This window comes from Terrilactibacillus tamarindi (genome assembly GCF_009718825.1).
Taxonomy (GTDB): Bacteria; Bacillota; Bacilli; order Bacillales; family Sporolactobacillaceae; genus Terrilactibacillus; species Terrilactibacillus tamarindi.
Window position 1 is genome coordinate 1 of sequence record NZ_WNHB01000005.1, and the last position, 57,671, is coordinate 57,671.

General features: G+C 36.3%; 65 protein-coding genes and 1 riboswitch (1 of these 66 running past the window's edge). Of the genes, 51 read left to right on the top strand and 14 right to left on the bottom strand.

Features of this window, described 5'->3' with window-relative positions:
* The first annotated feature begins 217 nt into the window (after positions 1 to 217).
* Complete coding sequence (locus GMB86_RS04105; protein ID WP_155217101.1) at positions 218 to 1,030, top strand: hypothetical protein; 813 nt, start codon at positions 218 to 220, stop codon at positions 1,028 to 1,030.
* Positions 1,031 to 1,258: 228 nt separating this feature from the next.
* Complete coding sequence (locus GMB86_RS04110) at positions 1,259 to 1,924, top strand: DUF2642 domain-containing protein (RefSeq protein ID WP_155217103.1); 666 nt, start codon at positions 1,259 to 1,261, stop codon at positions 1,922 to 1,924.
* Positions 1,925 to 2,038: 114 nt separating this feature from the next.
* Here the strand turns inward: GMB86_RS04110 and GMB86_RS04115 are convergent, their stop codons facing one another.
* From GMB86_RS04115 to GMB86_RS04130, 4 genes are all read right to left on the bottom strand, one after another.
* Positions 2,039 to 3,391 carry an arsenic transporter gene (locus GMB86_RS04115; RefSeq protein ID WP_155217105.1) on the bottom strand — a complete coding sequence of 451 codons (1,353 nt, stop codon included), beginning with the start codon at positions 3,389 to 3,391 and terminating at the stop codon, positions 2,039 to 2,041.
* Between the two features lie 509 nt (positions 3,392 to 3,900).
* Entirely contained in the window at positions 3,901 to 4,989 is a 1,089-nt protein-coding gene (locus GMB86_RS04120; RefSeq protein WP_155217107.1) for a CotH kinase family protein, read from the bottom strand.
* A gap of 299 nt (positions 4,990 to 5,288) precedes the next feature.
* Positions 5,289 to 5,996, bottom strand: a complete 708-nt coding sequence (deoD, locus tag GMB86_RS04125; RefSeq protein WP_155217109.1) for a purine-nucleoside phosphorylase — start codon at positions 5,994 to 5,996, stop codon at positions 5,289 to 5,291.
* Between the two features lie 96 nt (positions 5,997 to 6,092).
* Complete coding sequence (locus tag GMB86_RS04130; RefSeq protein WP_155217111.1) at positions 6,093 to 7,046, bottom strand: L-lactate dehydrogenase; 954 nt, start codon at positions 7,044 to 7,046, stop codon at positions 6,093 to 6,095.
* 539 nt (positions 7,047 to 7,585) lie between these two features.
* Between GMB86_RS04130 and GMB86_RS04135 the strand changes: the two genes are divergently transcribed.
* The gene (locus tag GMB86_RS04135) at positions 7,586 to 8,494 is read left to right on the top strand and encodes a cation diffusion facilitator family transporter (protein ID WP_155217113.1); all 909 of its coding nucleotides are present in this window, start codon (positions 7,586 to 7,588) and stop codon (positions 8,492 to 8,494) included.
* A 46-nt stretch (positions 8,495 to 8,540) separates the two neighbouring features.
* Here GMB86_RS04135 and GMB86_RS04140 read toward each other — a convergent pair whose 3' ends face one another.
* A complete protein-coding gene (locus GMB86_RS04140) occupies positions 8,541 to 8,870 on the bottom strand; it encodes a thioredoxin family protein (RefSeq protein ID WP_155217114.1) in 330 nt (109 codons plus the stop codon).
* A gap of 158 nt (positions 8,871 to 9,028) precedes the next feature.
* Here GMB86_RS04140 and GMB86_RS04145 point away from each other — a divergent pair, with 158 nt between their 5' ends.
* Entirely contained in the window at positions 9,029 to 9,373 is a 345-nt protein-coding gene (locus GMB86_RS04145; RefSeq protein ID WP_196220120.1) for an iron-sulfur cluster biosynthesis family protein, read from the top strand.
* Between the two features lie 52 nt (positions 9,374 to 9,425).
* Here the strand turns inward: GMB86_RS04145 and GMB86_RS04150 are convergent, their stop codons facing one another.
* Positions 9,426 to 10,337: an aldo/keto reductase gene (locus GMB86_RS04150; RefSeq protein ID WP_155217118.1), complete on the bottom strand. Its 912-nt coding sequence runs from the start codon at positions 10,335 to 10,337 to the stop codon at positions 9,426 to 9,428.
* 194 nt (positions 10,338 to 10,531) lie between these two features.
* Positions 10,532 to 10,876 (bottom strand): hypothetical protein, encoded by a 345-nt coding sequence (locus GMB86_RS04155; protein WP_155217120.1) that lies wholly within the window; start codon positions 10,874 to 10,876, stop codon positions 10,532 to 10,534.
* A 172-nt stretch (positions 10,877 to 11,048) separates the two neighbouring features.
* On the opposite strand from GMB86_RS04155, the gene GMB86_RS04160 reads away from it, so the two are divergent.
* Positions 11,049 to 11,609 carry a DNA-3-methyladenine glycosylase I gene (locus GMB86_RS04160; RefSeq protein WP_155217122.1) on the top strand — a complete coding sequence of 187 codons (561 nt, stop codon included), beginning with the start codon at positions 11,049 to 11,051 and terminating at the stop codon, positions 11,607 to 11,609.
* A gap of 139 nt (positions 11,610 to 11,748) precedes the next feature.
* Here GMB86_RS04160 and GMB86_RS04165 read toward each other — a convergent pair whose 3' ends face one another.
* Positions 11,749 to 13,002: an MFS transporter gene (locus GMB86_RS04165; protein ID WP_155217124.1), complete on the bottom strand. Its 1,254-nt coding sequence runs from the start codon at positions 13,000 to 13,002 to the stop codon at positions 11,749 to 11,751.
* A 258-nt stretch (positions 13,003 to 13,260) separates the two neighbouring features.
* Between GMB86_RS04165 and GMB86_RS04170 the strand changes: the two genes are divergently transcribed.
* The 8 genes from GMB86_RS04170 (at position 13,261) to GMB86_RS04205 (ending at position 20,084) form a co-directional block, all read left to right on the top strand.
* Positions 13,261 to 13,806, top strand: coding sequence for an NUDIX hydrolase (locus GMB86_RS04170; RefSeq protein WP_155217126.1), 546 nt, complete (start codon positions 13,261 to 13,263; stop codon positions 13,804 to 13,806).
* A gap of 159 nt (positions 13,807 to 13,965) precedes the next feature.
* Entirely contained in the window at positions 13,966 to 14,595 is a 630-nt protein-coding gene (gene spoIIM / locus GMB86_RS04175) for a stage II sporulation protein M (RefSeq protein ID WP_155217128.1), read from the top strand.
* 112 nt (positions 14,596 to 14,707) lie between these two features.
* Positions 14,708 to 15,187, top strand: coding sequence for a ferric iron uptake transcriptional regulator (gene fur / locus GMB86_RS04180; protein WP_155217130.1), 480 nt, complete (start codon positions 14,708 to 14,710; stop codon positions 15,185 to 15,187).
* A 400-nt stretch (positions 15,188 to 15,587) separates the two neighbouring features.
* Positions 15,588 to 15,824, top strand: coding sequence for a DUF4227 family protein (locus GMB86_RS04185; protein ID WP_155217132.1), 237 nt, complete (start codon positions 15,588 to 15,590; stop codon positions 15,822 to 15,824).
* A gap of 2 nt (positions 15,825 to 15,826) precedes the next feature.
* The gene (xerD, locus tag GMB86_RS04190; RefSeq protein WP_155217134.1) at positions 15,827 to 16,717 is read left to right on the top strand and encodes a site-specific tyrosine recombinase XerD; all 891 of its coding nucleotides are present in this window, start codon (positions 15,827 to 15,829) and stop codon (positions 16,715 to 16,717) included.
* Positions 16,718 to 16,738: 21 nt separating this feature from the next.
* A complete protein-coding gene (gene deoB / locus GMB86_RS04195) occupies positions 16,739 to 17,920 on the top strand; it encodes a phosphopentomutase (RefSeq protein ID WP_155217136.1) in 1,182 nt (393 codons plus the stop codon).
* Between the two features lie 17 nt (positions 17,921 to 17,937).
* Positions 17,938 to 18,753, top strand: a complete 816-nt coding sequence (locus GMB86_RS04200) for a purine-nucleoside phosphorylase (RefSeq protein ID WP_155217138.1) — start codon at positions 17,938 to 17,940, stop codon at positions 18,751 to 18,753.
* 38 nt (positions 18,754 to 18,791) lie between these two features.
* Positions 18,792 to 20,084, top strand: coding sequence for a pyrimidine-nucleoside phosphorylase (locus tag GMB86_RS04205; RefSeq protein WP_329602750.1), 1,293 nt, complete (start codon positions 18,792 to 18,794; stop codon positions 20,082 to 20,084).
* 98 nt (positions 20,085 to 20,182) lie between these two features.
* Here the strand turns inward: GMB86_RS04205 and GMB86_RS04210 are convergent, their stop codons facing one another.
* Both GMB86_RS04210 and yidA read right to left on the bottom strand, forming a co-directional pair.
* Positions 20,183 to 20,419: an SPOR domain-containing protein gene (locus GMB86_RS04210; protein ID WP_155217140.1), complete on the bottom strand. Its 237-nt coding sequence runs from the start codon at positions 20,417 to 20,419 to the stop codon at positions 20,183 to 20,185.
* Between the two features lie 290 nt (positions 20,420 to 20,709).
* Positions 20,710 to 21,522, bottom strand: a complete 813-nt coding sequence (gene yidA / locus GMB86_RS04215; protein WP_155217142.1) for a sugar-phosphatase — start codon at positions 21,520 to 21,522, stop codon at positions 20,710 to 20,712.
* A 252-nt stretch (positions 21,523 to 21,774) separates the two neighbouring features.
* On the opposite strand from yidA, the gene GMB86_RS04220 reads away from it, so the two are divergent.
* From GMB86_RS04220 to GMB86_RS04325, 22 genes are all read left to right on the top strand, one after another.
* Positions 21,775 to 22,944, top strand: coding sequence for a D-alanyl-D-alanine carboxypeptidase family protein (locus GMB86_RS04220; protein WP_155217144.1), 1,170 nt, complete (start codon positions 21,775 to 21,777; stop codon positions 22,942 to 22,944).
* A gap of 152 nt (positions 22,945 to 23,096) precedes the next feature.
* Positions 23,097 to 23,447, top strand: a complete 351-nt coding sequence (gene spoIIAA / locus GMB86_RS04225; RefSeq protein ID WP_141190604.1) for an anti-sigma F factor antagonist — start codon at positions 23,097 to 23,099, stop codon at positions 23,445 to 23,447.
* Positions 23,447 to 23,887: an anti-sigma F factor gene (gene spoIIAB, locus GMB86_RS04230; protein WP_155217146.1), complete on the top strand. Its 441-nt coding sequence runs from the start codon at positions 23,447 to 23,449 to the stop codon at positions 23,885 to 23,887. The genes spoIIAA and spoIIAB overlap by 1 nt, the downstream gene beginning before the upstream one ends.
* Positions 23,888 to 23,899: 12 nt before the next feature.
* On the top strand, positions 23,900 to 24,661 hold the full coding sequence (gene sigF / locus GMB86_RS04235) for an RNA polymerase sporulation sigma factor SigF (protein ID WP_155217149.1): 762 nt from the start codon (positions 23,900 to 23,902) through the stop codon (positions 24,659 to 24,661).
* A 241-nt stretch (positions 24,662 to 24,902) separates the two neighbouring features.
* Positions 24,903 to 25,526: a stage V sporulation protein AA gene (locus tag GMB86_RS04240; protein ID WP_155217151.1), complete on the top strand. Its 624-nt coding sequence runs from the start codon at positions 24,903 to 24,905 to the stop codon at positions 25,524 to 25,526.
* A complete protein-coding gene (locus GMB86_RS04245) occupies positions 25,519 to 25,938 on the top strand; it encodes a stage V sporulation protein AB (RefSeq protein WP_155217153.1) in 420 nt (139 codons plus the stop codon). The genes GMB86_RS04240 and GMB86_RS04245 overlap by 8 nt, the downstream gene beginning before the upstream one ends.
* A gap of 28 nt (positions 25,939 to 25,966) precedes the next feature.
* Positions 25,967 to 26,425 (top strand): stage V sporulation protein AC, encoded by a 459-nt coding sequence (spoVAC, locus tag GMB86_RS04250; protein ID WP_155217155.1) that lies wholly within the window; start codon positions 25,967 to 25,969, stop codon positions 26,423 to 26,425.
* Between the two features lie 16 nt (positions 26,426 to 26,441).
* Positions 26,442 to 27,461, top strand: coding sequence for a stage V sporulation protein AD (spoVAD, locus tag GMB86_RS04255; protein WP_155217157.1), 1,020 nt, complete (start codon positions 26,442 to 26,444; stop codon positions 27,459 to 27,461).
* Positions 27,458 to 27,808, top strand: coding sequence for a stage V sporulation protein AE (gene spoVAE, locus GMB86_RS04260; RefSeq protein WP_155217159.1), 351 nt, complete (start codon positions 27,458 to 27,460; stop codon positions 27,806 to 27,808). The genes spoVAD and spoVAE overlap by 4 nt, the downstream gene beginning before the upstream one ends.
* Positions 27,805 to 28,401 (top strand): stage V sporulation protein AE, encoded by a 597-nt coding sequence (locus GMB86_RS04265; protein WP_329602752.1) that lies wholly within the window; start codon positions 27,805 to 27,807, stop codon positions 28,399 to 28,401. Before spoVAE ends, GMB86_RS04265 begins: the two co-directional genes overlap by 4 nt.
* Complete coding sequence (locus tag GMB86_RS04270; protein WP_155217161.1) at positions 28,367 to 29,854, top strand: spore germination protein; 1,488 nt, start codon at positions 28,367 to 28,369, stop codon at positions 29,852 to 29,854. Before GMB86_RS04265 ends, GMB86_RS04270 begins: the two co-directional genes overlap by 35 nt.
* A gap of 110 nt (positions 29,855 to 29,964) precedes the next feature.
* Positions 29,965 to 30,160: riboswitch (Lysine riboswitch) on the top strand.
* A gap of 235 nt (positions 30,161 to 30,395) precedes the next feature.
* Positions 30,396 to 31,712, top strand: coding sequence for a diaminopimelate decarboxylase (lysA, locus tag GMB86_RS04275; RefSeq protein WP_155217163.1), 1,317 nt, complete (start codon positions 30,396 to 30,398; stop codon positions 31,710 to 31,712).
* A 284-nt stretch (positions 31,713 to 31,996) separates the two neighbouring features.
* Positions 31,997 to 32,389 carry a GNAT family N-acetyltransferase gene (locus GMB86_RS04280; RefSeq protein WP_155217165.1) on the top strand — a complete coding sequence of 131 codons (393 nt, stop codon included), beginning with the start codon at positions 31,997 to 31,999 and terminating at the stop codon, positions 32,387 to 32,389.
* Between the two features lie 88 nt (positions 32,390 to 32,477).
* A complete protein-coding gene (locus GMB86_RS04285; RefSeq protein WP_155217167.1) occupies positions 32,478 to 33,278 on the top strand; it encodes a segregation/condensation protein A in 801 nt (266 codons plus the stop codon).
* Positions 33,244 to 33,834 (top strand): SMC-Scp complex subunit ScpB, encoded by a 591-nt coding sequence (gene scpB / locus GMB86_RS04290; RefSeq protein WP_155217169.1) that lies wholly within the window; start codon positions 33,244 to 33,246, stop codon positions 33,832 to 33,834. Before GMB86_RS04285 ends, scpB begins: the two co-directional genes overlap by 35 nt.
* A gap of 222 nt (positions 33,835 to 34,056) precedes the next feature.
* Positions 34,057 to 34,401, top strand: coding sequence for a hypothetical protein (locus tag GMB86_RS04295; RefSeq protein WP_155217171.1), 345 nt, complete (start codon positions 34,057 to 34,059; stop codon positions 34,399 to 34,401).
* A gap of 238 nt (positions 34,402 to 34,639) precedes the next feature.
* Positions 34,640 to 35,782 (top strand): D-alanyl-D-alanine carboxypeptidase family protein, encoded by a 1,143-nt coding sequence (locus GMB86_RS04300; RefSeq protein ID WP_155217173.1) that lies wholly within the window; start codon positions 34,640 to 34,642, stop codon positions 35,780 to 35,782.
* Positions 35,775 to 36,368, top strand: a complete 594-nt coding sequence (locus GMB86_RS04305) for a nucleoside recognition domain-containing protein (protein WP_155217175.1) — start codon at positions 35,775 to 35,777, stop codon at positions 36,366 to 36,368. Before GMB86_RS04300 ends, GMB86_RS04305 begins: the two co-directional genes overlap by 8 nt.
* The gene (locus GMB86_RS04310) at positions 36,368 to 36,901 is read left to right on the top strand and encodes a spore maturation protein (RefSeq protein WP_155217177.1); all 534 of its coding nucleotides are present in this window, start codon (positions 36,368 to 36,370) and stop codon (positions 36,899 to 36,901) included. Before GMB86_RS04305 ends, GMB86_RS04310 begins: the two co-directional genes overlap by 1 nt.
* A gap of 289 nt (positions 36,902 to 37,190) precedes the next feature.
* Positions 37,191 to 37,916 carry a pseudouridine synthase gene (locus GMB86_RS04315; RefSeq protein ID WP_155217179.1) on the top strand — a complete coding sequence of 242 codons (726 nt, stop codon included), beginning with the start codon at positions 37,191 to 37,193 and terminating at the stop codon, positions 37,914 to 37,916.
* A gap of 90 nt (positions 37,917 to 38,006) precedes the next feature.
* Positions 38,007 to 38,732 (top strand): response regulator, encoded by a 726-nt coding sequence (locus GMB86_RS04320; RefSeq protein WP_155217181.1) that lies wholly within the window; start codon positions 38,007 to 38,009, stop codon positions 38,730 to 38,732.
* Positions 38,729 to 40,525, top strand: a complete 1,797-nt coding sequence (locus tag GMB86_RS04325) for an ATP-binding protein (protein ID WP_155217183.1) — start codon at positions 38,729 to 38,731, stop codon at positions 40,523 to 40,525. The genes GMB86_RS04320 and GMB86_RS04325 overlap by 4 nt, the downstream gene beginning before the upstream one ends.
* A gap of 84 nt (positions 40,526 to 40,609) precedes the next feature.
* Here the strand turns inward: GMB86_RS04325 and GMB86_RS04330 are convergent, their stop codons facing one another.
* The gene (locus GMB86_RS04330; protein WP_155217185.1) at positions 40,610 to 40,858 is read right to left on the bottom strand and encodes a 4Fe-4S domain-containing protein; all 249 of its coding nucleotides are present in this window, start codon (positions 40,856 to 40,858) and stop codon (positions 40,610 to 40,612) included.
* 102 nt (positions 40,859 to 40,960) lie between these two features.
* Between GMB86_RS04330 and GMB86_RS15460 the strand changes: the two genes are divergently transcribed.
* The 5 genes from GMB86_RS15460 to GMB86_RS04350 all read left to right on the top strand — a co-directional run bounded on the left by GMB86_RS15460 (position 40,961) and on the right by GMB86_RS04350 (position 45,076).
* Positions 40,961 to 41,110: a hypothetical protein gene (locus GMB86_RS15460; protein ID WP_196220121.1), complete on the top strand. Its 150-nt coding sequence runs from the start codon at positions 40,961 to 40,963 to the stop codon at positions 41,108 to 41,110.
* A 128-nt stretch (positions 41,111 to 41,238) separates the two neighbouring features.
* Complete coding sequence (locus tag GMB86_RS04335; RefSeq protein WP_155217187.1) at positions 41,239 to 42,294, top strand: helix-turn-helix domain-containing protein; 1,056 nt, start codon at positions 41,239 to 41,241, stop codon at positions 42,292 to 42,294.
* A gap of 1 nt (position 42,295) precedes the next feature.
* Entirely contained in the window at positions 42,296 to 43,792 is a 1,497-nt protein-coding gene (locus tag GMB86_RS04340; protein ID WP_155217189.1) for a RecQ family ATP-dependent DNA helicase, read from the top strand.
* 124 nt (positions 43,793 to 43,916) lie between these two features.
* Positions 43,917 to 44,498 (top strand): CPBP family intramembrane glutamic endopeptidase, encoded by a 582-nt coding sequence (locus tag GMB86_RS04345; protein ID WP_155217191.1) that lies wholly within the window; start codon positions 43,917 to 43,919, stop codon positions 44,496 to 44,498.
* 122 nt (positions 44,499 to 44,620) lie between these two features.
* Complete coding sequence (locus GMB86_RS04350; RefSeq protein ID WP_196220122.1) at positions 44,621 to 45,076, top strand: DUF2663 family protein; 456 nt, start codon at positions 44,621 to 44,623, stop codon at positions 45,074 to 45,076.
* Between the two features lie 160 nt (positions 45,077 to 45,236).
* On the opposite strand, the gene GMB86_RS04355 is transcribed toward GMB86_RS04350, so the two are convergent.
* The 3 genes from GMB86_RS04355 to GMB86_RS04365 form a co-directional block, all read right to left on the bottom strand.
* Positions 45,237 to 45,806, bottom strand: coding sequence for a manganese catalase family protein (locus GMB86_RS04355; protein ID WP_155217195.1), 570 nt, complete (start codon positions 45,804 to 45,806; stop codon positions 45,237 to 45,239).
* A 113-nt stretch (positions 45,807 to 45,919) separates the two neighbouring features.
* Complete coding sequence (locus GMB86_RS04360) at positions 45,920 to 46,189, bottom strand: spore coat protein CotJB (protein ID WP_155217197.1); 270 nt, start codon at positions 46,187 to 46,189, stop codon at positions 45,920 to 45,922.
* Between the two features lie 154 nt (positions 46,190 to 46,343).
* Positions 46,344 to 46,562, bottom strand: coding sequence for a spore coat associated protein CotJA (locus GMB86_RS04365; protein WP_329602753.1), 219 nt, complete (start codon positions 46,560 to 46,562; stop codon positions 46,344 to 46,346).
* A gap of 523 nt (positions 46,563 to 47,085) precedes the next feature.
* Here GMB86_RS04365 and GMB86_RS04370 point away from each other — a divergent pair.
* From GMB86_RS04370 to der, 11 genes are all read left to right on the top strand, one after another.
* A complete protein-coding gene (locus GMB86_RS04370) occupies positions 47,086 to 47,862 on the top strand; it encodes a metallophosphoesterase (RefSeq protein WP_329602756.1) in 777 nt (258 codons plus the stop codon).
* 123 nt (positions 47,863 to 47,985) lie between these two features.
* Entirely contained in the window at positions 47,986 to 48,594 is a 609-nt protein-coding gene (locus GMB86_RS04375; RefSeq protein WP_155217201.1) for a genetic competence negative regulator, read from the top strand.
* A 270-nt stretch (positions 48,595 to 48,864) separates the two neighbouring features.
* Complete coding sequence (locus GMB86_RS04380) at positions 48,865 to 49,860, top strand: YpdA family putative bacillithiol disulfide reductase (RefSeq protein WP_155217203.1); 996 nt, start codon at positions 48,865 to 48,867, stop codon at positions 49,858 to 49,860.
* Positions 49,861 to 50,025: 165 nt separating this feature from the next.
* A complete protein-coding gene (gene prsW, locus GMB86_RS04385) occupies positions 50,026 to 50,733 on the top strand; it encodes a glutamic-type intramembrane protease PrsW (protein WP_155217205.1) in 708 nt (235 codons plus the stop codon).
* Between the two features lie 180 nt (positions 50,734 to 50,913).
* Positions 50,914 to 51,792 carry a spore cortex-lytic enzyme gene (sleB, locus tag GMB86_RS04390; RefSeq protein WP_155217207.1) on the top strand — a complete coding sequence of 293 codons (879 nt, stop codon included), beginning with the start codon at positions 50,914 to 50,916 and terminating at the stop codon, positions 51,790 to 51,792.
* A gap of 158 nt (positions 51,793 to 51,950) precedes the next feature.
* Complete coding sequence (gene ypeB, locus GMB86_RS04395; protein WP_155217209.1) at positions 51,951 to 53,273, top strand: germination protein YpeB; 1,323 nt, start codon at positions 51,951 to 51,953, stop codon at positions 53,271 to 53,273.
* Positions 53,274 to 53,356: 83 nt separating this feature from the next.
* Positions 53,357 to 54,022 (top strand): flagellar brake protein, encoded by a 666-nt coding sequence (locus GMB86_RS04400; RefSeq protein ID WP_155217211.1) that lies wholly within the window; start codon positions 53,357 to 53,359, stop codon positions 54,020 to 54,022.
* Positions 54,023 to 54,176: 154 nt separating this feature from the next.
* Positions 54,177 to 54,857 (top strand): (d)CMP kinase, encoded by a 681-nt coding sequence (gene cmk, locus GMB86_RS04405; protein ID WP_155217213.1) that lies wholly within the window; start codon positions 54,177 to 54,179, stop codon positions 54,855 to 54,857.
* Positions 54,858 to 54,868: 11 nt separating this feature from the next.
* Entirely contained in the window at positions 54,869 to 55,435 is a 567-nt protein-coding gene (locus GMB86_RS04410) for a lysophospholipid acyltransferase family protein (protein WP_155217215.1), read from the top strand.
* A 107-nt stretch (positions 55,436 to 55,542) separates the two neighbouring features.
* Positions 55,543 to 56,688: a 30S ribosomal protein S1 gene (gene rpsA, locus GMB86_RS04415; protein WP_155217217.1), complete on the top strand. Its 1,146-nt coding sequence runs from the start codon at positions 55,543 to 55,545 to the stop codon at positions 56,686 to 56,688.
* Positions 56,689 to 57,346: 658 nt separating this feature from the next.
* Positions 57,347 to 57,671 carry the start of a ribosome biogenesis GTPase Der gene (gene der / locus GMB86_RS04420; RefSeq protein ID WP_155217219.1) on the top strand. Its footprint extends 992 nt past the window's final position, so only the first 325 of its 1,317 coding nucleotides appear in the window; the start codon lies at positions 57,347 to 57,349; its stop codon lies off the right edge, out of view.

The following is a 57,671-nucleotide window of genomic DNA, read 5'->3' on the forward strand; positions in this document are numbered from 1 at the left end:
AATCAAGGAAACGGGTTTTGTACTGAAAAAAATTATGAGTTTTATAGACATATAAGAGTGTTACTAACTTAAGTATAAATCTCTATGGACTAGTATCTTTGATTGAAATAACTATTTTACATTTATTGATAAATCTAACTATACCACTATCTCGTCAAGATACATATGATGTTGCTATAAAAGCTTGATAAATTAACTCTTAAAGGGAGGAAAAATAGTGTTTAACGATATTTCTATTGAATTATTGGAAGGATTAATTGGATCAAATGTTAAAGTGAATCTTGGCGGACCTGAGTCAAAAACGGGTGTTTTATTAGCTGTTGAAGACGATTATTTAGTATTAGATACAAAAGAAGGCGTTGTATACTACCAATTAGAACACATTAAAGGCGTTGTTATCGACTCAAAAGGTGAACCAAGCTTGCGTTCTGAAAGAGTCACTTTCATTGATGTTCATCACTTTTCTGACCTACTAGAAAAGTTAATTCGGACAAAAGTGAAAATAAACCGAGGTGGCCCTGAAAGTATTGAAGGGGTTTTAACATCTGTGTCCAATAATAATATTGAACTTATTGTCAACGATGAAATTATGTTCATTTCAATCTACCACATAAGAAGTGTTAGCCGAGTATTAAAAGGTAAAGACTCTGATAGTGGTAATAAATCATCAGGTAAGTCTTCTGGCAAGTCATCAGGCAAGTCATCGGGTAAGTCATCGGGAAATTCTTCTGATAAATCATCAGGTAAGTCTTCTTGCAAATCATCAGGTAAGTCATCGGGAAATTCTTATGGCAAGTCATCATGTAAGTCATCAGGCAATTCTTCATGTAAATCATCAGGCAAATCGTCAGGCAAGTCATCAGGCAAGTCATCAGGTAAATCTACTGGTAAATCATCCGGAAATAAAAACTCGAGCAACCGAGACATGTGGAATGCGATGAATAAAGCTAGTAAATCAGGTACGACTAAGTATATGAACAATGACCCTTATGAAGGTAGTCGCCCTTTAGGACAATTTTTCAAACTATAAAGAAAAATTGATATTTAATAAAGTTAAAAGTGACCAATCATAAATGCCTTTGGTATGATTCGTTACTAGAATCGTCACGGCCATATATGATTTGTTACGCTTAGTCCAATCAGAGTCAATACGTCCAAACACATGATATTCATGTTTAGGCCTATTGACTTTCTTACTACCTGTCCTTGTTAACAATAAATTTACTACCATAGAATTTTATGCAGGAAGGAGGATACAATGATAGAAATAAAAAAATCTATTGGACAATTTGTTCATTTACATTTGTTAGGTAATGCGGTATTAAAAGGAACGTTGATAGACGTAGGTTCCGATCTTATTGTGATTTTTAATGGAGTAGATTTTATCTATTTACCTCTCAATCATATTGATATAATTGATTTTAGCAATGAAGATGATGAAGATATCGTATTCCCTAAGGATGTTCCCATAGGTGACAGAGACGAAACCTTGTCCTTACGAAAAGTCTTAAATAATGCAAGGGGGACTCTATCTGAGGTATATATTTCTAATGATAAATCACTTCATGGTTATGTCTCCAATGTTATGAACGATTACTTTGTTTTCACAACTCCTGTTTACAGAGAGGTACTCATTCCATTGCAACATTTGAAACGTCTTATTCCTTACCATCAAAATGAAAAGATTTATGATTTAACAGATGGAGTATTTCCACTTAAACCTACCACTCAGTCCTATGCACGAACTTTTGAGCAACAATGTAAAAAATACGTCAATCAACTGGTTGTGTTTGATTTAGACAATGCCCCACATAAAATAGGAAAAATTACCAAAGTTGAAAATGCTCAAATTGAGTGTGTTATAGCAAGAAATAAGACCATTTATTTAAATTTCAATCATGTCAAATCTATTCATCTGCCTTGATCGTTTAATGAGCCAAGATAGCTTATAAAAATCTTGGCTTATTTTTTTACATAATTTTTAGAGTTCATTAACTAATAAGCTCTAAACATGTAAATTTTAACGATTTGATTCTATCTAGTATATGAATTGAATCCAATAATACAAGAGTAGTAAGGTGACAAATGTTGATAGAGGAATAACAATCATTGTGACGCTTAAATAATCTTTCCATGTGACTTTAATTTTCTTTTCTCTTAAAATGTGCATCCAAATAAGTGAGGCAAGAGTCCCTACTGGTAATAATAAGGATCCCATATCACTTCCTATGATATTGGCAAGGTAGATGGTCTTTAATGTGATTGGATCAAGTCCCATGGATGTTATCGTAATGGTGCCAACCATCAAGGCTGGATGGTTGTTAAAGATGTTTGATAGAATGGAAATTAATCCGCCCATAATAAAGCTTGCGTGGAATAAACTATAATTAATAATGGGCTCGCATAATGATACAAGGATTGTGGTCAGTCCTGCGTTGTTTAAACCATATATAATAACATACATTGAAAAAGCAAAGATAAGAATATGCCATGGCGTTTTCTTGAAGATATCAACAGGATTTGTGCGTAAATGATACCATCTCCATATGAGTAAGGTCATTGATCCTAGTACGGCAACGATTTCAATGGGGATAGAGAAGTATGATGCTACAAAGATAAGGCAACGAATGACTAATACAAATGCCAAGACTTTGAACATAAATTGCGTTCGTTTACGTTTTGTTTCGACTGAGATGTGACCTTTTAGAGGATGAAATTGATTTGTAAAAAAAATTTCTTCAAGATCATAAGAAGCCGGCGGTAAAGTTTTAGGAAGTTTGTGTTTTAGTAAGAGATACATTAGAAAAGACATGAAGAGTAATCCTAATGTTGCAGGTAAGAACATCATAACCGTATACATGTAAAGGGACATATCAACAATCTTTAATGCAATCAAATTGACTATATTACTGACTCCAATTGGCGTGCTAGATGCAGTAGCAATCAGAGCACCACTTAATAGATAAGGGATCTGTTGATGTGGTTTCAATCGAAGATTTTTTAGTAATAATATTAAAATGGGTGTTGTAATTAAGATGCTACCATCATTATTAAATAGAAAGGTCATCAAAAAACATAGAAGTTGAATATACCAATAGAGAAGGTGACCTGATCCCTTAGCTAGATCAGCTATTCGAGCAGCTGCCCAGTGGAAGAAACCAAAACTCTCTAGAATAACAGCCATGACAATCGTGGCAATAATGGTAATAGAGGCGCCACCTATCTTCGTTATGATATCAAGAATATCATCAACGGAAACAATTCCGGTTAATAAAATAATACTAGCACCTATTGATGTCGGCCACGCTTCGTTTATACCTTTTGGGCGCCAGAAAATAAATAACAACGTCATTACAAAAATAAAGATCATCATCCCAATGTTGAAATTCATGATGATTCTCCTTTCAAGTGAAAATACCCTAACAATATCGTTTTAAAAAAGGAGGAAAAATAGGAGTTACTGGGATGTCCTGTTGTAACACCACCTTTCCTAAGTGTAGTAGCACGTAGTCTATGCGACTATTTTCATACGGGTTCATGCACTTTTTTGATGAAGATCTTGAGGTATTAAAAGAAGTGCTTTTAAAAAACTCCTACGCTTTTAAAGCAGAAGCTTTAAAATTCATGATTACTGAAATCACATCTAAGAACTGACTTAGTGGGTATATGCATGTCCTTTCTTATACTATATTTATATTCATTTATGCCGATCAATGGATTAGATAGAAAACTATTTTTTAAAATATGTTTGTTTATCTCTCACGTATAAAAATGAATAGATGTTGAATAACTAGTAATGTTTTAATAGGTATGTATAAAGCTATGTAATGCATTAACCTATTACATAGCTTTTTATAGATAATAGATGGAGTTTTTTGTCAATCTCAGGCTTTATATTAGTTAGTCTAGATCTGATAAATGATTGATTAGATAGTTGCGCCGGTCCTTTATATAGTCGAATATGACAGATGGTTCTTGATCAAATTGATCTAAATAATTTTTTAGATATGGATCGTCGTTTACATACTCAGCTAATAATTTGTGGAGAGTTTTAATCTTTGGAAAGAGATAATCCTTCGTGAAGGTGTCATTCAAGATGTTCTGGAGAATGGTTTTGTATTGCTTGCGAAATGAAGAAATATCCAATAAACGAGCGGTAAGAGTGTTATAACCAACAATCGGAATACAATCATAGTCCATTATTTTTCCGTTAATATCTCGCCCCCACGTTGCATCATAATCCCAAGGAATAATTTCAAAAAGGCCGGTTTTGGGTTGTCTGTATAAGGCATAGTTATGAATAAATCCATCATAATTCTGGGTGCACACCACACCAGCTAACCATGACAAATAGGTATCAACGTCTATTAAATTGGAAATTTCTTTTTCGAATGTAGACGTGGGTAATGTATTAATTTGATAGATAAATTTTTTTAGTAACGCATCGTCTGATCGATCACCCTCTTTTCTTGAATAACCAGACATGAAGGATGTTTTCGTATCTTTTTTTATAGGGCTTATTAAGGAAAAATTAGCATTGTCATTTTCTGCATAATAAATAGGTCCATACGGTAGATTTCGCCGTTTTAAAAAGTATTTGTCAACGGATTCAAGTTGTAGGTAAATACCTTGATAGATATCATTAATATATAGATTTACGTGATAAGAATCCGGAGACAAAACATCTAAATCTGAAAAAAAATCCAATGATAGTTTATTGCGGATCAATGATTTATCCATAAATTCGGCATTCAAGTGAACTTCTTTCACACCTAGTTCGGCTTCTTCAAAAATAATAGTAAAGGACTTTTTCTTGAATTTTCGAACATGTGAACCTCGGTACTTTATTCCAATAGGGTATGATAAATCATCGATAAACAAGGTTGCTTCTATCGGTGTTTCATGCCACATGTCTCGGTTTTTTAATAATGATAAATTCTCGGTAGACATCTTTATGTTGTAAGTTTTAATATCATAATTTTGACTCATTGGTTCCCCAACCCCCTTAAATTTTTGTGACAAAATAAATAATCTGATCGAATCTATTTAATAAAATGTCTCTGCTTTCGGAATTTACAAAAAATGTTTCAACAGCCTTTGAACATTACAATATTATGGTTATGCTAAATTCTATTACTTTGCCAGTGCCTTTCTTAAATTGGGTATTTTGGAATTTGTTTAGAGAGGAGGGCGGATGAGAGGATATAAAAAGGCATTCAGTATAGTTACTGAATGCCTAAGTGATTTGTATAATGTAAGTGACCACCAGTGGGGGAAGTTTCACTTTATTATTGTTTAATTGCTGTTTCGAGGGCCATGATGATCATATCATTGAAGGTGGTTTGGCGTTCTTCAGCCGTTGTATCTTCATTAGAGAAGAGGTGATCACTTACGGTTAGAATCGTCAAAGCATTGACCCCATATTTACTAGCTAATGTGTAAAGAGCCGTCGTTTCCATTTCTACAGCGAGAACACCATAATCGGCTAATTTCTTAAATACTTCTTTATCATCCCGATAAAAGACATCAGCGGTCAAAACGTTGCCAGCACGAATTTTTAGTCCCTTTTCTGTACCAATATCATAGGCTGTTTTCAGCAAATCGAAGTTTGCTGTTGGGGCAAAATCAAAACCCGGGAAGGTAAGATGATTGATGTTTGAATCGGTTGTGGCTGTCATTGCCAAAATAACATCCCTTACGTGCACATCAAGCTGCAAGCCGCCGCATGTGCCCACACGAATAAGGTTTTTAACACCATAGTCACGAATCAGTTCGTTCGTGTAAATGGAGATAGATGGAACACCCATACCCGTTCCTTGAACAGAAATTCGTTCTCCTTTGTAGGTTCCTGTAAATCCGAGCATTCCTCGGACATTGTTATAGCACGTCGCATCTTCTAAAAATGTTTCAGCAATATACTTTGCACGAAGGGGGTCACCCGGTAAAAGAATCGTTTCGGCAATCTCACCTTGTTTTGCTTCAATATGTACGCTCATATTAACCTCCTTTAATTATCCAAGCCTATTAAATCTATTTTACCATTTTTTTATTCTTTAATGTGTCCTCTTCCCTTTTAAAAAGAATCAATCAGTCTACTTTGAAACTTTTAGCTCGGAAATGTAGTTTTTTATCACTTGGCTTGAAGCTACGAATTCACTGTTTTCTTTATCCGTTAATTGAAGAGATAAGATGCGTTCTACACCGCATCTACCAATAACGGCTGGGACACCAATAGACAGATCATCAAAGCCATATTCTCCATCAAGAATGCAAGAAGCAGGAGTAACCGACTTTGCATCTTCTAAGATACTCTTAGCAAAATAAGCAAGAACGTTACCTATACCGAATTGAGTACATCCTTTACGAATATGAATATCCCAGCCTAATCTCCGTGTTTTTTCAACAATCGCATGACGATCAAGTTTTATCCCTGTTTCCTTCTCAAATACATCGAGTGGTTGTCCCCCGATTGTCACGTGTGACCAAACACCAAATTGAGAATCGCCGTGTTCACCTAATGTATAGCCTTGGATCGTTTCGGGGTTAATATTTTTGATTTCTTGTGAAATTAAACGTCTAAATCTTGCACTATCGAGTGCAGTTCCAGTTCCGACGACTTGGTTCCGGGGGAGACCGGAGAGAGTCCATGTTAAGTAAGTGATGATATCACATGGATTGGTTGCCACGACATAGATACCAGCGAACCCCAATTTTCTTAAATTTGGTACAACATCTTGTATGATGGTTGCGGATTCTTGTAATAGCTCTAGACGTGAACTTGATGGAATAGTGGAAGGATCGGCCACGCTTACTAAAAGTATGTCACAAGAGGCGGCTTCTTCTAAATTGGCAGTCTTGACGTAGGTTCTAGATGTATTGAATTCAATACTATCTAAGTAGTCCATTGCTTCACCTTCTGCACGTTTCTCATCACAATCGATAAGAAGGAGCTCGTCTGCTATGTTATTATGTAAAATAGCGGTGGCTGCTGCCGTTCCAACATTTCCAACACCAATAATTCCTATTTTTCGCTTTTTTGTTTCCATGAAACTATTCCCCTTTTCAATCAAGTATTATTCAGTTTGATCTTTATCCCGCCTTAACGGCAAGTAAAGACCCCCACTTCAAGATTCTGAGAATTCAAAGAAGATAGGTGGGGGATCAACTGCCCTTTAAGGTCCGATTGGTTCAGCTAACCATCAGTGGAGGATGAAGAAAACCCCCACTGATGGAAGTTTCTCTTTATTTTACCTTGACTTAATGCAAGTTACAATATTTTCACAACATTTTAAATTACAATAAATTGCTACTTACATTGTCCGTTTCGTCGCATTTAGCTCCAATAGGATCGTTTTAATTGACATCAATTTAATCTTATCGAAATAATAGGAAAGACAGAGTGGTAAATCATTGACATTCAAAAAAGAATTCTCATATTATATACATGAACACATATTCATATGTTGTTTTTGGTAGTTCACACTAAAATGTGAGTAGTTACTTTTAAATCCTATCCCTAGCGGAGAAGAATATAGTCCTTAGGATGTTTTGTCACGGTAAGGGGGAGAGGAGGAGCAAGACGGAAATGGATCATCATCATCACCATCATCATGAAGAAAACAAGAGAGTATTATGGGTAAGTTTCTTACTTATTGTCTTCTTTATGATTCTGGAAGCTTTTGGAGGTTTTATTAGTCACAGTCTGACGCTATTGTCTGATGCTGGACATATGCTGAGTGATGCCATCTCTCTTGGTTTAAGTTTATTAGCCATCATTATTGGTAGTAGGAAGGCAACAGAAGCGAAAACATATGGGTACAAACGGTTTGAAATATTAGTCGCTTTATTTAATGGCGTGTCACTCCTTGTTATTTCAATACTCATTATTATCGAGGCGTGTCAACGCTTTATTCATCCTGAATCTGTGAAAAGTATGACCATGCTATGGATAGCTATAACGGGTGCCGTGGTCAATGTTCTCGTGGCTTATATTTTGTTAAAAGGAGATACGAGTGGCAACTTAAATATTAGAAGTGCGCTTGTCCATGTCATTGGTGATTTATTAGGATCTTTAGGTGCCATTATGGCTGCCATAATCATTTACTTTACTGGATGGGGGTTTGTGGACGCTTTAGCAAGCATATTAGTTTCATTATTAATTGTAAAAAGTGCCTGGTTTGTCATTAGAGAGGCAACAAATATCTTAATGGAAGGCACGCCAGACTATATTGATTTAAAGAAACTAAGGAATGAATTGGAAAGCATTGATGGTGTGTGTGGTTTACATGACTTGCACATTTGGATGATATCAAATGAATTTCCATCGTTTAGTTGCCATATAATCGCAAAATCTGAGGCAGATCGAGATTCTATTCTTACAAAAGCAAACCACATCTTATCTCATCATTTTTCTGTCGATCATACGACAATACAAATAGAAAGTGAAACATACCATCAATGTTGTAACGAAACAAAGCATGATTCTATTGGATAAATAAAAGGGTAGAACAAGATCATGTCTCTGTTCTACCCTTTAATTCTTATTTAACGGCAAGTTTATCAACGCCATCAAGATAATGACGAACATCTTCAGGTGTTTTTGCATTTGCACTGTGAAGATGCGCTATTTTTTGACCATTTTTAAAAGCTAAGAGACTCGGAATGCCCATGACTTCATATTTTTCTGCAAGTTCTGGAAAATTATCTCTATTAACATCAAACCATTCAAAATTATAATCTTTAATAATGTCATCAATAAACATATCTAGACGTTTACAATCAGGGCACCAGCCAGCCTGAAATTTAACGATGATGGTATCTGGACTTTGAATGACTTCTTCAAATTTTTCATTTGTTTCAATTGATATCATTGAGAAACATCTCCTCGGGTAGATTTGTAAAGTAAGTATACCAAATATTTTTCAACTAACACAATAACTTGCTCCTCATACGTCTAAAACAGGATATTACCGTTTAACCTTAGGGTATGATAAAGTAACAATATAACATAATACGAGGAGGAATGAGTGTGCATATCACATGGACAGAGCAGGCTCAAAACAAGATTCATGATATCATCAAGCAGCATCCAAATGGCCATTTCGTATTGAACTATGATCGGGAAGGGTGTGGATGCTCAGATGATGGTATTTATACTTTAGGTTTTACAGATGAACCCATTCAAAATGAAGTTCAAATTGATACGAATAGCGTACCCATCTATGTCATGTCCTATAATCAAGTCTATTTAGATAATGAGATGACGATTGATTATGATGAAAAAACAAAAAGTTTTGATTTGAAAAGTTTGAATCAAATTATGAATCAAACCATGTCTTGTGTCATTGATATAAAAAGTAAAGCCTCCAATTAGTTATTAAACTGGAGGCTTTTTCTATGTTCTGACGGTTAAGGCGAGTGTAAGGTTAGCGGTGAGCAGTATAGACATTAGCTTTAGTCATTTGTTGTATAGCTTTAATTTCCTCACTTGTTAATGGTGGGAATTCTGAGGCGTGGATATTAGCTAACAACTGACTTTCTTTACTAGCGCCTGGTATGGCGACAGCCACAGCGGGATGTGTGAGGACGTAGCGGATGGCAAGCTCTGATAGAGAACGTTCTTTAGCGACATCCTTTTTTAATTGAGTAATGATTGTTGCAAGATCCTCTTTGCTATAATCTAAATAACCTTGATCGGAAACTTTTGTTAGACCATGATCAGATAGAAGTCCTTTAGCAACGGGTCCTCTTGCAATCACACTGATTTGATGGTCATGTAGAAGATCCAGTACAGTTTCTTCAGGCCTGCGATCTAATATACTATATTGCATCATGACACTGACAATGGAAGATTTTTTAATATATTCCCGAATCACATTTGGACGAATAGAACTAATGCCATAATACCGAATAACCCCTTCAGCTTTAAGCTCTTCAAAAGCTTCAATCGTTTCGTCTATCGGATCATCTAATGTCCCGCCATGTAATTGATAAAGATCGATATAATCCACATTTAAGCGGCGAAGACTTTGTTTCACCGCATCTTTTATGTAGGCTTTTGAAGGATCCCAAAACCAATCTTCTTTTCCTTCTTCCCAGTGATTCCCTACTTTTGTCGCAAGAATCACTTGGTCACGTTTTCCTTTTAAAGCTTTTCCAATCGTCGTTTCATTGCGTCCAAAATAGTACAGATCAGCCGTATCAATAAAGTTGATACCTTGATCAAGGGCTTTATCAACAAGGTATGTGACATCTTTTTCATTTTCTGGTAATGACATCGCCCCAAGTCCAACTTCGCTTACATATAAATCAGATTTACCTAATCTATTTTTTTTCAATATGATATCCTCCTCGTATAGTTTGATTTTCAGTGTAAATGAACGCCCGTAATTCATTCTAAAAACTTCTAGTATACCCTAATTTCATTATAAACAAATGCAAATGAGATGGGAAACTGAACGCATTATGTGGGGTTAAACCAGATTTTTGAACGCTTTGTTTAATGGAACGTGTTAATCATCACGCAGGACGATTAATTCAGAAGATACGTTTCAAGTCGTTTTTGTACCCATTGTTTTGCAAAGATGTGATGGTAGTGGATGTGGTGTTGCCATCCGCGAACATAAATTTCATAATTCAGAATCCCGTTTTTTTTATACCTTATTTTATTTTCGAAAATCAACTGTTTTGTGTGACGAATATCAATTGAAACAGCTCTGATCGCTTGGTCAAATACCTCTCCATAAACGTCATAAAAAGACAGACAACATTCTTCAATCACTTGTTTATCTCGTTCAAGAACCTGACGTACAATAGGAAGGAGAATAAACCGATTAATTAATTGTTCTTCAGCTGGTGTTAAAAGAATGGATGGCATTTTATCACCTCATATACATTCATTATATACGAATGTATATTCGATTAGTACTGGAAAAAGAATGTATGTTCGTTTATAATTAAGAAAACAGTCGTTTAGAGATGGCGGTAGTTATAAAGTATCATGACCATAAATGAAAGGTCTTTTATATGAACGATAAGGGGAATTTGACATGAATCGATGTGATTGGGTTACAGAAGATCCTCTATATATCAGCTACCATGATCATGAGTGGGGTGTGCCCGAATATGATCGGCTTAAACTATTTGAGATGCTTTGTCTTGAAGGGATGCAAGCTGGGCTGAGTTGGATCACCATTTTAAAAAGAAGAGAATCGTATCGTGAGGCTTTTGATCATTTTAAGCCAGAACTGATATCGCGGTATGATGAAATGAAAGTGGAAACATTAATGCAGAATCCAGGAATTATTCGCCATCGCGGAAAAATTGAAGCAATTATTACAAATGCTAAAGCTTTTCTAGAAATTGAAAAAGAAGAACCTTTTAATGCATTTATTTGGCGGTTTGTTGGTGGGAAACCCGTTGTTCACCATTTTGAGTCATTAAGTGAAGTACCCAGTTCAAGTCCAATTTCAAAAGAAATGAGTAAAGTATTGAAGAAAAAAGGATTTAAATTTGTAGGTGAAACCATTTGTTACGCCTTCATGCAAGCCACAGGGATGGTCAATGATCATTTAACGACATGTGATTGTTATAAAAAAGCCATTGATTGAAAGTCTGAACCAATCGGGGTCATGCGGCAGTTATCCCCCACCTAGGTATGCTTGTTTACACTCATGACCTTGAGGTGGGGGTCAATACTCGCCATTTAAAGCGGGATAAAAAAGTTCACATCACATGAGGCTTTTTCATTCAGTCAAACTGCCGTATTTTTGGTATGCACAAAACAATAAAAACAGTCACAAGAACGGCGCTACTTAAGACCGTCATCGCCGTTATGCCCCCAGCTGCTTTTGAAAACCAGCCGGTAAACAGATAGCCAGCTGGCAGTAAGGCGAATGAACCAAGCATATCAAGGCTAGCTACACGCCCAAATGATTCATCTGAAACGAGTTCTTGAAGACTTGTTTCCCAAACTAAGCCAAACGTCATAATCCCCATACCGCCAGCTACCATAAGTAAAACAAGCAAGGGTGGTGAAGAAACAAAAGTCATGAGCAATAAGACAAACCCATAAATGCCAGTCCCTATATAAGCCATATAGCCACGGAAGTGCCACCTTCTTCGCATTCCAAAGATAAAGGCAGCTATAGCTGCACCGATTCCTTCTCCAGACATCACGAAGCCATAAACAATAGGTTCTAAATGATAATGAACATTGATTAAACAAGGAATGATGATACTTATAATTCCAGTTGTGCAGATGTTAATAAAGCTAAAAGCAAGTATAGTCACCCAAAGCCAAGTTGATTGTTTCAAAGTGTGAATTCCACCCAAAAGATCTTTCCAGTTAAATCTATTCCCACTAGTATGACTCACATGATGACTTTTTTTATCATTCGTCATACATAGTAAACTTATTAATGAAATAAGATAGGTGATGCCATCGATTCCAAAACCAATCGGAGCAGATTTGTAAGCGATAATGCCTCCGATGGGAGGACCGATGAGTGACATGGCTTGAACGCTTAATTGACTTAATGAATTGGCAGCAGTTCGAATGTCAGGAGTAAACACCGTAGCACGTAGAGCAGAGTAAGCAGGCTGAAACAGACCGCTGGTTAAACCGAGAATCGCTGCTCCTACATATAATGTATGCATTGTTAAATATCCAGCTATTCCTAATCCCATGACTAGAAAGCTAATTAGAGCGCGAAAAGCGTCCATCAGAATCATTAAATGAATGCGATTGACCTTATCAACAATGACTCCTGCAAAGGGAAGAATAAGGACGTTAGGTAGCATATAACAGGCCATGACAATTCCCATCGAAACTGTAGAATGGGTTAATTGGAGGACTAAAATGGGAAGAATAATCATACTGATTGAACCGCCAAGAGTAGATAACGAGTTGCCGATCCATAAGCAGCGGAAGTTTCGAGATTTTTTAACAGGAATAAATAAATGAAAGGATGGCTTTCTTGTCTTTGAAATGCTTTTTTCCATGAATGATCACCCTGCTTTTATGTACTAAAAATTATTGCAAGAGAATAACGCTTATTTTTAGAAAATAGTTGCTTATTATTATACAAGATTAACAGCAAGACAGATATACAATTTTTAACTATTTTTTTAATGATCTATTTTCATTCCATAAAAGTAGATTGTTTTAGTAACAACGTTTAAGATAGATCAAGAGAAGAGTTAAACATGGTAGTGACTATTAAATGGATAAAAAAATAAAGAGTGAAAGGAAAGAGAAAAATGAGTCAATTTGAAGAAAAAACAGTATCATCAAAAACTATTTTTAATGGACGTATCGTCCAACTCGTAGTTGAAGATGTTGAACTACCAAATGGATCCAAAAGTAAGCGGGAAATTGTGAAACATCCTGGAGCTGTCGCTGTTATTGCGCAAACAGATGACCAAAAAGTCATCTTAGTCAGACAATATCGAAAGCCATTAGAGAAAGAAATTTATGAAATACCAGCTGGAAAACTAGAACCGGGTGAAGAACCTGAATCATCGGCTATCCGAGAAATGGAAGAAGAAACAGGTTATACGTGCGGTTCGGTCCAACATTTGGTGTCTTTTTATACATCACCAGGTTTTTCAGATGAGCTCCTTCATGTCTATGTTGCGACTGATTTAGTCAAAGGTCAACCACACCTTGATGAAGATGAATTTCTGGAAATTGAAGAAGTTGAGCTTAACGAAGCTCTTCAAATGATTCAAGACCATCGAATCTATGATGCAAAAACAGTTTATGCCATCCAATATTTACAACTGATTCAATTAACCCAGAAGTAATTCATTTTTATTATGAGAAGGGGTTCAATATTTCTTTGACATCGATTCAATCCTATTTGGACTTTGAACAAGTGAAATGAAATATATACTAGATTTTCAGTCATAGATTTCCTCAATTTTCATAGACTTAATTATAAGCTATTCGAGGAGGTCTAGTGAATGAATCAAAAGATAAAAAGAATCGTCATGAAACATGTTCAAGAAAATCTTCCAATATATACTTTTGTGGTCGTTTTATTCTTAATGGGTGTTATCTTTGGCGCTATTATTGTCAATAGTTTACCATATGAATCAAAGAAAGATCTTTATACTTATATCAGTCGTTTTTTCACAGAATTGTCAAAAGGCAATGTCGCTTCACCTCAAAATATGCTTGCCGAAAGCTTTACAAATTATGTACAATATATGGGGTTCATGTGGATTCTAGGATTATCGGTTATCGGTCTACCTATTATTTTTATCCTACTATTTTTAAAAGGGATTGTTCTTGGGTTTACGGTTGGTTTTCTTGTCAATCAAATGGGATTCCATGGTTTTTGGGTCTCATTGGCGAGTGTATTTCCACAGAATGTCTTTATTGTTCCTCTTTTTATTATTACAGGAGCTGTATCCATTTCCTTTTCATTGAAAATGTTTCGGCAATTGTTAATGAAAACGCGAAAAGCTCCTTTATGGCCTCAATTTATCCGTTACGGTTTATTTATGGTCCTCGTTTGTCTCGTATTATTATTTGTCTCGACGTATGAAGCCTATATATCGCCTGTGATCATTCGTAGTGTTGTTCATTAATTGATTATCATTTAATAATAAATTCAATTTTTAAATTATAATTATTCTAATTTGACACTTCTCTTGTCAAGGATTATAATACGTTTGTGTAAAGGCGAGGGAGGGGTATGTTTTGGAAAGTAGAATTAATCGAATAAAGAAACAATTACATTCTCGTAAATATAAACTAACACCACAAAGAGAAGCCACCGTTCGTGTTCTTCTAGAAAATGAAGAAGACCATCTAAGTGCAGAAGATGTTTACCTCCTCGTAAAAGATAAGGCACCGGAAATCGGACTTGCGACGGTGTATCGAACACTTGAACTGTTATCTGAGTTGAAAGTTGTAGATAAAATTAATTTTGGAGATGGCGTATCCCGCTATGATTTAAGACAAGAAGGTGCCACACATTTTCATCACCATTTAGTATGTATTGAATGCGGTGCGGTAGATGAAATCCAGGAAGATCTTCTTGGCGATGTAGAAAAAGTGGTTGAACGAAATTGGCACTTTAAAATTAAGGACCATCGTTTAACGTTTCATGGTATTTGCCACCGTTGTGTTAGTAAACATGCAGAGGTGGAACAAAAAGAACATAATATCAGTCGTTAAGTAGACCTTTTCCTATGGAGAAGGTTTTATCTTTATATCTCCATTTATCAAGATTTAAACCACCTTCAAGTAGTTCCGATTTTAAAGTATGGATCGAAGGACATCTATTTTGATAAACTAAAAACTAGAAAAAATTAATAGAAGTTACAGGTGAATAGGTTCTTACTTCCTACTTAACGTAAAAAATGGTTATAATACATAATATAAGACGTATCTTAGTGATTGCAAAATCATAACAACACATTCATTAACATTGTTACGCTATCTACTACTCTATCATGGATAAAGTGAAGTGAGAGAATCCATATTTTACGAGATATGCCCTATAAAGAGTAAAGATTAACTCATCATCGTCATATAGTAAAGAAAGACAACCTTTAGATACGGATGGTGAAAATGGGTGAAAAATTTCTATAGTGGATTGATTGAAACATGCCGTGTATTTATCCTTTTTGTTGTTTTAACGCTTTTTTTTTATTATGCTTTGAATCATTTGGATCGACGAGAGGAAAGCTATCATAAATACGATGAACCGATTGGAAGAGCCATCAAAGTATCCTATACAGTAGATGAAGAACAAATGACGAAGCAGAATGGGTTTCCAAGGTTAATGGAATTTTTTAGAAATGGGGAATGATTATGCAGGATCAATTGGATACATTTCTTCATTATCTAGAAATGGATCGACGGCTATCAGAAAATACAAGAGAAGCTTATCACCGTGATCTTACTCAGTATATTCGTTTTTTGCGGCAAACCGTACATATTCAATACTGGGATCAAGTGGTTACATCGACGATATCACGTTATTTATATTCTCTAAAAGATGAAGGGAAAGCACCCGCCACGATTGCAAGGCAGATTGCGAGTATAAAAGGGTTTCATCATTATCTCCTGGAGAATCGTTTAATGCAGCATGATCCTGCCTATGAGATCAATATCCCAAAAGTGTCCCGAAAATTCCCTTCTGTTTTAACTATTCAAGAAGTAAATACCCTCCTTGATGTACCTAACATCCTTGTGCCTACTGGAATGCGTGATCGTGCGATTCTTGAAGTCCTTTATGGGGCAGGTATTCGAGCGACCGAACTCATTCAATTAAATCAGGCAGATGTTCATTTAGAGATGGGGTTTATTCGGGTCGGACATGGAAGGAACGAGCGTGTCATTCCTCTTGGTAAACCTTCAATAAGGGCACTTAGGCAATACATTAATGAAGGCATGCCGAAACTTGTCAAACATAAGCGAGATAAGGATGCTTTTTTTGTTAACAGACGCGGTGATCGACTCACGAGACAAGGGCTTTGGAAAATTTTAAAGTCTTTGGCTAAACAAGCTCATATTGAAAAAGAACTCACACCGCATACACTTAGACATACTTTTGCGACACATCTCATTCAAAATGGCGCAGATATTATTTCAATACAAGAAATGCTAGGGCACGTTGATATTTCGACGACACAGATATATGCTAGTCAAGTTAAACATAGTATGAAAGATGTTTTCTCAAGATATCATCCTCGTTCATAAAGTAAATGGAGGCATTAAATCATGGAAAAAAAATTCAAAAGGGTTTTCCTCATTGTATTGGATTCAGTTGGAATAGGCGAAGCACCTGATGCTTCAAAATTCGATGACTATGGGGTCGACACATTGGGTCATATCGCAGAAAAAATGAATGGATTAACGTTACCACATCTTGAGTCCTTTGGATTAGGATGTATCCGAGATGATATAAAAGGAATCTCTCCTACTTTGCATCCTAAAGCTCATTATGGTCGGATGCAAGAAGCATCAAACGGAAAAGATACCATGACGGGTCACTGGGAAATTATGGGGCTAAAAATTGAAAAACCTTTTATTACATTTCCTAATGGGTTCCCAAAAGAATTGATTGAGGCATTAGAAGAAAAAACGGGACGGAAAATTATTGGAAATAAACCGGCATCGGGAACAGAAATTCTTGATGAACTAGGTGAAGAACATATGAAGACAGGGGCGTTAATTGTTTACACGTCTGCAGATTCGGTCCTGCAAATTGCGGCCCACGAGTCTATTGTTCCTTTAGATGAACTCTACAAAATTTGTGATATCGCAAGAGAAATGACAAAAGATGAAAAATATATGGTAGGCCGTGTCATCGCACGTCCATTTGTTGGGGAACCTGGCCATTTTGAACGGACACCCAATCGTCATGATTATGCTTTAAAGCCTTTTGGACATACCGTCATGAACGAATTGAAAGATCAAAAATTAGATGTTATCGCTTTAGGGAAAATTTCTGATATCTATGATGGTGAAGGAGTAACCAAAAGTGTTCGTACGAAGGATAACATGGATGGAGTAGACAAGCTATTAGACGTGATGGATGAACCATTTCATGGTTTAGCTTTTTTAAACCTTGTGGACTTTGATGCTAAATATGGTCATCGCCGGGATCCTATTGGGTATGGGGAAGCCTTAGAAGCTTTTGACCAACGCATGCCCCAAATTTTGGCTAAAATGACTCCCGATGATTGTTTAATTATAACAGCCGATCATGGGAATGACCCAACATATAAAGGGACGGATCATACCCGTGAATTTGTACCGCTCTTTGTCTATCATCAAAATATTAAAGAAGGGCATTCCCTTCCACTTCGTCAAACCTTTTCAGATATTGGAGCGACCGTTAGCGATATATTCAGTATTCCGATGCCGAAAAATGGCGTTAGTTTTTTAGATAAAATATAAAGGTTGAGGTGATTTTGATGCTATCAACAATAAATGAAGCAGCGTCTATTGTGCAAGAAAAAATGACAGTCAATCCTAAAATAGGTCTTATTCTTGGATCTGGATTAGGTATCCTGGCTGATGAATTAACAGAATCAGTCCACATTCCATATGAATCTCTTCCCGGGTTTCCAACATCGACGGTTAAAGGTCATAAGGGTCAATTTGTCATTGGGAAACTGGAAGGTATTCCAGTCATAGCCATGCAAGGCAGGTATCATTATTACGAAGGATACGATTTAAAACAAGTCACTCTACCCGTTCGAGTCATGAAAGAAATCGGCATCACAACACTGATTGTGACGAATGCAGCAGGCGGTGTAAATCTCTCCTTCAAACCAGGGGACTTAATGATCATCAATGACCATATTAATATGTTAGGTAACAATCCTTTATTTGGACCAAATGATGACACTTTAGGTGATCGTTTCCCAGATATGTCAAAGCCGTATCATCCTGCATTAATTGAAGCGGCAAAGCAAGCAGCAAACGACATAGGTCTTTCTATTCAAGAAGGGGTTTACTTTGCGACGCCTGGCCCTAACTATGAAACACCCGCCGAAGTGCGAATGATACGTACACTTGGTGGAGATGCAGTCGGTATGTCGACCGTACCTGAAGTCATCGTGGCCAATCATGCTAAATTGAGTGTTCTTGGTATCTCTTGTATTACGAATGCAGGAAGTGGCATTCTAGATCAACCCTTGTCTCATCAAGAAGTCATTGAGATAACTGAACAAATAAAAGATCAGTTTGTTAAATTGATCAAGGGAATTGTTAAGAAGATAGGCTAATAACCGGCCGATAACCGATCAAGTTAGGAGGATTCAATGTGAGAATGGTGGACATTATACATAAAAAACGCGATGGATTTGAACTAACACATGAGGAAATTCAATTTTTTATTCAAGGTTATGTAAAAGAGAAGATCCCAGATTATCAAGTATCGGCATTAATGATGGCCATATTCTTTAAAGAAATGTCAGAGACCGAGTTATCTTTCTTAGTCTATGAGATGGTTAAATCAGGTGATGTAATTGATTTAACGGCTATACAGGGAATTAAGGTGGATAAACATTCAACAGGTGGTGTCGGGGATAAGACAAGTCTCATTGTTGGTCCGCTCGTAGCATCTGCAGGGATTCCAGTTGCGAAAATGAGTGGGCGGGGATTAGGTCATACAGGTGGAACGATTGATAAGCTTGAGTCCATTGATGGCTTCAAAACGGAGCTTTCCGAAACTGAATTTATCAAGCAGGTGAATGATGTGAAGATCGCTATCGCAGGTCAAACAGGACACCTCGTTCCTGCGGATAAGATGCTCTATGCGCTTCGTGATGTTACAGCTACGGTTGAATCGATCCCACTCATTGCGAGTTCCATTATGAGCAAGAAACTCGCTTCTGGAGCAGATGCGATCGTCCTTGATGTGAAAGTTGGATCCGGCGCATTTATGAAAACGATGGATGAAGCTAAACGCTTAGCCGAGGCCATGGTCACGATTGGGGAGTCCTTAAATCGAAAAACAGTCGCTGTCATTAGTAGCATGAATCAACCTCTCGGACATGAAATTGGCAATGCAAATGAAGTTCGGGAAGCCATTCAAACATTGAAAGGGGAAGGACCAGAAGATTTACAGGAACTTTGTCTGACCATTGCATCGCATATGGTTGTTTTAGGTGGAATAGTTGATCAAGTTGACGTGGCCTATCAATTATTGTTATCAAAACTTAAAGATGGTTCGGCTTACAATAGGTTTAAAACCTTCATTGAAAGACAAGGCGGTAACTTAAAATCACTTGAAACCAAACAAGCAAAATACCATATTGATGTTCGTGTCAAACAGAAAGGCTATTTACATCGTGTAGATACTGAAGGTATTGGAATGGCAGCAATGCTTCTTGGAGCAGGCAGGAAAGAAAAAGGGGACCCCATTGATCATAGTGTTGGAATTACGATGCATAAGAAATTGGGTGATGAGCTTAACCAAGATGACATTATTTTCACGATACATGCCAATAGAGATCAGGTGTCAGAAGTTATCGATCGGTTGAATCAATCCTATGATGTCCAAGAAAATTCGTTTGAAAAAGAAGGCATTGTTTATCGTGTCATAACGAAATAAAGAGAAATGATAAAAGCAGATAACAAGCTCGTTACTGCTTTTATTCTATTTTAGTAGCTTATTATTCTACTTTAGTAGCTATAGAAACAACTCTTAGTCTATATATTCCTTGTTATAAAAGCCTGTCGAAGGCCAAGACCTTTAATTTTATCAATATCTTCTAGTGCTTCTTTTTTCGCGAAGTAGGGCCCGGCTTGGACACTATACAATTTTTGTCTATCAAAAGAGAGCGTTATTAATTGACTATCAATTTGATTCTGTTTTAAAAAATAAGACTGTTCTTCAGCACGTTTGTTGCTATTGGTGGTCTCTACAATGATTTTATATTCACCCACGAGGTAACCTCCTTATCTCACTCTACATTTTTTATTTCTAGTATATGCTTGTATATCCTTATTGACTGGTTGAATCTCTTTATTTTCATAAAATTAGATAAAAGACTAGTAGATTTATATCATAACTATGAGTCATAGGCAATTTAATCGTAAATCTGGTAAAGGAAGACCAGAAATTAAAGGCATCCCTGGAAGGAAAATTTAGAGGGTGAGTTCATAAAAAAAGCCCGATTTTAATTCGGGCTACTGAAGTTTAGGTAGAAAAACGGTCATTCATTTTTAAAATTTACTTATTTTTTAATGACAAATTTCTCAACGGCGTAAGCGACCCCATTTTCTTCATTTGTTAGTGTGATAAACTGGGCAGCATCTTTTACTTTATCAATGGCATTTCCCATTGCAACTCCCAAACCTGCATACTCAATCATGGCCAAATCATTTTCTTCGTCACCGAATGTCATCATCTCTTCTTGTTTTATCCCAAGATGTTGACCCAAGGCTAGAAGTCCTTTTCCTTTATCGACATTTTTATTCATAATTTCAAGTAAAACAGGTCTAGATTTCATCATTGTATAATTCTCAAAAAATGAACGAGGAATTTTTTGTATTGCAGCATCAAGTACCGGTTGATCAATGCAAAAAAGAGCTTTATTTATTTTGGTATCTTCTGGAAGTGATTCAATATCTGTTGTAACGAAAGGCAATGCTTTCATAATACCACCATATAAGGAAGGTTTACCCTCTGGAGGCGCTGGTGTATAAACACGTTCTAGATCAATAAAATTCATAGGTACTTCCAACGTTTGGCTAAGCTTATAAAGGATCTGAATATCTTTTTTTGACATGGTTATTTCAGAAACAACGTCACCTGTTTTCGTCTTCTGAACAAGTCCTCCGTTATAAGTAATTCCATAATCGCCATCTTCTCGAAGATTTAGTTCATCAAGATAGTGAACCATACCTAATAGAGGCCTACCTGTACACAAGACAATTTTAACCCCTTGATTTTTAGCTTTTTTTAAAACATCTTTTGTTCTATCTGTTATTTTTTTCTCGTTATTTAGAAGCGTTCCATCTAAATCAATCGCGATAAGTTTCATCATAATCCTTTTTTTATCCCCCTAAAGACGTGAGCTAGTTAACCACTCTTATAATATATGTAAATATGGCATGAGACAATGAAAAACGCTTGTTTTCTTCTCTACTTGATCATTAAGATATACCGTTTCAGTTAGGTCAAAGAGAGAAACTGGATTTATGAATATTGAAATAAAGCGATCAATTTCTCCTTCATTTTCTCGTATAGTTTTGCCTTTTTTGGGAAGACTATAGAGGATTATAAGGAGGGATATGCATTGAAGATTTTGGTATCTATAGGACTAAGTGTCATCCTTTTGGTTTCATCATTAGGCAGTCAAGGATTCACTTATGCAAAAAGTAAATCAGAAAAGAAAGATGCAGCCGAACAAATGAAATCGGCCTTTGTGATTGAAAAGGAAACAGGGAAAGTTCTGTTTACAAAAGATAGTAATAAAGAACTTCCGCCAGCTAGCATGACAAAAATTATGACGTTACTCCTAATTTTCAAAGGATTAGATCGTCATGATTTTTCACTCAAAGATAAAGTATCAGTTAGTGAACACGCTGCCTCAATGGGGGGATCGCAAGTCTTTCTCGAACCAGGAGAAACAATGACCGTTAATGAGATGCTAAAAGCTATAACCATAGCCTCTGCAAACGATGCATCTGTCGCAATGGCTGAATACATAGCCGGATCAGAGAAAGATTTTGTTAAGCGAATGAATAAAGAAGCCAAAAAACTAGGTCTTAAACATACTCATTTTAAAAATCCAACGGGTCTGCCAGTAGATGGCCATTACTCATCTGCTCATGATATGGCGATCATGGCCAAAGCTTTACTAGATCATGAAAAAGTACTTGGGTATACGTCAAGATACGAAGATTATTTACGTGAAGACACCGAAAATAAATTTTGGCTTGTTAACACAAATAAATTAATAAAGACCTATCCCGGTGTCGATGGTTTGAAGACAGGTTTTACAAACGAGGCGAAGTATTGCTTAACGGCTACAGCGACCCGAAATAATATGCGTGTCATTGCCGTTGTTATGGGCGCCCAAACACCGAAGGATCGAAATAAAAAAATGGCTCAGTTATTAGATCAGGCTTTTGCCAATTATAAAATCAAAAAATTAATAAACAAAAACCATACGGTAAAAGTTGTAGATGTTAGTAAATCGGAAAAACAACATGTACCTGTCGTAACTAAGAAACCCGTTGTTCTTCTTTTGAAAAAAAGTGACTCAGGTAAACATGTGAAGAAGAGAATAATGATTAAAAAACATCTTCAAGCACCGTTAAAAGCAGGAACAGTCGTTGGTTATTATGAATTAAGACAAAATAACAAAGTGTTAGCTAAAACGCCCCTTGTTATTAACCAAGACATTAAAGAGGCTTCATGGTGGCAGTTATTTAAACAAACCATGGGTAAAATCGTACACTAAAGTTTCTTGTCGTACAGGTTTTACAAGGATTGGCGCTATTTTATATATTTTAACTAGTTACGTCGAATGATCACTAGTTTTGTCATGGTGAAGGAATTCAAAAGATAGATAGAGAAACCTTCATTATCCGGAATAAAAGGAGGAGAGGACAGATGAGTCTTCAAATTGATTTGGATGTAAAATACGAAGTTCTCTGTATTCGTCTAGAAGGGGAATTAGATCATCATACAGCTGAAGATTTGAGAAATCAGGTTAATGACTTGATGAAACAGAAGGCTGTACAACATATTTTATTGAATTTAGGTCAATTACAATTTATGGATAGTTCAGGGCTTGGGGTTATTCTCGGAAGATATAAGCAAATTGCAAGCCTCGGTGGAGAGATGGTTGTATGCTCAATCTCTCCTGCTGTCCGTCGGTTATTTGAATTGTCAGGTATGTTTAAGATCATTCGTTACGAAGAAGACGAACATTATGCCTTACAAACATTGGGGGTAGCATAATGCGGAACGAAATGCATATTAAGTTTTCGGCACTTAGTCAAAATGAATCTTTTGCACGTGTTACTGTTGCCGCATTTGTTGCACAGATTGACCCAACAATGGACGAACTAACCGAAATAAAAACCGTCGTTTCAGAGGCAGTCACAAATGCGATCATTCATGGTTATGAAAATAAAGGGGAGGGCTTAGTCGAGATCCATGCGGAAATCATTGATCGAACCGTTAAAATTATGATACGAGACACGGGTATTGGTATTAGGGATCTAGCTGAAGCACGTCAGCCTCTCTTTACCACGAAACCAGAACTTGAGCGATCAGGCATGGGCTTTACTATTATGGAAAGTTTTATGGATAATATTGATGTCTTTTCGGAACCAAATGAAGGTACAACCATTTATCTGACAAAACATTTTGTCGGAAGTAAAACCATTGTGAATTAGGGAGCAGGGCCTATGGATCTCGAGGTGAGAAAAGAAACGGCAAAAGAACCCTTATTAGATGATGCAGAAATCAAACATTTGATTAAAGAAAGCCACTCCGGTAATAAAGATGCTAGAGATATAATTATTCAGAAAAATCTCCGGCTCGTTTGGTCAGTTGTTGGACGGTTTTCCAATCGTGGATATGAAGCAGATGATTTGTTTCAAATTGGATGCATTGGTTTATTAAAATCAGTAGATAAATTCGATCTCTCATATGACGTGAAATTTTCTACGTATGCAGTGCCCATGATTATTGGTGAGATTCAAAGATTTATTCGAGATGACGGTGTGGTTAAAGTTAGCCGATCACTGAAAGAAACGGGTAACAAAGTACGAAAGAAAAAAGATGAATTATCCAAAAAATTAGGACGAAATCCAACCGTGAATGAAATTGCAGAAGCACTCGAATTATCACCTGAAGATGTCGTCTTATCACAAGAAGCGATTCGGGCACCTTCATCGATACATGAAACCGTCTATGAAAACGATGGGGATCCCATTACATTACTAGACCAAATTTCTGATAAAGATGAAGGGAAATGGTTTGATCAAATCGTCATTAAAGAAGCAGTCGAACAATTGAAGGAACGGGAACGTTTAATTGTCTACCTGCGTTACTATAAAGACCAAACACAGACAGAGGTAGCAAAAAGGTTAGGCATTTCACAGGTACAAGTTTCACGATTAGAAAAGAAAATATTAGAGGATATTAAAGGACACATGGTGGAATAACGCCAAGTGTCTTTTTTTTTAGGTCATTTTGACTATAACTCTAAGTATGTATGGACAATTAACTTACTTTAGCATCGTACCACACCGTAAGTGTTCGAGGCGGATCCCAATGAATATCTGTCTGATTTATAGCCGATGCTGCCCTTTTTTAATTAATAAAAAAATGTAATTAATGGAAATGATGAGTTTGAGCATGAATGGCGGAGATTAAGCAATACTAAATCTGTAAGGAGGAAGAAACATGGGTGTTATTTCTCTCTATGTAAGATTGCGTCCAAAGTTTCAAGCCATGTGTCAAGATACCATTCAAGTTCAACATATTGCTCAAATCATTGGTCCAAATCACGTTGTGACAAAAATTAAGAAAAAAACCATTCATAAGATTACACCAGAAGATAGTACTTATCTTGTTATTGACGTGATGGAGATCATTGATGCGATTTATTCTGACTATCCAGAGGCTGATATCCAAATTGTAGGTCCCAACCAAACCATTATTGAAGTTCAATCACATCATAAACCTCGCAGGCGACCTTTTTTATTTATGTTTGTTTGGGTGTTATTGTTCATTGGTTCAGGTCTTGCAATTATTAATTTTCATGAAGACGTGACCATGGGGAGTGTTCATGAAAAAATATATTATTTAATTACAGGAGAGAAAAATGCGCAGCCCCTCCTTCTACAGATTCCTTATTCAGTTGGCTTAGGTCTTGGAATGATTCTTTTTTTTAATCATGTATTTAAAAAGAAATTCAATGAAGAGCCTAGTCCTTTGGAGATTGAGATGTTTAATTATCAGCAAGATTTAGATCAATTTGTCATATTAAATGAAAGCAAAAAAAAGGATAAAGAAAAATATGATTAAAGACGTCGTTATCATACTGATTGGTCTAGCTGGAGGATTAATAACAGGTGGGGGTTTTGTAGCGACTCTAACCGTTTTAGGAATTATACCCAGGCTTGTTCAAATGACAAAAACAAAGAATAAAATAAGATTCTATGAGTGGAGTGTCATTGTAGGCGCTGTTTCGGGAACTTGGTTTGGGTTAAGAAACGATCAACTATCCCTTCCCATTTTACTAGTAACACCAATTGGTTTATTTTCCGGTATCTTCATCGGAATGGTTGCAGCAGCTTTGACTGAGGTACTTAATGTTATCCCAATTGTTTCTAGGCGGATTGGCATACATCAACAAATATTAACTCTACTTATGGCAATCGTTCTTGGTAAGATCTTTGGCTCATTATTTCATTGGGCTATTTTTGTCAAAATATAATCAATGTGTTTAACAGGAGGAAATAGATATGGTCAAATTAAATGATCCAAAAAATTATAGCAAAAATATGAAATCTTATCAGCCTTCCGTTCCCTATTTTATGAATTGCTTAAAGGCGTTTCTATTTGGTGGGGCTATTTGTGTTATTGGTCAAAGTCTTCAAGAGATGTATATACATTCTTTTCACTTTACTAAGGATAACGCAGGGAATCTAACGAGTGCGACATTAATTCTTATTTCAGCACTTCTGACAGGTTTTGGGGTATACGATAAGTTTGCTCGATACGCTGGGGCAGGTTCTCTCGTACCGGTTACCGGATTTGCGAATTCAATAACGAGTGCCGGACTTGAATCGAAAAGTGAAGGGATCGTTCTTGGCATTGCAACGAATTTATTCAAATTAGCTGGAGCGGTTATCGTCTTTGGAGTCGTATCTGCTACCGTTTTTGGTACGATTCGGTTATTTATTGAACATTTATTAAAGTGAGAAGGAGGAATGTCCTATGGGTAAAATCGGAAAACAGACGTGGAGATTTGAGAAACCCATCTATATCAACGCCACAGGGACAACTGTAGGTCCACTTGAATCACAAGGACCTTTGAAAGATAGTTTTGATAAGTGGTTTGATAAGTTACATTGTGACGAAAAAAATTGGGAAGCAGCTGAAAGAAAATTACTACAAGAAGCGATTACCATTTGCTTAAATAAAGGAAATCAGACCACGAAAAATATTGATATCTTTCTCGCTGGTGACTTGTTAAATCAAACCGTCACATCGAACTTTGTTGCCAGAGAAATTCAAATCCCTTTTCTAGGACTTTTTGGAGCATGCTCCACTTCAATGGAATCCCTCGCTTTGGGAGCTCAACTTATTGATAGTGGCTATGCACAAACGGCTTTATGTGGGGTTAGCAGCCACAATGGAGCAGCAGAAAGACAATTTCGTTATCCTACGGAATATGGAGGACCTACAGTTAAGACAAAAACATTTACAGTCACCGGAGCAGGCGTTGCTCTATTATCCCAAAAAACGTCTCATGTGATCGTTAAAGAAGCCATTATTGGAAAAGTGGTTGATTGGGGAATTGGTGATCCCAATAACATGGGAACGGCGATGGCACCTGCTGCAGCCGACACCATTTATACGTTTTTTCAAGATACGGGTTATAACCCACAGGATTTTGACATGATCGTGACGGGTGATCTTTCGAGTGTGGGAAGTCCCATTTTAAAACAACTTTTATCAGAGAAAAAATTAGACATCAGCAAGAATCACCATGATTGCGGTTTAATGATTTACAGGCCAAATCAGCCGGTGAGTGCGGGTGGGAGTGGATGTGCTTGCTCAGCCGTGGTCACATATGGACATCTGGTCAAACAATTAACGAAGGGCACGATAAAAAGGGTTCTTGTTGTAGCAACAGGTGCCTTATTAAATCCGACTGTTATCATGCAAAAAGAAACTATTCCGTGTATTGCTCATGGAGTTGTTTTAGAAGCGGCAGGAGGTCAAAATTCATGATTTTTTTATACGCTTTTCTTGTCGGTGGACTAATCTGTGTCGCTGGTCAAATTCTTTTAGATGTTTTTAAACTAACGCCAGCCCATGTGATTGTTTCTTTTACAGTTATAGGAGCCGCTTTGGATGTCTTTAGCATTTACGATAAGCTGATTGAGTTCGCAGGAGCTGGTGCATCAGTGCCTATAACAAGTTTTGGACATGCGCTTCTCCATGGTGCAATGGCTGAAGGCCATGAACATGGTTATATCGGTATTTTGATGGGCATCTTTAAACTAACTTCTGCTGGTATAACTTCTGCGATTCTATTTGGATTTATTGTCGCACTCATTTTTAAACCTAAGGGGTGAGTTCGCTGAAAAACGTCATTCTTATTACAGATGGTGATCAATATGCAAGAGAGGCCGTTGAGCACGCCGCAAAGATGCTACATTGCAGATGCATCTCTCAATCAGCAGGAAATCCAACCGTTCAGAGTGGTGAAGATATCGTTGATCATATCCTTAAAACTCCAACAGATCCTGTTCTCGTGATGTTTGATGATTCGGGGTTTAACGGGAAAGGACATGGTGAACAAGCACTTGAATACGTTGCAAAACATAAGAGTATCCACGTTCTAGGCGTTTTAGCCGTCGCCTCAAATAGTGCCAACCATGAGTGGACAAGGGTTGATGTAAGCATTGATAACACAGGAACATTGACAGAATATGGAGTGGATAAAGAAGGACTTCCTGATCTAGAATTAGGACGCATCTCTGGAGATACGGTTTATGTTTTAGATCGTTTAAGGATTCCTCTCATTGTGGGGATTGGAGACCTAGGGAAGATGCGCGGTATGGATACGATTGAACAAGGTGCACCAATTACCGTATCTGCGATAAAACTTATCTTAGAAAGGAGTGGCTATCATGACAACAGTAACGAAAAAGACACCCGTTTATAATCGATTAAAAGACAATGTAGATTATTTAAAATCAAGATTAGATATTGGCCCACATAATTTTGACGTAGGTAATCGCGATTTGAAGCTGATGGGTAAAGATCTATCGATTTTTTACAGTAATTCACTTGTTGAAACTCAGATTGTTGTTGCTTTAATTCAAAATATGTATTTCATGGCCACTAGCCATCATGGAACAAGAAATGTTTTTGATCTGCTTAAAACGCATGTTACACATGAGCAAGTAAGCGAAGTAAAGTCGCTTGATGAAGTCGTAGACAAAATGCTGTCTGGGCTAATCATCGTTTTTATTGATGGAGAAAGTGTCGGAATCGTAGTCGATACGCGTCACTATCCTGGAAGAACACCCGAAGAGCCAGATGTTGAAAAAGTCATTCGGGGTTCAAAAGATGGCTTTACGGAAAACATTATTGAGAATGCAGGACTGCTTAGACGGCGTATCCGCGATGAACGTTATCGAAATGAACTCCTTCAAGTCGGTGAACGTTCAAAAACAGATGTTTGTATTAGCTATTTAAAGGATGTCGTTAATCCCGATTTGCTTAAATCTGTACGAGAAGAAATTAAAAAAATAAATGTAGATGGCATTCCTATGGCAGATAAATCAATTGAAGAATTTATCTTAAAACAAGGTTGGAATCCCTATCCAATGGTACGTTATACGGGACGACCAGATGTTGCTGCTGCTCATCTACTTGAAGGTCATATCATTATCATTACAGATACATCGCCAAGCGCTATTATCATCCCTGTCACCCTGTTTCATCACGTTCAACATGCTGAAGAGTATCGTCAAGTTGTCGCAGTTGGAGCGGTGACGAGATGGATCCGATTTATAGCTATTTTCACATCTGTCTTCCTACTTCCCTTGTGGATATTGCTTGTACAACATCACCTTCTTCCGGATAATCTAAATTTCATTGGTCCGAATAAACACGATTACCATTTACCTTTACTTCTTCAAATCATCCTTGCAGAACTTGGGATTGAGATATTAAGAATGGCGGCGGTACATACCCCTACGGCCTTATCAACAGCCCTTGGACTTATTGCCGCGGTTTTAATCGGGCAAATAGCCATTCAAGTAGGTATTTTTTTACCTGAAGTCATTTTATATGCTGCAGTTGCTGCAATCGGAGGATATGCAACGCCAAGCTACGAATTAGGGGTTGCTAATAAAATAACTAGACTTATTTTAACAGTTTTAGCTAGTGTCTTCGGTGTTCCAGGTTTTGTTATTGGGGTTACCGTGTTTATCGTTTACTTGGCTAGAGTACAAAATCTCAACATACCTTACTTGTGGCCATTAATTCCTTTCAATCCAACAGGATTTTATAATATTATGATAAGAAGAGCCATGCCAACAGCCCGGATCCGCCCTAGTATTTTGAAACCACAAGACAAATATCGGATGCCGAAACCGGATAATAGTTAATGTCACTTTATAAGCCATACAAATGAGTTTATCTCTATTGTTGTTAAACGAATGCTTGTCATTTTTATAGCAACGTGTTAGAATAGCAAATAATTTCATATGACCTCTTTATTGAGAATAGAGGTGCAAGGCGAATGAGTAAAGACACCTGAGCGAAGGGAGCGACGACGGGTCTTGAAAGGTCAAATTGCCGAAGTCATCTTATTTATACCTAAGATAGATGTACTGGTTTAGTGTTGAACAAGCACTAAATTGTCACTATAATGATCACTATGATCTAATATATAGTGGAGGACTACTGCTCAATGAGGTACGGCTTAAAAAAGCTTATGTACTTCGTTGCATGGGCTTTTTTATATACCATTTGAAATGACTTTTTCTAGTTGTTCAAAATTGACAATAGAGATCTACAAACTACTATTATAGGTTCTCAGCTTTGGCTTGGTTGACGGTAAATCCTCAGCTTGGTTTGTCATTTTTTAAGATATCTTATTTTAGTCTTTTTGAACACGCATTTTATTAACTTAAGGAGAGGGTAATATTGCGTGGAACACAACGTGTCAACGAAAAAGGACATCTTACCATAGGTGGGGTGGATACTGTTGACTTAGTCAAACAATATGGATCACCATTATATGTTTATGATGTACAACACATTCGTGATCAAGCAAAAGCTTTTCAATCGGCATTCTCAAAATATCCTTCATTAACCTGGCATGCTGCTTATGCAAGTAAAGCATTTTCAAGTATTGCTATGGTTCAATTAGCGAATGATTTAGGTTTATCTCTAGATGTGGTTTCTGGGGGAGAATTATTTACAGCGATGAAAGCAGGCTTTCCTGCCAAAAGTATTCAGTTTCATGGTAATAATAAAACAATTGATGAGTTAGACTATGCTTTAAACGTCAATATTGGTACTATTATCGTTGATAATTTCTATGAAATTGAGTGCTTAGAGTATTTGTGTAAGGAAAGACAAAAACCCGTTAATATACTATTGCGCATTACGCCAGGTGTTGAAGCTCATACACACGATTATATAATGACTGGGCAAGAAGATTCTAAATTTGGTTTCAGCCTAGTCAATGGTGCTGCAGAAGAAGCAGTAAAACAAGTGATGAATTCTACGTATCTTCAGTTTAGAGGACTTCATTGTCACATTGGATCGCAAATTTTTGACACTGAAGGATTCAAACTTGCTATTAATAATATTTATAAATATTTATCAAAGTGGAAAAAGGAACTTGATTTTTCTTGTGAAGTACTCAATGTTGGCGGTGGTTTTGGTATTAAATATAATAACGATGATCAGCCACTTCCTATTTCAACCTATATAGATGCCATTGTCACCACTGTGATGGCAGAAAGTGATGCCCATCAAATGCCTATTCCTGAAATTTGGATTGAACCGGGTCGTGTTATTGTAGGCGAAGCGGGAACCACACTTTATAAACTTGGTTCATCGAAAACCATTCCGGGTATTCGTAAATATGTCTCTGTTGATGGCGGTATGGCAGATAATCTTAGACCAGCTTTATATCAGGCGAAATATGAAGCCGTACTGGCCAATAAGGCGAGTGCTAAGGATACTGAAGTTGTCACGATCGCAGGAAAATGTTGTGAGTCAGGTGATATTTTAATTCACGATGCCAAAATTCCAAAAAGTGAAAGTGGAGACATTTTAGCTGTACTATGTACAGGTGCCTATGGATATTCAATGGCGAATCATTATAATCGATTGCCTAAACCCGCTGTTGTATTTGTAGAAAATGGTGAATCAAAATTAGTGATTCAAAGGGAAACATATGAAGATTTAATTCGCTTTGATTGTTCGTATTCACAAGAACCTACGCATTAATCTAGACTAAATCCTCTGGTTAAAAAGCCAGAGGATATTTCTTACCCTTTTATTGTCATTGAATTGATGATAGACTTACATGAGGGTCATTTTTGTACTAAAACTTTTGACAGCTCTTCTTTTTATTTTCATAAAAGATCGAGTGAATGAATGAGTTTCATATAATATTGGGTAGTTTTACATTGAACATTTATTAAAAGTTTGGATATAATATAGCAAAAAGACACTTTTTTGTTTATAATGTTTATGGGAATTTAGGTACTCATAATAATGAGGGGTATAATATGTTAATTCGTTATAAAAAAAGTTACGAAAAAATAGCCATGGGGCTTCTTTCTTTTGTACCAACTGAGAAAGATATAAAAAAACTTCAAAAAACGATTAAAAAATATGAAGAAAATGATGATTGGCAACTTTTTTTATGGAAAGATGAAGACGATATTTTGGGTGCTGTAGGCATTCATTTAGAAGAGGATAAGGCGATCATTGAACATGTGAGTGTTAATCCTTCTTATCGGCATCAAGGCATCGGAAAGACAATGCTAAAGGCTTTAAATCAAATGTTAAGCCAAGAAGGCATACCCATCGTTCCTCAAAAGAAAATTGAGGAATTTGTAGATAAATGTTTAAAAGAAGCTAAAAAGGATGCTAATGAAAACACGGAAGAGACCGAATAATAACTGTATTCAGTTTCTTTTTTTTATGCAGATATAGACGCATAACATAATGGGTTGCTAAAAGTAATACGAGTCATGTGTCAGGATGATGAATTTGGAATATAAGATAAAAATAGATGCTTTTGAAGGACCTCTCGATCTATTATTGCATTTAATTAAACAGTTAGAGATTGATATTTATGACATCCCAGTTGCGGAAATAACAGAGCAATATTTAGAATTTATTCATCAGATGAAAGTGCTAGAGCTCGATGTGGCTAGTGAATATCTTGTTATGGCTGCAACCTTAATTGCAATGAAGAGTAAAATGCTTCTTCCTAAACAAGAACCAGAAGAGTTATATGATGAAGAGACTATAATCGAAGAAGATCCACGTGAAGAATTAATGAATCGTTTAATTGAATATAAACAATATAAACAGGCCGCAGAACAATTTAAAACGTTTGAACAACTCCAAAGTGAACAGTTTTCTAAGTCTACAAGTGATTTGAAAGACTATAAGCAAGAACTAAATGGGTCTCCTCCTCCCATGATTGGCCCTAAGGCGACGATCTTTGATATGTTAGGGGCATTTCAGAGATTGATGAAGAAAAAGAAGCTCATGAAGCCTTTAAAAACAACGATTGAACGCAATCAGTTACCAATTGGACAAAGAATGGTTGAAATTGTCGATGTATTAGAACAGTCAAAGACCTCGCTTACATTTGAGTCTTTGTTTACGTACCCAGATCGTACTCATATTGTTGTCACCTTCTTAGCGATGTTAGAACTTATGAAAAAGCACCAAGTCTATTGTATACAGAAGGACAATTTTGATGAGATAACGATCAGTTTGGTTGATGGGAGGGAACATAATGCCAGTAAAACCGACAATGAAAGCTATTATTGAGGGATTATTATATGTTGCAGGAGATGAAGGCATACTCCTAGCTCAACTTGAACAAATCTTGGAAACGGATCAAAGTACCATTCGTCAAACAATTGAAGAGATGAAAGTATCCTATGAGAATCAGGATTGCGGGATAACCATCATTGACCGACCTGAAGGTTATCAACTTGTTACAAAACCATCTCTTGCAAGTTACATAAAGAAATATGTGCAAACGCCAGTAAGTGCTTCACTTTCCCAAGCAGCACTTGAAACGATCGCAATCATTGCGTATCGAATGCCAATTTCACGGATTGACATTGAAGACATCCGTGGTGTGAAATCAGAAAAGGCCCTTCAAACGCTTGTATCGAGAGGGCTTATCAAAGAAGTGGGAAGAGCAGAAGGAACAGGAAGGGCCATTTTGTATGGCGTCACAAACCAATTCTTCACGTATTTTGGTTTGCAATCACTTGAGGATCTGCCTCCATTATCACAACAAGATTTTGAAGAGAGTGAAGGTGAAGAATCTGATTTGTTTTATGATCAGTTTAAAAGAACAGTGATGGACCTGTAGGGAAAAACCTCCATTTGGTTATGGAGGTTTTTTTACATGATCTATTTAAATATCCATGATTGATGTTAAACTCATTTGACTTTAAGCCTAAAAGTGTTTTGATAGCGGAATCCATTAACTTAGCCTTATAATCATAAACAGATAGTGGACTCATGAAATCAGAAAATGTAAAGTGATAATTTTTCTTTTTCGTTCATAGGTTAACCCATGGAGGTGCATGATATGGTTGGTCGATTTCTAGACAATTCAAGACTAAAATCTCATATTGAGACATGGAAAGTATTTGGACAACAATATGAAGATCTTCTTCGCTATTATATTATCTTTACGCCCATTCTTTCTTCAGTTCCGGCATTTCTCATTGTTTCTTCGCTTTACTTTTCCTTACTTCCTTTAATTCTAATGATCGGTGTATCAATTATTGCTTACATCATTTGGATAGGGATTCCTTTGCTGTTCTTTTTAATAAAAGATACGTATTCATTAAAAATAAAATACGCTGGAGTGATCATCTTAGCTGTCTGTCATCTTGTTTGGCTCGTTTTGTTTTCAATCATGATTTTCTAATGATTTTGATTAGTCCATCAGTGGGGGCTTTCTTTATCCCCAACTGATGGTTAGCTGAACCAATTGGACCTTTACAGGCAGTTGATCCATCGCCTATCTTCTTTGACTACTAAGAATCTTGAGGTGGGGGTCTTACTTGCCGTTAAAGCGGGATAAAAGTTAGCTTTTAATCATCATAATCTGTGTGGTCAAGCATATGCTTGTATTAAACCGGGACGAGATAGGATGATGAGTGATTATGAAAAAGCTGACTAAATTAATATTATGTATGCTAGTTCTAATAACGCTTATACCGAACGTCCAAGTACGAGCTGCTGGCGGTCCGGCTGTATCTGCACAAGCAGCCATATTAATGGATCAAAATTCGGGACGAGTTTTATACGAGAAAAATAAGCATAAAAAAATGAGAATTGCCAGTATTACAAAGGTCATGACAGCGTTACTTGCCATCGAATCAGGCAAACTAAATGAAACTGTCACAGTTAGTTCACATGCCTATGGCACTGAGGGGTCTTCATTGTATTTGAAAAAAGGGGAAAAAATAAAATTAAAGGAGCTCGTTTACGGTCTCTTGCTTCGTTCTGGTAATGACGCAGCTGTTGCTATTGCCGAACACGTAGCTAAGAGTGTTCCAGGATTTGTTTATTTAATGAATGAAAAAGCAAGAGAACTCGGGATGAAGGATACATCCTTTGCCAATCCACATGGTCTCGATGACCCTTCACATTATTCATCAGCATACGATATGGCTTTATTGACGAAATATGCGATGCAAAATTCCACCTTTAGAAAGATGTTTGGGACAAAGTATCATCGTTCACCGCAGAAAGGAGAAAAGTGGGACCGTGTGTGGAGAAACAAGAATAAGCTTTTATTCCAATATGCCTATTCAACAGGTGGAAAAACGGGGTTCACGTCACTAGCGCGTAGAACGCTCATATCCACTGCAACAAAAGACCACAAAGATCTCATCGTCGTAACTTTAAATGATGGAGACGATTGGAAAGACCATCAAAGTTTATTTGATTATGGGTTTAAAACATTTCAAAGAGTTCAAGTCGTTAAAAAAGGTAAAATGACTTTTTTAAATCAAGCATTTTATAAAAATCACATGTATGCTAAACGCTCGCTTTACTTAATGCTCACAAAAGAAGAAAAAGAGAATCTAAAATCAAACGTATTTTTAATACAACCACCCAAAAAAGAAGAGGAATGGAAAACAATACCGTCGCCAATTGGTAAAGTGGTTTTTACTAGTAACGACAAACATGTCGGATCATTACCTTTATTCTATGAAAAACCTAAAAAAGAAAAGAAAGGTTTTTGGTCTTTATTTATTCACGTTATATCACTAACGATGGGATTGTCTCAAAATGGTTAATATCATTTGGGTTGCAATGTTGGTCGTAGGTATAGTCTATGCGGCTTGCAATGGAACGATGGATAAGGTTAATCAAGCGGTATTTAACTCTGCAGAAGAAGGGGTTACCCTCTGTTTAGGATTAATTAGTATCCTAGTTTTTTGGCTTGGTATGATGAGGATTGCAGAAAAAAGTGGTTTATTAACAAAATTTTCATCTCTTTTTCGGCCAATATTATCAAAATTATTTCCTGATGTTCCAACAAAACATCCCGCAATGGGTTATATTGTTTCTAATACAATAGCCAATATGTTTGGCCTAGGTAACGCAGCAACCCCACTAGGTATCAAAGCAATGGAACAGTTAAAAAAGTTAAATGGTAATAAAAATGTGGCTTCAAGATCAATGATCACCTTCTTGGCATTAAATACATCTGGTCTTACCTTGGTTCCGACTACAGTGATTGCCATTCGTATGAAATATCACTCTGCAGCTCCAACTGAAATAGTAGGAGTAACGATTCTTGTGACGATATGTACAACCACTGCCGCCGTTTTAATTGATCGCTTTTTTTATTATCGAAGAAAAAGGAAGGGGAGGGAGTAATGGCCATCATCACAGCCCTTTCTATATGGATCATCCCAATACTAATAGGCATGATACTCGTACATGGTACATATAAAGGAATCCCCACCTACGAAACATTTGTAGACGGTGGTAAAGAGGGATTCTCTATGGCCATCTCAATTATTCCATATTTAGTAGGTATGCTTGTTGCCATCGGTGTGTTTCGCGCATCTGGGGCAATGGATATGGTATTAAACACGATTAAACCTTTTTTAGCTATCTTCGGTGTCCCGTCTGAAATTGTCCCGCTTGCAATCATTAGACCAATTTCAGGTACGGGCGCTCTTGGCATTATGTCTGATCTGTTAAAGCAGTATACACCAGATTCGTTTATTGGCAGACTCGCCTCAACGCTGCAAAGTAGTACCGATACGACATTCTATGTGTTAACCGTTTATTTTGGAGCGGTAGGAATTCATAAGACGGGAGATGCCTTAAAGGTGGGGTTACTGGCAGATTGTGTCGGTGTCATTTCCTCAATCATCTTTGTTTCACTTATATTTGGAAGGTAACAAAGAGTACAGAAATGTAAACTGTACTCTTTTTTTTGCTCGTTAAGAAAGTATAAAAATTTAAGGTATAAGTGTAACTAGGCCTCTGTTTGTACCTTATTTGGCCCCACCATCGGCAAGTTTTTAGACCTAAACATTCTTTTTAGAGTATGAAATTTTGGTTGCAATGTTAAAAGCAAAATGACTTAAAGTAACCGAGCATCTGGATATCTATGAATCCTTTGGAATAGTTCATATCAAACTTGTTAAAACTTCATGTGAGCGTTATGATGTTCAAAGAGGTGAAAGAATGGAACGACTACAAAAAGTAATTTCCCAATCTGGGATTACATCACGCCGTAAAGCAGAGAATTTGATTTCAAGCGGTAGAGTAAAAGTAAATGGAGAAGTTGTTACCAGTCAAGGGATCAAAGTCTCTTCAAATGATAAAGTAGAAGTTGACGGTGTTCAAATTGATCGTGAAATCTCTGTTTACTATTTGCTTTATAAACCAACAGGAGTTATTTCAAGTGTGAAAGACGAGAAAGGAAGAAAAGTGGTAACAGATTACTTTCCTCACGTGAGTGAACGGATCTATCCTGTCGGTCGACTTGATTATGATACGTCAGGAGCCATATTACTGACAAATGACGGAACTCTCGCGAACCTACTTATGCATCCTAAATTTGAAATAGATAAAACATATGTAGCTAAAATAGATGGTATTCCAAGTCAAAATCAATTAAATAAATTAGCTAAAGGCATCAGACTTGAGGATGGTGTAACAGCAAAAGCAGATGTTGAGATGTTATCAAAGGATAAAGCAAAGAAGCGCGCCATTATTCAAATAACGATTCATGAAGGGCGTAACAGACAAGTACGCCGAATGTTCGAAGCTCTTGGGTTTAATGTTTTAAAACTCAAAAGGGAACGGTATGGTTTTCTGGATCTAAAAGGTTTGGCTTCTGGAGATAGTCGTGAGTTAAAACCACATGAAGTAAAAACACTCTACCAATTAGTTAACAAAAAAAGATAAATCACAACTTTCTTTAGTATAATTGATGTACATTTATCGAAATTATCCTTAAAATAAAGATGTTAATGGTCATTAGCAAGGAGGTTTCCAATGGAACAAGATAAAATAGCCATTTTAGTAGTCGATGATGAAGATCGAATTCGAAAATTATTAAAAATGTATTTAGAGCGTGAAGGATTTGAAATTGACGAAGCCGCAGATGGTGAAGAGGCACTCATTCTTGCAACTGAGAAGGATTATGATGTCATACTCCTTGATTTAATGCTTCCTGGAATGGATGGTATTGAGATTTGTGAAAAACTTCGCGAGACAAAAGCCACTCCAATCATTATGTTAACAGCTAAAGGTGAGGAATCCCATCGAGTTCAAGGGTTTGAGGTTGGTACTGATGATTACATTACGAAACCATTTAGTCCTAGAGAAGTTGTATTGAGGGTCAAGGCATTACTCCGCAGATCGTCTAAGACAAAATTCCTAGAAACAGAACCTGCTGCAAAGAATATTATTGTCTTTCCCAACTTAACGATTGACCACGATGCTCACCGAGTGATGGTTAACGAAAAAGAAGTTGGTTTAACGCCAAAAGAGTATGAACTTCTCTATTATCTTGCCCAAACACCTGATAAAGTCTATACTCGGGAACAACTCCTTAAAGATGTTTGGAATTATGAATTCTTTGGAGATTTAAGAACGGTCGACACACATGTTAAACGGTTACGAGAAAAATTAAATCGTGTTTCAGAAGAAGCGGCTTCCATGATTGTAACGGTATGGGGTGTTGGTTATAAAATAGAGGCTGCTCAGATAGAAGAATGAAAATTTGGAAAAGTGTTGTTGGTAAACTTTGGATAACCATACTCATTCTTGTCTCTTTCGTATTATTATTTTTAACTATCCTCCTGTTGCAGTTTTTTGAGAATTTTCATCTTAATGAAGTTGAAAAGCAAATGACAAAGATAGCGACAAAAATATCAGAACATGTAACTGAAACAGGGCCTACAAAGAACACTTTGCTTACGGCTGCAGAGATCACGGATACCTATTCTGCGAGAACGGTCATTATTGATCATAAAAGATACTGGCAGGCAGGAGACAATCAAAATGTTCCGAAAATAAGTCCAAATGTAATTAAAAAGGATCTAGACTTAAAGTTAGCTTTATCCAGGCAGGAACATGTGGTCAAACAAGGGAACTTTGCTGTCAATTTAAATGGTAAGAAAGTACATAGACAGATGATGGTTGTTGGGGTGCCAATCAAATACGCCTCGGGTGAAAAAGGTGCCGTATATGTCTTTCAATCATTAAATACGATCCAAAAAACGATTAATCAGTCCAAAAAATTGATCTATATAAGCGCAGGAATTGCCATTATACTAACGACATTTTTTGCTTTTTTCTTGTCGACTCGTATTGCTTCTCCATTAAGTGCCATGAGAAAAGCTGCTATTCAGGTCGCAAAGGGGCATTTTGATTTAAAGGTACCCGTTTTAACTCATGATGATATGGGTGAACTTGCGAAGACATTTAATCAAATGGCCCAAAAACTGAAAGTTAATTTGACGGCATTAAACCAAGAGAAAGAGCAATTATCCAGAATCATTAATAGTATGGCCGATGGTGTCATGACATTTGATAGACAAGGTCAACTGGTTATCTCCAATCCCCCTGCCCGAATTCTTTTACATTCGTGGCGGTTTGAAAATAAAGGGCAGGCGGAGGATATCAGAAGTCTCCCCCATACGGTTACTTCTCTATTTCAACACGTCGTGACGAATGAAAATAAAGAGAATGGTGAAATCAACTTTCAAGGCCGGTCATGGGTCATCGTAATGTCTCCTCTTTACGACCAAGATAAAGTACGTGGAGCCGTCGCAGTTCTAAGGGATATGACGGAAGAAAGACAATTAGATCAACTTAGAAAAGGATTTATAGCTAATGTAAGTCACGAATTAAAGACGCCAATTGCCATGCTGCAAGGATATAGTGAAGCAATCATAGATAACATTGTTCAAACTCCTGAAGAAATGAGAGAACTCACGCAAATCATTCACGATGAATCCTTACGTATGGGTCGATTGGTCAATGAATTGTTAGATCTAGCTAAGTTAGAAGCAGGTCATTTCCAATTGAATCAAACGTTAGTTAATGTGGATTCCTTTTTTAGTCGAGTTGTGAATAAATTTCAAAATGTGGCAAAAGAATCTGGAATAACGTTGGTTTTCCGAGGTCCAAGTCAGAAAGATTATGAATTTGAATGTGATCCTGATCGAATAGAACAGGTTTTAACCAATCTAATTGATAATGCCATTAGACACACCAAAGAGGGAAATACAGTTACAGTAGAAGTAGAAGCAGGAAAAAAAGGTATTTATACCAATGTTGTTGATACAGGTGTTGGTATCAGTGAAGAGGATCTTCCTTTTGTATTTGAGCGTTTTTACAAAGCAGATAAAGCAAGAACAAGAGGAAAGTCTGGTACAGGATTAGGTTTATCTATAGCCAAAAATATTGTTAAAGCTCATGGCGGAGGAATTACTGTAAATAGTAAGAAAGGCGAAGGAACAACGTTCACTTTCTTCTTGCCCAAAAATGCATCTGAAAAGGTCTAATTGATTAGATATAAATGAACCATGACTAAATAAAACACCATCCTTTTACTTTAGGATGGTGTTTTGATCTATATGAGTTCTTCGTTATTCATCGCGATCCGGATTACCATGGAAGGGTTTATTTGAAACACGAACCGAATCGGTTGGGCACCCTTCATATGCGTCGATCATATCATCTATTAATTCCTCTGGAATCCCTATCTCACCGGTATTTTTATCAAGTAAAACAAAAGCAATCCCATCGTCGTCGTAATCATATATATCAGGAGCTGCAGCTCCACAAGCCCCGCAAGCGATGCAGGTGTCTTTATCAATAATTGTAAACTTAGGCATTTTTTATCCCCCATTTTCTCTATCATATCTATTTTAAGCCGACAAGTCATTTTTTTCAACCAAGTGACAGGATAAAATAAAAGTTGATCTTTTGTTATATAAATGTGTGTTCAAAAAGGTGACAAATTAGAAGCAAGAAGGTCAAGGCGGCGCCGTTTTGAGGACCGGAATGTAGGTTTTTACTACATGAGGACCGGCCTTCCACAGGATGTGGTGGCTTCAACTTTGCTCACAGGACGTGAGCGATTTTAGTTGAAGATCCTCTTGGATAGCGCCCGAGATTCGCAGCTTATCATTTGGTGACTTATTGAACTACCTATAAACCATTATTATGGTAAGCTAAGATAGTGATAAAAAAGACCAATCAAAGGGGAAAGTTTATGTCATATCACGTATTTGTAGTCCTTCATCTTATAAAAAAATTCCAAGGTGATCGTTCGATTTATGGCATTTACCACTTACTTCATGGGAAAAAATCGTCTCAAACGATTCAAGATAGCCTTCTCTTTTCCGCAAAAGCTTTTTTCAATTCTCTAGAAAACCTTTCACGGGAGAACTGGAATAACTTAATTCGTACCTGTTGTTCAAAACATCTTCTACAGGAAATTAAAAAAGATCACGTTACTTTAACAAATGTAGGTTCAGATACTTATTTGATGCTCTCAAAATCCTATACTATTCCAACTGGCTTAGAATTAACTGCCTGGATTGACATTGAAACGCGATTCTGGAAAAAACTAAAAATGATTATACAAAGTCTTTCACATATGATTCATCACGAACGTTATTACTATCCTGTTTCAAGACAAGACGACATTCAACAATGGACCAAAAACTTTTATAGACATTTGGAGGTTAACCGCTATCAACTATCGAATCAACTTCAAAAAGAAATCAAGACAGCTCTTTCGATATGCTCTGATTTAGAGAGTGGGATCTTAGTTTATCAGTTATCTGGTTTTCAGGTAAATGGAATGACAATTGAACAACTCGCCAAGGTGACTCATTTATCGCTATTTGAAACCTCTTTCCTGTTTAAATCATCTCTGCGAAAACTCCTTAACCAAATTGCAGCTAAGCCAGATAAGTATCCGATTCTAGCAAAGATAGCTGATTTAGATAGGCCTGTTTCAGCGGTTTCATTAACACAATCGGCTAGGAAGACACTGAACCTTATTAATCGCGGGCTTACATTGGATCAAATTGCCTCATTACGTCATTTAACTCAGAATACCATTGAAGATCATGTGGTAGAAATCGCCTTTCAGGATCCTTCTTTTCCTATCGATTCATTTATTGATGAGAAGTCTTATCAACACATACAGCAAATTATCGGTTCTTTAACAACCAAGCGGCTGAGTGTGATTAAAGAAGCATGTAGACAAGATATCTCTTATTTTATGATTCGTCTTGTATTAGCAAAGGAGAGGGTATAGGTTGCTAGAAACTTTACTAAAAGAAAAATTCGGTTATTCATCATTTAGACAAGGTCAAAAAGAAATTATTGATTCTATAATACATAGAAGACATGTTTTTGCTGTTCTACCAACAGGCAGCGGTAAATCGATTTGTTATCTATTACCTGGATATGTGATGGAGGGTTTAGTCATCATCGTGACACCGCTTCTTTCATTAATGGAGGATCAATGTGAACAGTTACGAGCACATGGTGAAAAAAGAGTAAAAGCCTTAAATAGTTTTCTATCCTACCAAGAAAAAGACCGGATACTTGGACAATTACGGGATTTAAAATACTTATTTGTTTCACCTGAAATGTTACAAAATAAAAAATTACTCAACCAATTAGCAAAGATCAAACTGGCTCTGTTTGTTGTTGATGAAGCTCATTGTATATCAGAATGGGGACATGAATTTAGAACAGATTACTTAAAACTAGCCAATATTAGGCATACTTTAGGAACAGCTCCATGCCTAGCCTTAACGGCCACAGCAAATGACCATGTCAAACGTGATATTATCAAACAGTTGGATATGGAAGAATGTGACCAGTACATTTACCCCATTGATCGAAAGAATATATCGATTGCCGTGAAAAAATGTGAAACAATAAATGAAAAAATAGAGGAAGCCATCTCTATCATAAAAATGGTTCATTTGCCTGGCATTCTTTATTGTGGAAGTAGAGCTTGGACAGAACAATTAACGTCTATTATTCAAGTTCGGACCCATTATCGCGTCGCTTATTACCATGGAGGCATGACTTCAGAGGACCGTATCCTTATCCAACGTCAATTTATTGATGGAGAACTAGATCTCATCGTTTGTACAAATGCCTTTGGTATGGGAATTAATAAATCCAATGTAAGGTTAGTGATGCATTTCCATTACCCTAAACATATCAATGCTTATGTTCAAGAGATTGGACGAGCAGGACGAGACGGTAAACAAAGTCTAGCTGTCTTACTGTATTGTCCGATAGATGATGAGATACCAAAACATTTGATCGATCAAAGTTATCCAGACGATGATGTATTAGCTAGAATTTTTTCGAGAATTAAATATGAAAACGCGAAACTACATTCAGATGAGCTTTTAAAAATAATGCAGGAAGAAGGAGCGAGTGAGACGGCAGCCCATTTTTTGCAATATCAATTAGTCCAATTTCCTAATATGGACTTAGATATGGAAAAAGTCCATAACAAGATCAAATCGACCATTCATGAGAGAAAACAACATAAATGGCGAGAATTAAATGAAATGAAAAGATGGATTGAGACGAAAAGATGCCGGAGAGAAGCTTATTTAGAATTATATAATGAGCAAGTCATTGAAAAAAGAGAGCCATGTTGTGATCATTGTGGTTTAAATTGGGACATTTTTAGGAAGGGTAAAAGAGAGACAAGGAGTTTGGAAAAAATGGATACGTGGGAAGAACGATTACAAAAGTTATTGAATAACCATTTGAAAGTATAGGAAACAAGATAGCTCATGCCCATTACTTAGAGGTCATTTATACTATGACGGACGATACTTTTAAATATATGATCAAAAAGAAATTCTTCTCATGTTGCGTTATTTAAGAAGGGGGTCACACTAGATGAATAGAAAGCAATTAAACGCTTTAAGTGACCAAGAGATCAAACACGCCCTAATACAAACACAGTTAATCTTACTGTTAATCAGTGTGATGTGGATTTTGATATATAAAAACAATTGGCCTTACTGGAAAAAAGTATTAACCATAAGAGGTGATGACCATCTCTTTATTTTTGGGGTTCTTCCAGCCCTCGTTGTTGTTCTTTTACAAATAATCATTGATAAATCTGTTCCAAGACATTGGTTTGATGATGATGGCATGAATGAGCGCATGATGCGAGCTCTTTCAATACCTGAACTTTTTTTATTTATGGGATTGGTTGCTTTTAGCGAAGAATTACTATTTAGAGGGCTCATTCAATCCACCTTTGGAATATGGATAACAACTCTGTGTTTTGCTGTCATTCATGTGAGATATTTGAAGAAGCCTCTTGTGATTTTTGTCCTCGTCCTTATTAGTTTGCTTTTAAGTTGGTTATTTGCAAAAACAAACAGTTTAATCATTCCAATGGTAGTCCACTTTATCATTGATTTGTTGCTGGGTCTTTTACTTAAATGGCAATCTAACCAAAGTTCTTTATAATCGTGACGTAATTGCCCTCAACGTGATCATAAACATAGCTAGAATAAATAAATGGTTTTAATCTTCCTTTTTTGTCCTATTCCCTCATGTGTTCACATACTTTGGTAAGGGGAGGGACATGTATGGAAGAGATAAAAATTAAGGCTTTGCGTGATGAAGGCGTTATTCCCGAGACGACGTATCGACTTTTATGTAAACTCATAAAATTAAAAGAAGATGAATCAAAACAAAAAAAAAGGCGTTTATGGGTGAGCACAACTCTTGTCAGTCTCTATACTTTTTTTGTTTTTTATCTATTCTTCATTAAATTATCTGGACTAACTGTTCTTGATCCGATGAGATCTGTAAGTACAGATCCAGTTATTCTTTGCTTTGGTTTGCTTTGTATTTTGATCCATTTTATATGGGTGAGTGCAAGAAATAAATATGAAGAAGCTAAAGGGGATTTTGATGATTTAAGGAAAGAAATGATAGATCGTTATGAAGAGCTATGGTTTAAACAGATCGATCAAAATGGGAAAGATGAAGCGCTGCGTTTTTTAAATGACGAAAAAGATATCAATTTATATCATAAGTGAAGATTTTTAGAAGCTTTGATAAACCAATCAGGTGGAGAATCTCCTCCGCCTGATTAGAATTTTAAAAACGTCGTAAGGAGGGAGCGTTGTTATTTGAATGCATAGACATATTTAAATAAAGCTTTATCGGTATACAAGAGGACATGTCATTTAGTCCGGTTTAGAAATATTTTTTCTTATCACGTTCTTCTTTTAATATTTCCACAGCTTCACGGAAACGCTGAGAATGGACGACTTCTCTTTCTCTAAGAAAACTCAAAGATTCATTTAAAAATGGATCATCGGAAATATTAATAAGCCATTGATATGTGGCACGAGCTTTTTCCTCGGCTGCAATATCTTCATATAAATCGGTAATGGGATCTCCTTTAGCTTGTATGTAAGCTGCAGTAAAAGGCACTCCCCGTGCGTTATCGTAAAAAAGATCTTTACCGTGATTCACATAATGTCCACCTAATCCAGCGGCTTCTAATTGTTCAGGTGTGGCATCTTTAGTCAATTTATAAACCATTGCAGCAATCATTTCTAAGTGGGCAAATTCCTCAGTCCCAATATCATTTAAAAGACCGATGACTTTATCTGGAATCGTATATCTTTGATTTAAATACCTCAAGGCGGCAGCAAGTTCCCCGTCAGCCCCACCATATTGTTCCATCAAAAATTTAGCTAACTTAGGATTACATGTACTGACCTTTACGGGATATTGTAGTTTTTTTTCATAATACCACATGCCAATAGACACTCCCCACTTGTATTTTCATCAGATGGTTGACCTAATCATGACATATTAAAGAAATCAATAACGAATTGACAAAAGGTACGTCTACTTGCAGAGACGACAGACTAAACTTGCCATGGCCATGGAGCTTCTTTCCATTTCCATGGGTACTCGGAATAGCTTCTTCCAAAATGCATTAAAGGTCCAAATTGAGCTTCAAATTTTTGTTTGAGTTCGAGACTTTGTTTCGTTAAGGAATTAAATTGTTTTAGTGCATTGAGGTCATTCGGATGCGTATCCATGTATAAATTTAATTCGACTAAGGCCAAGTCAATAGATTGAATAACCTCCAACTGCTCATAATAGCTCTTTGGCAGAGGTTTTTGTTTATCCATCCTCATCACTCCTAAAATCAAAGTAGTAACAATTGAAAAAAAGGTAGGAGATCGTTTGAAATTTCATTATTCGTCCACTTCTATGGAACGATAAAGGAACGTTTTAAGAGTTTTTTTAGCTTTAGAAGTGGACTATTTTTAAAAAAGTTAGGTTTTACGACTTCTTCGTTTCAAAAGGATTAGTATAGGGAGTATATAAATCGGGCCAAAGGGTGCCATGTTTTAATGCATCATTCAGGTTAAATTGTTTAAGATTTTCGGGTTGAAATCCCAAATAGAGTTGTGCAGGTGTTTCGTATGTTTTGACACGTAGAGGTGGACAAGGATCGAATGGACTCACGTAAGGTTTATATGTTTTTCGAAAAGTCGGCACAGCAGAAAACCTCCTTTATTAAAAAATGTTTACTTTTCTTGTATATGTTTCTATAGCTTGTCAAAGACCGAAAATAATAAGATAGATCTTGATATTTAAACGTTTTTTAATATTTAGCCTCATCAGAAAAGGATTAGCAACTTTGATGTGGAATACTGTTATATAACAAAATCTCAAGCATCTAGAATTAACATGGGTTTTAGAATATTAGATGTATGAAGATTAATCTTGCAAAAATAGGGAAAATAAGCATTGATCGATCTAATTCTGGTAATGTGAAACCTCAATCAATATGGATATTTTTCATTATTAGCGGAATGGGAAGTAATAATTTTTTATTTATTTGTGTTCAGTTGAACATAATTTAGTGTTCTACATAAACTAAAAAGACGAAAAGGGATTTAGGGATCGGGCAGCAAGTTTCGTCTTATTCAAGTCATATCCGCGTCCCATGGACCTTTTTTAAGAAAAAGAATGATGCTTTTAGTGATAGGACTTTTAGGAGGGTAAGGTTTTGTGGTTTGTGCTAATTTTTCTAGGCCTGTTCCTTTTTGCCTCTCTACTTATGCTCCTTTACATGTATATCGAGGCGCATTTAAATCGAATTATCCTTCATCATATTGCCTTAAGGGGTCTAGATGAAGTCTTTGAAGGCTTTCGTATTTTTTTTATATCGGATATTCATAGGAGATCGATATCACCTAAGCTCATTGATAAGTTAAAAGAGCTACCTAAAGTTGACTATGTGGTGATCGGCGGAGATATTACCGAAAGAGGCGTTCCATTTAAACGAGTTGAAACAAATTTAAGAGTACTAAGCCAAATTGCCCCACTCATCTTTATTTGGGGAAACCATGATTATACCGTTAATAAAAATCGACTTATAAAAACGTTAAAACATTACCATGTTCAAGTTTTAGAAAATAACTGTATGGTTATCACTCGTGGTGGGCGAACGTTAAACCTTGCAGGTGTTGATGATTTAACTTATGAGAAAGATGATTTAAACAAGACCCTTCAAGGAAAGGCCGATGCTCCCGTCATATTGTTTTCTCATAATCCGAATATAAAATATAGAATCACAAAAGATACAGGTATTCAACTTGTTGTTAGCGGTCACACGCACGGTGGCCAGATTCGATTATTTGGAATTAGTTTAAAAGAAGTTGGAGGCGTAAAAAGACGATCTTTTGGAAAACTAATCATAAGCAATGGATATGGAACAACGCGTTTACCGCTTAGATTCAGTGCAAAACCAGATACGTTATATCTCATCTTGAATCGTGCAGAGAAGAAGTAATAAAACTTGTCCATATAGCAGAACTCATTGTATACTACTACATAAGCCTCTGTTATGAACAAGTAAAGAGGAAGATGCATATAGTATAAAAAGATTTTCGTGTAAGGTAAGGAGGACGATACAATGCGGTTGGAGAGATTAAATAGCGATAAAATTAAGATCTTCTTAACGTTTGATGATCTTAATGAACGCGGCATTTCCAAAGAAGATATGTGGCATGATCTTCCAAGAGTTGAACAACTCTTTCGCGATATGATCATGGAGGCTGATGATGAGCTTGGTTTTCAAGCAGATGGCCCAATTGAAGTTGAAGTGTTTTCCTTACCTGCTCAAGGGATGGTTGTTATAGTTTCTAAATCATTTCATTCAGATTCCGATATATTTGATGATGAAGATGACAATTACATCGAAATGCAGGTAACTCTAGATGAAAGCTATGATATTTTGTATCAATTTACTGATTTTGAAGATGTTATCTCTCTAGCTCGAATGCTCCATCATATGGGGGAAGAAAGTGGCATTCTCTATCTGTTTGAAAATAAATATTATATATGTTTCGATGAGGATCAAGTTTCTATCGATGTTCCAATTTTAGTATCTGTTTTAGCGGAATTTGGTAATACATCCACGATAACAATACACCGTTTAATGGAGTATGGTAAACCCATAATGGAAGAAAAGGCCATTAAACAATTGCATCACTTTTTTATTGAAGGGAAAACCTCACATTAATCGTGAGGTTTTTAATTTTGGTTAGCTTCACGTTTATATTAGAATAATCAGTATGAATCATGTTGATCTGAAATAAAAATAAGTTTATTGTGATTCCATTATATGACGATCTCATTTATTTTATGAACTTTTAAATAAATTGATTGAAATATTATGGGTTGAAGGATGCTTACAAATTTTCTATAGTTAGAGTAGAGACATTTAACCATATACATAGGTAAAGACTATAGTATCTAATAGAGTGAAAAAGAGACAAGGAGAGATAGGGATATGGAAGACGTTATTATTATTGGAGCAGGACCTTGCGGATTATCCGCTGCCATCTATTTAAAAAATGAAGGGTATCATCCTTTAGTCATTGAAAAAGGCAATATTGTTCAAGCAATCTATCGTTATCCAACCCATCAACAATTTTTTAGTTCAAGTGATAAGTTGGAAATTGGTCATATGCCATTCGTCATTGAAGATCGGAAACCTCGAAGAAATCAAGCTTTGTCGTATTATAGAGAGGTTGTCAAAAGACAGAACATTCGAGTCAATAGCTTTGAAGAAGTCATCAAAGTAGAAAAACAGGACGACGGCATTTTTCATGTTTTAACAAAACTGGATAAAAATCTAGGAGAAAAATCATATCAAGCTCGTTATATCATTGTGGCTACTGGGTATTATGATCATCCAAACTTAATGGGAATTCCGGGTGAAAATTTACCTAAAGTTTATCATTATTTTAAGGAAGCTCATCCATTTTTTGATTGTGATGTGGTTGTTATTGGTGGAAAAAATTCTGCTATAGATACAACGATGGAATGTCATAAAGCTGGCGCAAGAGTGACGGTGATTTACCGTGGTTCTTCTTATTCTAAAAGTATTAAACCGTGGATACTACCTGAATTTGAATCATTAGTCAAACATGGTAAAGTCAATATGATTTTTGATGCAGAAGTAACGGAAATTAAAGAAAAGTCCGTCGTTTACATGAAGGACGGGAAAACTTCTGAAATAAAAAATGATATTGTTTTTGCTATGACGGGGTATCATCCAGATCAATCAATGCTTGAAAGTATGGGGATAGCCATCGAAAAAGATACAGGGAGACCGGTATATAATCCACAAACCATGGAAACCAATGTTAAAGGGATCTTTATTGCAGGTGTCATAGCAGCAGGAAATGATGCTAATGAGATTTTTATTGAAAACGGACGTTTTCATGGCGATCCAATAAGTCAAACGATTGTGATGAGAGACAAAGCGGCATCCCTTATTTAAGACCAAAATACATCTTAAGAATGATGAAAATCATTATTATAAACGTTATAATAGGAGTTACGGTGATTAAATAAGTGATTAGTATAGACGGAATGACTATTCCAAGCGATTGAAAATCGTGACCCCTTCGAATGGGTTAAAATTAATATAGAATTGAGGATGCATATGTTTACCGTATTGTCTGCGGGTATTGCACCGGGCATAGCGCTATTGTCCTATTTTTACCTCAGGGATAAATATGAAACAGAACCGATTCGAATGGTCATACGTATGTTGGTTTTTGGGGCATTGGTTGTATTTCCTGTAATGGTTGTACAATTTGCTTTTCAATCAGAGCACCTTATTCATTCGAATTGGATAGAAAGCTTTTTCCTCAATGGTCTTTTGGAAGAATTTGTTAAGTGGTTTCTTGTTATTTATACAGCTTATCATCATACGGAATTTAATGAACGTTATGATGGGATCGTATATTCAGTGGCTGTTTCATTAGGTTTTGCAACCGTTGAGAATGTCCTCTATCTATCCGCATATGGCCTACATTACGCTATCATGCGCGCTTTGTTGCCTGTTTCGAGTCATGCTTTATTTGGTGTTATTATGGGATATTATATTGGAAAAGCAAAATTCTCTACCAATAAAAGAAAATATTTATTCGTAGGTCTATTATTTGCAGTCCTACTTCATGGGGTATACGATCTATTACTACAATTTAAAACATCTTGGCTATACATCATGGTTCCATTTATGGGCTTTATGTGGTGGAATGCCCTTAGAAAAGTGAAAATGGCACATGTTCAGCATCAACTTTGGTTAAAACGTAAGTTACCTTTATCACGTTTATCGGATAAAATGAACGGAGATTTACCACAATAAAGTTTCATTTTTTCTTAAAACATAACAAATTTGGTTATGTTTTTTTTTTGCGGAAATTTTTAACTTATAATCCGTTACAACTCATATGTAACGAAAATATAAGTTTATCCTTTTTCTATACATAAACTCACTTTTTTTTGAAAGACTATGGGTATATCTTGTGAATTAGGAGACGTGATCATGAGAAAGATAGGATATATTCAGAGGATAGGCATAGCTGTTACAGTTATCGTCCTATGTACGTTTATACTAAATTTGCAATCAAATCAGGCAACGGCATTTTCAGGACAAATCGTTCAAAAAGGTTCAACAGGTGATGATGTCATTGAACTTCAAGCAAGATTGCAATATATAAGCTACTACAAAGGAAAGATTGATGGAGTCTTTGGTTGGGGCACCTACTGGGCTTTAAGAAACTTTCAACAAAAATATGGATTAAAAGTTGATGGTCAATTAGGAACTATGACAAGGCAAAAATTAGTCAAAGCTTCGAAATATGATGAAAGCTTTGTTAAAAGAAATATCAATGCAGGAAATGCTTTCACCTATTACGGTGGAGTTCCACTAGACCAGCAAGTGAAAAAAAGGGCAGCGAACAATTCCTCAGGGAATAACAAAAATCAGTCTTCTAATCAAAACCAGTCAACTGGCCAAAAGGGTAATCAAGGTGGAAAATACACAATAGATCATCTGCCATCAGGATATTCTAAAAGCGATATTAATTTAATGTCCAATGCGGTCTATGGTGAGTCAAGAGGAGAGCCATATGTTGGACAAGTTGCAGTCGCAGCCGTTATTGTTAATCGAGTTTCTAACTCTAAATTTCCAAATAACGTCTCAGGGGTCATTTTCCAACCAGGTGCTTTTACAGCTGTCGCCGATGGACAAATATGGTTGACACCCAATGAGACAGCTAAAAGAGCCGTGTTGGACGCCTTAAATGGGTGGGATCCAACTCACGGAGCCATTTACTATTTTAATCCAGAGACGGCAACATCAGCTTGGATTTGGAGTCGGCCACAAATTGCAAAAATAGGGAGACATATTTTTTGTGAATAAACAATTTTTATTAAATGACATTTTTATTTCACACCAAGGTACTAAGTAATGATATTTACTTAGTTACATCTATTGTGAGATCGTTCTCACGTGTTTGAATAAATAGGTGACCGATGGGTGTTGAAAATGTTGCTATTGCTAAAAAGGAGTGAACGTCTGTGTTTCGTTCTATATTAATTGCAATTTTGGCGTTATCTGTCATTGGATTCTCTTATTGGGGTTATGAGGAACACCAAGAGAAAAACGATATTCTTATTCATGCAGAGAATAATTATCAACAAGCTTTTCATGAACTCGCCTACTATATTGATCAACTCCATAATCAAATAGGTTCAACGCTCGCCATGAAAACTCAAGATTCGATGCGCCCACAGTTGGCAGATGTTTGGCGTTTGTCTACACTCGCACATGGGTTTATTGGCGAACTACCATTAACGTTAATGCCATTTAATAAGACGAATGAGTTTTTGGCTAAGGTCGGGGAATTTAGTTACGAAAAAGGCATCAAAGAAACAAGGGATAAAGAAATATCTGACTCAGACTACAAAAAACTTCAAAAACTTTACAGTCAATCAAAAGAAGTGGAAGATGGCTTACGAGATGTTGAAAATGTTGTTATGACCAATCACTTAAGGTGGATGGATGTTGAACTGGCTCTCTCTTCTCATAAACAGAAAATGGATAATCAAGTGATTGATGGATTAAAAACAGTCGATGCTAAATCTGCAGATTACACGAAAAGTTTTGAGATGACAAGTCCCAAAAATGCGGTTACCCAAGATAAAACATTTACAAATCTAAGTGGTCCAAAGATAAATCAGAAAGAAGCGATCCAGCGATTTAAGTCGTTTATCGATGATCAAAATATGAAGGTCAAAAATATAGAATTAACGGGTAGAAATGGAAAAAAAGACTCTTATACGTTATCTATGGAGAATAAATCAAATCAAAAAAGTGTATCTGGACAAGTGTCTAAGCAAGGTGGGCATGTCATTTGGTTTATGAAACAACGTGAAGCAAACTATGACAAAGTGACGTTGTATGAGGCCACTCAAAAAGCGAATAAATACTTAAATAAGCGAAAAATAAACAACATGGTTCTAGTACAAAGTGACCAGTATGACCATGTTGGCTTATTAACCTATGTTTTAAAAAAAGAAAACGTTCGAATTTATCCAGCTTCCATTCGGATAAAGGTTGCTTTGGATACTGGGGAAGTGATTGGATTTGATCAGACAGATTATTTATATAATCGAAAAATCCATGTTAATTTAAAGCCCAAGTTAAAAAAACAAGCGGTTATAGATCATTTAAGCAATAAAATAAAAGTACAGGAAGTTCATTTGGTCGTTTTTCAAAATGAGCAGAATCAAAATGTTTTGTGTTATGAAATTCTTGCCACACAAGATCAACATTCTTATCGAATACTGATCAATGCAAATACGAATGATCAAGAAAAAGTTGAATTATTAAATGGGTAAAAAGAGGGAGATAACTTCCTCTTTTTTAATACGTTATGATAAAATTTTAGTAAAGAGCAGTTAGGGGAGAAGAGAGGGACGAGATGTTTAAGATAGGGGAAAATCTCATATTAGAATATAGAGAAAAAGCAAATGAAATTAAGAAGTTTCGATGCCGCATTACCCAGATAGAATTAGATAAAGGGCTATATATTGATTATCCTGTCAACATCAAAACGAGAAAAACAGAACTTATTCCAATAAGGACTCAGATTTTAGCTTACTATAATAACAATCAGAAAGTTGTTCGATTTCCTACGTTTATTATTGAAAGAAAGAAAAGTAAGGTTCCATTGTTGATGCTTCAATACCCCAGTAGGGAAGACATTAAAGTGATCCAACGTAGAAATTACGTTAGGGTACAGGTCTCTGTCGATGTAGCTATTCATTTTAAACAACAGGATAAAGAGCCGTTCACGACATTATCCAGTGATATAGGTGGTGGGGGGATTTTAATCAATTTACCTGCAAATCAAGAATTAATAGAAGAAGAAATGGTTAATGTATGGGTATCATTACCTATGCAATCTGGACAATTTCAATATATACAACTTACTGGCCGTGTTGTTAGACTATTTAATGATAAAAAAACAGGAACCGACAAAGCCTCCATCGAATTTAAAGAGACAACAGAAAAACAAAGAGAACCGATTATTCGATTTTGCTTTGAACAACAATTACAAGAAAGACGTATTAGAGATAGAAAGTAGGCTAGGGGAGATACTAAATCAGTTCGTTACTTTATACATAAATGGGTATTTGCCGATGGATTTTTAGACGTTGACAAAATGGAAGAACCCCATTTCTTATGGTATAGTAATACAGGAAAAATAGAAGTGAGAGATAGGAGCTTTGGGGGAAATTATGAAAGAGAATTTTCAAGTTGCGATAGATGGTCCTGCTGCAGCAGGAAAGAGTACTGTAGCCAAAAAGGTAGCTCAAATATGTTCTTTTATCTACATCGATACGGGTGCAATGTATCGTGCTTTGACGTTTAAAGCATTAGAGGAAAAAGTAGATTTGACAGATGGTCAGAAACTGAAGTCTATACTTGATAGTGCTATAATTAAACTTAAACCAACGAAAAATGGTCAGCGAGTCATTCTCGATGGTGAAGATGTAAGTGAAGTTATTCGTTATCAGAATGTCACAAATGCGGTCTCTCTGGTGTCATCACATCGTGAAGTTCGTAAAGAAATGGTATTAAGACAAAGAAATTTGGCTAAAAATACAGGTGTTGTTATGGATGGAAGAGATATTGGTACACATGTTCTGCCCGATGCAGATGTAAAGATTTTTCTAAGAGCATCTGTTGAAGAACGAGCATTAAGAAGATATAAAGAACTTATGGCGAAAAATATTTTAGCCGTGTCTTTAGAAAAGTTACAAGAAGAAATCGCCTTAAGGGATAAGAAGGATAGTGAACGAGAGGTCTCCCCATTAGTAAAAGCCGAAGATGCCATTGAAATAGACACAACATCGTTATCAATTGAAGATGTCGTTGATCGAATATTGGCACTTGTGAAAGAGAGGCAATCACATTGAGCTTATACTCTATGGGTAAGAATTTTTTTCACTGCTTATTTCGTATGGTTTATCGATATGAGGTTGTGGGAGTAGAACATATTCCTAAGGATGGCGGCGTTCTTATTTGTAGTAATCATTTATCCAATTTTGATCCACCACTTGTAGGTGTCTCTTGTCCAAGAGATGTGAGTTTTTTAGCAAAATCCGAAATGTTTAAATTCAGCCTTGGTAGACGAATATTAACAAAGGTACATGCTTTTCCAATTAGACGAGGTGCGGGTGATCGCCATGCTTTAAAAGTCGCAAAGAAATTATTAGATGAAGGCCATGTTTTAATTATGTTTCCAGAAGGAACAAGGAGTAAAACGGGTGATTTCAACCCGGCACGGCCAGGAGTTGGTTTCTTTGCACTTAGAACAGATGCCGCCGTAATACCTTGTTATATTAAGGGGAATTACAAACTATTTAGTCGAGTAAAAGTATACTTTGGTCAGCCAGTAGATACGTCTAACTTTAAAGAGAATAAAGCAAAACCCATTGAAGTAGCCAAATATATAATGACTAAAATCGAGGATTTAAAAGAAAGATCGGTTTAAAAGATTGATATCGGTCAGATAAGCTTATCTACTTGACAAATAGTCCTAATTGTAAGAAGTTAAAATAAGAGAGTTAGTGTTGGTTAATTAAAGGAGGTCACTGATAAATGGTTGAAGAAACAAACAATGAATTAGATCAATTTAATCCTTTGAATGTTGACGATGTTGTAACTGGAAAGGTTACCAAAGTTGAAGAAAAACATGCTTTGGTTGACGTAGGATATAAAGTGGATGGCATTTTACCAATTAGTGAACTATCTAGTTTACACATCGATAAAGTCTCAGATGTATTAAATGAAGGCGACGAAGTAACAGTTAAAGTGACTAAACTGGTTGATGAAGAATTAGTCTTGTCAAAAAAAGAAGTAGATGCGGATTCTGCTTGGGGCGGTCTCGAAGATAAATTTAAAAATCAAACAACGTTTACAGTAGAAATCGCAGATGTTGTTAAAGGTGGACTCGTTGTCGATCTAGGTGTACGTGGTTTTATTCCGGCATCACTTGTTGAACGTGTATACGTTGAGGATTTTAGTGACTATAAAGGGAAATCACTTGATGTTAAAATCGTTGAATTAGATCGTGAAAAACGAAAAGTTATTTTATCCCATAAAGCCGTTATTGATGAAGAAGCAGAGCGTATCAAAATGGCTACCCTTCAAGATATTCAAGCTGGTGACGTTCTAGAAGGGACTGTTCAACGACTTACCGACTTTGGTGCATTTGTAGATATCGGTGGTGTAGATGGACTTGTGCATATTTCACAATTGGCACATCACCATGTTGATACCCCATCAGAAGTTATCTCTGAAGGAGATAAAGTAAAAGTAAAAGTTCTATCTGTAGATCCTGAAAATGAACGTATATCTCTATCTATTAAAGATACTCAGCCAGGTCCTTGGGATAAAGCAAAAGAAACGATTCATGCAGGAGATGTTTTAGAAGGAACAGTGAAACGCCTCGTCACTTTTGGTGCTTTTGTTGAACTTATACCAGGAGTTGAAGGACTCGTTCATATTTCAGAAATCTCACATAAGCATATTGGTACGCCAAATGAAGTTCTTGCTGAAGGAGATCAGGTGAATGTTAAAGTCCTTGATGTGAATGTTGATGATCGGCGCATCTCCTTAAGTATCAAAGATTTAGAAGAACCCGTTGAAGAAGAATCACCCGTTATGAATACAAAGGATGATTCGACAACCGGATTTTCTCTTGGTGATATGATCGGTGATCAATTGAAAAAACTTAAAAAATAAAGTGAAACCTCGATCATTGGGGGTTCTACTTGCCGTTAAGGCGGGATAAAAAGGCCATAAAAAATAATCAAAGGGGAAAGCTGTGTATACTACACAGCTTTCTTTGCGTTAAAAAAGTATAACGACTTAAATGCTGATTAAGAAATTGTTGAGTATAGATTCTTTTTTTGATAAGATTAATACGCTTATTCGTCAAGATTCTTTACAGATGGGATTATTTATCCCCATGAGCCCGATTGGTTCAGGCATGCAAAGTAGGGATGAAGAAAACCCTACTGATTGAAGATTCATACTGGTACTTGGAAAATTATTATAAAAAAATGCAACCTAATACGTGGACAAGTGTATACTATAAAAAGGAACACTCCTTATGGAATGAATTGGAATGAATTGATTCCATTATGTCAGATCTAAGCTACTTTAGAATAAGTCATGAATCAATATTAGAAAAACAAGCAAACGACAGAAAGAGGCTATAGATTAAAGTAAGGTACATAAGTTTATTGATAAACTCATATTTTTCACACGAAGACTTAAAAAATAGATGTTTAGCTCATGCAAGCTAGTACAAACTATTTAAAAAGGGTCCAAATGACATCTATGAAATGAATCTTTTGATAAAACATTATTATTATTTGCTCTGAAAGGAAGAAAATGAATGTCTAAACCAACAGTTGCCATTGTGGGTAGACCAAACGTTGGAAAATCAACCATCTTTAATCGTGTTGTAGGCGAACGTTTGGCTATTGTAGAAGATATGCCAGGAGTCACAAGAGACAGGCTCTATGGTCCAGGAGAATGGCTGAATTATACATTTAATGTTATTGATACAGGTGGAATTGAACTAGGGGATGAGCCTTTACGTGTTCAAATGAGAGCACAAGCACAAATTGCTATGGATGAAGCAGATGTCATTCTGTTTATTGTTGATGGGAAAGATGGCTTAACTCATGCTGATGAAGAAGTTGCTCAAATCTTATACC

What these genes read in the sequence shown, in the direction of transcription:
- prsW (WP_155217205.1), top strand. Translation starts at nt 50,026, where the DNA reads ATGTTTACCGTATTGTCTGCGGGTATTGCACCGGGCATAGCGCTATTG.
- spoIIAA (WP_141190604.1), top strand. Translation starts at nt 23,097, where the DNA reads ATGAGTCTTCAAATTGATTTGGATGTAAAATACGAAGTTCTCTGTATT.
- GMB86_RS04295 (WP_155217171.1), top strand. Translation starts at nt 34,057, where the DNA reads ATGGTTGGTCGATTTCTAGACAATTCAAGACTAAAATCTCATATTGAG.
- spoVAE (WP_155217159.1), top strand. Translation starts at nt 27,458, where the DNA reads ATGATTTTTTTATACGCTTTTCTTGTCGGTGGACTAATCTGTGTCGCT.
- GMB86_RS04300 (WP_155217173.1), top strand. Translation starts at nt 34,640, where the DNA reads ATGAAAAAGCTGACTAAATTAATATTATGTATGCTAGTTCTAATAACG.
- GMB86_RS04170 (WP_155217126.1), top strand. Translation starts at nt 13,261, where the DNA reads ATGAGTCAATTTGAAGAAAAAACAGTATCATCAAAAACTATTTTTAAT.
- spoVAC (WP_155217155.1), top strand. Translation starts at nt 25,967, where the DNA reads ATGGTCAAATTAAATGATCCAAAAAATTATAGCAAAAATATGAAATCT.
- GMB86_RS04410 (WP_155217215.1), top strand. Translation starts at nt 54,869, where the DNA reads ATGGGTAAGAATTTTTTTCACTGCTTATTTCGTATGGTTTATCGATAT.
- GMB86_RS04350 (WP_196220122.1), top strand. Translation starts at nt 44,621, where the DNA reads ATGGAAGAGATAAAAATTAAGGCTTTGCGTGATGAAGGCGTTATTCCC.
- xerD (WP_155217134.1), top strand. Translation starts at nt 15,827, where the DNA reads ATGCAGGATCAATTGGATACATTTCTTCATTATCTAGAAATGGATCGA.
- scpB (WP_155217169.1), top strand. Translation starts at nt 33,244, where the DNA reads ATGCCAGTAAAACCGACAATGAAAGCTATTATTGAGGGATTATTATAT.
- GMB86_RS04115 (WP_155217105.1), bottom strand. Translation starts at nt 3,391, where the DNA reads ATGAATTTCAACATTGGGATGATGATCTTTATTTTTGTAATGACGTTG.
- deoD (WP_155217109.1), bottom strand. Translation starts at nt 5,996, where the DNA reads ATGAGCGTACATATTGAAGCAAAACAAGGTGAGATTGCCGAAACGATT.
- rpsA (WP_155217217.1), top strand. Translation starts at nt 55,543, where the DNA reads ATGGTTGAAGAAACAAACAATGAATTAGATCAATTTAATCCTTTGAAT.
- GMB86_RS04335 (WP_155217187.1), top strand. Translation starts at nt 41,239, where the DNA reads ATGTCATATCACGTATTTGTAGTCCTTCATCTTATAAAAAAATTCCAA.
- GMB86_RS04240 (WP_155217151.1), top strand. Translation starts at nt 24,903, where the DNA reads ATGGGTGTTATTTCTCTCTATGTAAGATTGCGTCCAAAGTTTCAAGCC.
- GMB86_RS04270 (WP_155217161.1), top strand. Translation starts at nt 28,367, where the DNA reads ATGACAACAGTAACGAAAAAGACACCCGTTTATAATCGATTAAAAGAC.
- spoIIAB (WP_155217146.1), top strand. Translation starts at nt 23,447, where the DNA reads ATGCGGAACGAAATGCATATTAAGTTTTCGGCACTTAGTCAAAATGAA.
- GMB86_RS04130 (WP_155217111.1), bottom strand. Translation starts at nt 7,046, where the DNA reads ATGGAAACAAAAAAGCGAAAAATAGGAATTATTGGTGTTGGAAATGTT.
- GMB86_RS04310 (WP_155217177.1), top strand. Translation starts at nt 36,368, where the DNA reads ATGGCCATCATCACAGCCCTTTCTATATGGATCATCCCAATACTAATA.
- GMB86_RS04315 (WP_155217179.1), top strand. Translation starts at nt 37,191, where the DNA reads ATGGAACGACTACAAAAAGTAATTTCCCAATCTGGGATTACATCACGC.
- deoB (WP_155217136.1), top strand. Translation starts at nt 16,739, where the DNA reads ATGGAAAAAAAATTCAAAAGGGTTTTCCTCATTGTATTGGATTCAGTT.
- spoVAD (WP_155217157.1), top strand. Translation starts at nt 26,442, where the DNA reads ATGGGTAAAATCGGAAAACAGACGTGGAGATTTGAGAAACCCATCTAT.
- GMB86_RS04325 (WP_155217183.1), top strand. Translation starts at nt 38,729, where the DNA reads ATGAAAATTTGGAAAAGTGTTGTTGGTAAACTTTGGATAACCATACTC.
- GMB86_RS04305 (WP_155217175.1), top strand. Translation starts at nt 35,775, where the DNA reads ATGGTTAATATCATTTGGGTTGCAATGTTGGTCGTAGGTATAGTCTAT.
- GMB86_RS04140 (WP_155217114.1), bottom strand. Translation starts at nt 8,870, where the DNA reads ATGATATCAATTGAAACAAATGAAAAATTTGAAGAAGTCATTCAAAGT.
- sigF (WP_155217149.1), top strand. Translation starts at nt 23,900, where the DNA reads ATGGATCTCGAGGTGAGAAAAGAAACGGCAAAAGAACCCTTATTAGAT.
- GMB86_RS04355 (WP_155217195.1), bottom strand. Translation starts at nt 45,806, where the DNA reads ATGTGGTATTATGAAAAAAAACTACAATATCCCGTAAAGGTCAGTACA.
- cmk (WP_155217213.1), top strand. Translation starts at nt 54,177, where the DNA reads ATGAAAGAGAATTTTCAAGTTGCGATAGATGGTCCTGCTGCAGCAGGA.
- GMB86_RS04160 (WP_155217122.1), top strand. Translation starts at nt 11,049, where the DNA reads ATGAATCGATGTGATTGGGTTACAGAAGATCCTCTATATATCAGCTAC.
- GMB86_RS04380 (WP_155217203.1), top strand. Translation starts at nt 48,865, where the DNA reads ATGGAAGACGTTATTATTATTGGAGCAGGACCTTGCGGATTATCCGCT.
- GMB86_RS04285 (WP_155217167.1), top strand. Translation starts at nt 32,478, where the DNA reads ATGAATTTGGAATATAAGATAAAAATAGATGCTTTTGAAGGACCTCTC.
- GMB86_RS04155 (WP_155217120.1), bottom strand. Translation starts at nt 10,876, where the DNA reads ATGCCATCCATTCTTTTAACACCAGCTGAAGAACAATTAATTAATCGG.
- GMB86_RS04360 (WP_155217197.1), bottom strand. Translation starts at nt 46,189, where the DNA reads ATGGATAAACAAAAACCTCTGCCAAAGAGCTATTATGAGCAGTTGGAG.
- GMB86_RS04320 (WP_155217181.1), top strand. Translation starts at nt 38,007, where the DNA reads ATGGAACAAGATAAAATAGCCATTTTAGTAGTCGATGATGAAGATCGA.
- GMB86_RS04110 (WP_155217103.1), top strand. Translation starts at nt 1,259, where the DNA reads ATGATAGAAATAAAAAAATCTATTGGACAATTTGTTCATTTACATTTG.
- sleB (WP_155217207.1), top strand. Translation starts at nt 50,914, where the DNA reads ATGAGAAAGATAGGATATATTCAGAGGATAGGCATAGCTGTTACAGTT.
- GMB86_RS04375 (WP_155217201.1), top strand. Translation starts at nt 47,986, where the DNA reads ATGCGGTTGGAGAGATTAAATAGCGATAAAATTAAGATCTTCTTAACG.
- GMB86_RS04245 (WP_155217153.1), top strand. Translation starts at nt 25,519, where the DNA reads ATGATTAAAGACGTCGTTATCATACTGATTGGTCTAGCTGGAGGATTA.
- GMB86_RS04330 (WP_155217185.1), bottom strand. Translation starts at nt 40,858, where the DNA reads ATGCCTAAGTTTACAATTATTGATAAAGACACCTGCATCGCTTGCGGG.
- GMB86_RS04280 (WP_155217165.1), top strand. Translation starts at nt 31,997, where the DNA reads ATGTTAATTCGTTATAAAAAAAGTTACGAAAAAATAGCCATGGGGCTT.
- spoIIM (WP_155217128.1), top strand. Translation starts at nt 13,966, where the DNA reads ATGAATCAAAAGATAAAAAGAATCGTCATGAAACATGTTCAAGAAAAT.
- GMB86_RS04400 (WP_155217211.1), top strand. Translation starts at nt 53,357, where the DNA reads ATGTTTAAGATAGGGGAAAATCTCATATTAGAATATAGAGAAAAAGCA.
- GMB86_RS04345 (WP_155217191.1), top strand. Translation starts at nt 43,917, where the DNA reads ATGAATAGAAAGCAATTAAACGCTTTAAGTGACCAAGAGATCAAACAC.
- GMB86_RS04120 (WP_155217107.1), bottom strand. Translation starts at nt 4,989, where the DNA reads ATGAGTCAAAATTATGATATTAAAACTTACAACATAAAGATGTCTACC.
- GMB86_RS15460 (WP_196220121.1), top strand. Translation starts at nt 40,961, where the DNA reads ATGTGTGTTCAAAAAGGTGACAAATTAGAAGCAAGAAGGTCAAGGCGG.
- GMB86_RS04135 (WP_155217113.1), top strand. Translation starts at nt 7,586, where the DNA reads ATGGATCATCATCATCACCATCATCATGAAGAAAACAAGAGAGTATTA.
- yidA (WP_155217142.1), bottom strand. Translation starts at nt 21,522, where the DNA reads ATGATGAAACTTATCGCGATTGATTTAGATGGAACGCTTCTAAATAAC.
- GMB86_RS04165 (WP_155217124.1), bottom strand. Translation starts at nt 13,002, where the DNA reads ATGGAAAAAAGCATTTCAAAGACAAGAAAGCCATCCTTTCATTTATTT.
- GMB86_RS04200 (WP_155217138.1), top strand. Translation starts at nt 17,938, where the DNA reads ATGCTATCAACAATAAATGAAGCAGCGTCTATTGTGCAAGAAAAAATG.